The organism is Virgibacillus salexigens, assembly GCF_000723585.1.
Classification (GTDB): Bacteria; Bacillota; Bacilli; order Bacillales; family Amphibacillaceae; genus Virgibacillus; species Virgibacillus salexigens.
Genome location: NZ_CCDP010000001.1, coordinates 2593791 through 2651461, shown reverse-complemented (window position 1 = coordinate 2651461; position 57671 = coordinate 2593791). Strand labels below are relative to the sequence as shown.

Annotated in this window: 52 protein-coding genes, 1 pseudogene and 2 riboswitches (2 of these 55 cut by a window edge); of the genes and pseudogenes, 37 read left to right on the top strand and 16 right to left on the bottom strand. The window is 37.5% G+C overall.

Features of this window, described 5'->3' with window-relative positions; translation table 11 throughout:
- Positions 1-1062: the 3' portion of an aldehyde dehydrogenase family protein gene (locus tag BN990_RS12775; RefSeq protein WP_021291819.1), read on the top strand. The gene continues 384 nt to the left of window position 1, outside the view; the window shows 1062 of its 1446 coding nt (coding positions 385-1446); the start codon falls outside the window, past its left edge; it ends in the stop codon at positions 1060-1062.
- Between the two features lie 324 nt (positions 1063-1386).
- Here the strand turns inward: BN990_RS12775 and BN990_RS12770 are convergent.
- The 5 genes and pseudogenes from BN990_RS12770 to BN990_RS12750 form a co-directional block, all read right to left on the bottom strand.
- Positions 1387-2388 (bottom strand): annotated as a pseudogene (locus tag BN990_RS12770) (C45 family autoproteolytic acyltransferase/hydolase); the annotation flags it as partial.
- Between the two features lie 33 nt (positions 2389-2421).
- On the bottom strand, positions 2422-4035 hold the full coding sequence (locus tag BN990_RS12765) for an amidohydrolase (RefSeq protein ID WP_021291817.1): 1614 nt from the start codon (positions 4033-4035) through the stop codon (positions 2422-2424).
- A gap of 16 nt (positions 4036-4051) precedes the next feature.
- Positions 4052-5557 (bottom strand): sodium:solute symporter family protein, encoded by a 1506-nt coding sequence (locus tag BN990_RS12760; protein WP_021291816.1) that lies wholly within the window; start codon positions 5555-5557, stop codon positions 4052-4054.
- A complete protein-coding gene (locus BN990_RS12755) occupies positions 5557-5775 on the bottom strand; it encodes a hypothetical protein (RefSeq protein WP_038244624.1) in 219 nt (72 codons plus the stop codon). The genes BN990_RS12760 and BN990_RS12755 overlap by 1 nt, the downstream gene beginning before the upstream one ends.
- Before the next feature lie 152 nt (positions 5776-5927).
- Positions 5928-7559: a PucR family transcriptional regulator gene (locus tag BN990_RS12750; RefSeq protein ID WP_232620902.1), complete on the bottom strand. Its 1632-nt coding sequence runs from the start codon at positions 7557-7559 to the stop codon at positions 5928-5930.
- Positions 7560-7792: 233 nt separating this feature from the next.
- Here BN990_RS12750 and BN990_RS12745 point away from each other — a divergent pair, with 233 nt between their 5' ends.
- Entirely contained in the window at positions 7793-9163 is a 1371-nt protein-coding gene (locus BN990_RS12745; protein WP_021291813.1) for an aspartate aminotransferase family protein, read from the top strand.
- Positions 9164-9233: 70 nt separating this feature from the next.
- On the top strand, positions 9234-10694 hold the full coding sequence (locus tag BN990_RS12740) for a CoA-acylating methylmalonate-semialdehyde dehydrogenase (protein ID WP_021291812.1): 1461 nt from the start codon (positions 9234-9236) through the stop codon (positions 10692-10694).
- A gap of 289 nt (positions 10695-10983) precedes the next feature.
- Here BN990_RS12740 and BN990_RS12735 read toward each other — a convergent pair whose 3' ends face one another.
- Positions 10984-11637 (bottom strand): TetR/AcrR family transcriptional regulator, encoded by a 654-nt coding sequence (locus BN990_RS12735; protein ID WP_021291811.1) that lies wholly within the window; start codon positions 11635-11637, stop codon positions 10984-10986.
- A gap of 194 nt (positions 11638-11831) precedes the next feature.
- Here BN990_RS12735 and BN990_RS12730 point away from each other — a divergent pair, with 194 nt between their 5' ends.
- Together BN990_RS12730 and BN990_RS12725 are read left to right on the top strand one after the other, a co-directional pair.
- Positions 11832-12584: an SDR family NAD(P)-dependent oxidoreductase gene (locus BN990_RS12730; protein WP_038244621.1), complete on the top strand. Its 753-nt coding sequence runs from the start codon at positions 11832-11834 to the stop codon at positions 12582-12584.
- Positions 12585-12725: 141 nt separating this feature from the next.
- The gene (locus BN990_RS12725; RefSeq protein ID WP_021291809.1) at positions 12726-13097 is read left to right on the top strand and encodes a hypothetical protein; all 372 of its coding nucleotides are present in this window, start codon (positions 12726-12728) and stop codon (positions 13095-13097) included.
- Between the two features lie 45 nt (positions 13098-13142).
- On the opposite strand, the gene dpsA is transcribed toward BN990_RS12725, so the two are convergent.
- Positions 13143-14018 carry a dipicolinate synthase subunit DpsA gene (dpsA, locus tag BN990_RS12720; RefSeq protein ID WP_021291808.1) on the bottom strand — a complete coding sequence of 292 codons (876 nt, stop codon included), beginning with the start codon at positions 14016-14018 and terminating at the stop codon, positions 13143-13145.
- A gap of 129 nt (positions 14019-14147) precedes the next feature.
- On the opposite strand from dpsA, the gene BN990_RS12715 reads away from it, so the two are divergent.
- Genes BN990_RS12715 through BN990_RS12700 form a run of 4 tightly spaced genes read left to right on the top strand, consistent with a single transcriptional unit; the run spans position 14148 to position 17143 of the window.
- A complete protein-coding gene (locus BN990_RS12715) occupies positions 14148-14465 on the top strand; it encodes a (2Fe-2S)-binding protein (RefSeq protein WP_081674785.1) in 318 nt (105 codons plus the stop codon).
- Positions 14462-14764 carry a (2Fe-2S)-binding protein gene (locus BN990_RS12710; RefSeq protein ID WP_021291806.1) on the top strand — a complete coding sequence of 101 codons (303 nt, stop codon included), beginning with the start codon at positions 14462-14464 and terminating at the stop codon, positions 14762-14764. The genes BN990_RS12715 and BN990_RS12710 overlap by 4 nt, the downstream gene beginning before the upstream one ends.
- Entirely contained in the window at positions 14761-15951 is a 1191-nt protein-coding gene (locus tag BN990_RS12705) for an NAD(P)/FAD-dependent oxidoreductase (protein WP_021291805.1), read from the top strand. The genes BN990_RS12710 and BN990_RS12705 overlap by 4 nt, the downstream gene beginning before the upstream one ends.
- A 25-nt stretch (positions 15952-15976) precedes the next feature.
- A complete protein-coding gene (locus tag BN990_RS12700; protein ID WP_021291804.1) occupies positions 15977-17143 on the top strand; it encodes an NAD(P)/FAD-dependent oxidoreductase in 1167 nt (388 codons plus the stop codon).
- Positions 17144-17168: 25 nt separating this feature from the next.
- Here BN990_RS12700 and BN990_RS12695 read toward each other — a convergent pair whose 3' ends face one another.
- On the bottom strand, positions 17169-18752 hold the full coding sequence (locus BN990_RS12695) for a glycosyltransferase family 2 protein (protein ID WP_021291803.1): 1584 nt from the start codon (positions 18750-18752) through the stop codon (positions 17169-17171).
- Between the two features lie 136 nt (positions 18753-18888).
- Between BN990_RS12695 and BN990_RS12690 the strand changes: the two genes are divergently transcribed.
- From BN990_RS12690 to BN990_RS12645, 10 genes are all read left to right on the top strand, one after another.
- Positions 18889-20241, top strand: coding sequence for a TRAP transporter large permease subunit (locus tag BN990_RS12690; protein ID WP_021291802.1), 1353 nt, complete (start codon positions 18889-18891; stop codon positions 20239-20241).
- Positions 20242-20320: 79 nt separating this feature from the next.
- On the top strand, positions 20321-21253 hold the full coding sequence (yhfZ, locus tag BN990_RS12685; protein ID WP_021291801.1) for a GntR family transcriptional regulator YhfZ: 933 nt from the start codon (positions 20321-20323) through the stop codon (positions 21251-21253).
- A 61-nt stretch (positions 21254-21314) separates the two neighbouring features.
- Positions 21315-21695: a PRD domain-containing protein gene (locus tag BN990_RS12680; RefSeq protein WP_021291800.1), complete on the top strand. Its 381-nt coding sequence runs from the start codon at positions 21315-21317 to the stop codon at positions 21693-21695.
- Positions 21692-22051, top strand: coding sequence for a DUF2620 domain-containing protein (locus BN990_RS12675; protein ID WP_021291799.1), 360 nt, complete (start codon positions 21692-21694; stop codon positions 22049-22051). The genes BN990_RS12680 and BN990_RS12675 overlap by 4 nt, the downstream gene beginning before the upstream one ends.
- Positions 22052-22067: 16 nt before the next feature.
- Positions 22068-23357 (top strand): YhfT family protein, encoded by a 1290-nt coding sequence (locus BN990_RS12670; RefSeq protein WP_021291798.1) that lies wholly within the window; start codon positions 22068-22070, stop codon positions 23355-23357.
- 23 nt (positions 23358-23380) lie between these two features.
- Entirely contained in the window at positions 23381-24295 is a 915-nt protein-coding gene (locus tag BN990_RS12665; protein WP_038244616.1) for a phosphotriesterase family protein, read from the top strand.
- A 2-nt stretch (positions 24296-24297) separates the two neighbouring features.
- Positions 24298-25428 (top strand): aminotransferase class V-fold PLP-dependent enzyme, encoded by a 1131-nt coding sequence (locus tag BN990_RS12660; RefSeq protein ID WP_021291796.1) that lies wholly within the window; start codon positions 24298-24300, stop codon positions 25426-25428.
- Between the two features lie 19 nt (positions 25429-25447).
- Positions 25448-26608, top strand: coding sequence for an alanine racemase (locus tag BN990_RS12655; RefSeq protein WP_021291795.1), 1161 nt, complete (start codon positions 25448-25450; stop codon positions 26606-26608).
- Positions 26609-26613: 5 nt separating this feature from the next.
- Complete coding sequence (locus BN990_RS12650) at positions 26614-27816, top strand: phosphopentomutase (RefSeq protein ID WP_021291794.1); 1203 nt, start codon at positions 26614-26616, stop codon at positions 27814-27816.
- Positions 27817-27961: 145 nt separating this feature from the next.
- The gene (locus BN990_RS12645; protein ID WP_021291793.1) at positions 27962-28894 is read left to right on the top strand and encodes an aldo/keto reductase; all 933 of its coding nucleotides are present in this window, start codon (positions 27962-27964) and stop codon (positions 28892-28894) included.
- Positions 28895-29282: 388 nt separating this feature from the next.
- Here the strand turns inward: BN990_RS12645 and BN990_RS12640 are convergent, their stop codons facing one another.
- Both BN990_RS12640 and BN990_RS12635 read right to left on the bottom strand, forming a co-directional pair.
- A complete protein-coding gene (locus tag BN990_RS12640) occupies positions 29283-29525 on the bottom strand; it encodes a helix-turn-helix domain-containing protein (RefSeq protein ID WP_021291792.1) in 243 nt (80 codons plus the stop codon).
- A gap of 63 nt (positions 29526-29588) precedes the next feature.
- Positions 29589-30221: a sigma-70 RNA polymerase sigma factor region 4 domain-containing protein gene (locus tag BN990_RS12635; protein ID WP_021291791.1), complete on the bottom strand. Its 633-nt coding sequence runs from the start codon at positions 30219-30221 to the stop codon at positions 29589-29591.
- Between the two features lie 282 nt (positions 30222-30503).
- On the opposite strand from BN990_RS12635, the gene BN990_RS12630 reads away from it, so the two are divergent.
- Entirely contained in the window at positions 30504-32114 is a 1611-nt protein-coding gene (locus BN990_RS12630) for an alkaline phosphatase D family protein (protein WP_101953537.1), read from the top strand.
- A gap of 197 nt (positions 32115-32311) precedes the next feature.
- On the opposite strand, the gene BN990_RS12625 is transcribed toward BN990_RS12630, so the two are convergent.
- A complete protein-coding gene (locus BN990_RS12625; protein WP_021291789.1) occupies positions 32312-33562 on the bottom strand; it encodes a DNA polymerase IV in 1251 nt (416 codons plus the stop codon).
- 181 nt (positions 33563-33743) lie between these two features.
- On the opposite strand from BN990_RS12625, the gene BN990_RS12620 reads away from it, so the two are divergent.
- The 7 genes from BN990_RS12620 to BN990_RS12590 all read left to right on the top strand — a co-directional run bounded on the left by BN990_RS12620 (position 33744) and on the right by BN990_RS12590 (position 42033).
- A complete protein-coding gene (locus tag BN990_RS12620) occupies positions 33744-34673 on the top strand; it encodes a DoxX-like family protein (protein WP_038244612.1) in 930 nt (309 codons plus the stop codon).
- On the top strand, positions 34660-35274 hold the full coding sequence (locus tag BN990_RS12615) for a DUF4166 domain-containing protein (protein ID WP_021291788.1): 615 nt from the start codon (positions 34660-34662) through the stop codon (positions 35272-35274). Before BN990_RS12620 ends, BN990_RS12615 begins: the two co-directional genes overlap by 14 nt.
- Positions 35261-36928: a YndJ family protein gene (locus tag BN990_RS12610; RefSeq protein WP_051739131.1), complete on the top strand. Its 1668-nt coding sequence runs from the start codon at positions 35261-35263 to the stop codon at positions 36926-36928. Before BN990_RS12615 ends, BN990_RS12610 begins: the two co-directional genes overlap by 14 nt.
- The gene (gene dacB, locus BN990_RS12605) at positions 36929-38287 is read left to right on the top strand and encodes a D-alanyl-D-alanine carboxypeptidase/D-alanyl-D-alanine endopeptidase (RefSeq protein ID WP_038244610.1); all 1359 of its coding nucleotides are present in this window, start codon (positions 36929-36931) and stop codon (positions 38285-38287) included. It abuts the gene before it with no gap.
- 68 nt (positions 38288-38355) lie between these two features.
- Positions 38356-38474: riboswitch (SAM riboswitch) on the top strand.
- Positions 38475-38561: 87 nt separating this feature from the next.
- Entirely contained in the window at positions 38562-39614 is a 1053-nt protein-coding gene (locus tag BN990_RS12600) for an LLM class flavin-dependent oxidoreductase (RefSeq protein ID WP_038244608.1), read from the top strand.
- A gap of 17 nt (positions 39615-39631) precedes the next feature.
- Positions 39632-40609: an ATP-grasp domain-containing protein gene (locus tag BN990_RS12595; protein WP_038244602.1), complete on the top strand. Its 978-nt coding sequence runs from the start codon at positions 39632-39634 to the stop codon at positions 40607-40609.
- Between the two features lie 221 nt (positions 40610-40830).
- Positions 40831-42033 (top strand): cation:proton antiporter, encoded by a 1203-nt coding sequence (locus tag BN990_RS12590; RefSeq protein ID WP_021291783.1) that lies wholly within the window; start codon positions 40831-40833, stop codon positions 42031-42033.
- 260 nt (positions 42034-42293) lie between these two features.
- On the opposite strand, the gene uraA is transcribed toward BN990_RS12590, so the two are convergent.
- Both uraA and BN990_RS12580 read right to left on the bottom strand, forming a co-directional pair.
- Positions 42294-43577 (bottom strand): uracil permease, encoded by a 1284-nt coding sequence (uraA, locus tag BN990_RS12585; protein WP_038244600.1) that lies wholly within the window; start codon positions 43575-43577, stop codon positions 42294-42296.
- A 255-nt stretch (positions 43578-43832) separates the two neighbouring features.
- Positions 43833-44336, bottom strand: coding sequence for an AMP-binding enzyme (locus BN990_RS12580; RefSeq protein WP_021291781.1), 504 nt, complete (start codon positions 44334-44336; stop codon positions 43833-43835).
- Between the two features lie 317 nt (positions 44337-44653).
- Here BN990_RS12580 and BN990_RS12575 point away from each other — a divergent pair, with 317 nt between their 5' ends.
- Together BN990_RS12575 and BN990_RS12570 are read left to right on the top strand one after the other, a co-directional pair.
- The gene (locus tag BN990_RS12575; protein ID WP_021291780.1) at positions 44654-45868 is read left to right on the top strand and encodes an NAD(P)/FAD-dependent oxidoreductase; all 1215 of its coding nucleotides are present in this window, start codon (positions 44654-44656) and stop codon (positions 45866-45868) included.
- A gap of 311 nt (positions 45869-46179) precedes the next feature.
- Entirely contained in the window at positions 46180-47052 is an 873-nt protein-coding gene (locus BN990_RS12570; protein ID WP_038244597.1) for a VanW family protein, read from the top strand.
- Between the two features lie 124 nt (positions 47053-47176).
- Here the strand turns inward: BN990_RS12570 and BN990_RS12565 are convergent, their stop codons facing one another.
- Positions 47177-47713, bottom strand: a complete 537-nt coding sequence (locus BN990_RS12565) for a YceI family protein (RefSeq protein ID WP_021291777.1) — start codon at positions 47711-47713, stop codon at positions 47177-47179.
- Positions 47714-47931: 218 nt separating this feature from the next.
- On the opposite strand from BN990_RS12565, the gene BN990_RS12560 reads away from it, so the two are divergent.
- The 3 genes from BN990_RS12560 (at position 47932) to thiT (ending at position 50978) form a co-directional block, all read left to right on the top strand.
- Positions 47932-48189: a phage holin gene (locus tag BN990_RS12560; protein WP_021291776.1), complete on the top strand. Its 258-nt coding sequence runs from the start codon at positions 47932-47934 to the stop codon at positions 48187-48189.
- A gap of 133 nt (positions 48190-48322) precedes the next feature.
- Positions 48323-50104, top strand: a complete 1782-nt coding sequence (locus BN990_RS12555) for a M3 family oligoendopeptidase (RefSeq protein ID WP_038244594.1) — start codon at positions 48323-48325, stop codon at positions 50102-50104.
- 70 nt (positions 50105-50174) lie between these two features.
- Positions 50175-50279: riboswitch (TPP riboswitch) on the top strand.
- 129 nt (positions 50280-50408) lie between these two features.
- The gene (gene thiT, locus BN990_RS12550) at positions 50409-50978 is read left to right on the top strand and encodes an energy-coupled thiamine transporter ThiT (protein WP_021291774.1); all 570 of its coding nucleotides are present in this window, start codon (positions 50409-50411) and stop codon (positions 50976-50978) included.
- A 59-nt stretch (positions 50979-51037) separates the two neighbouring features.
- On the opposite strand, the gene BN990_RS12545 is transcribed toward thiT, so the two are convergent.
- The gene (locus BN990_RS12545; protein WP_038244591.1) at positions 51038-51391 is read right to left on the bottom strand and encodes a general stress protein; all 354 of its coding nucleotides are present in this window, start codon (positions 51389-51391) and stop codon (positions 51038-51040) included.
- A gap of 112 nt (positions 51392-51503) precedes the next feature.
- Between BN990_RS12545 and BN990_RS12540 the strand changes: the two genes are divergently transcribed.
- The 5 genes from BN990_RS12540 (at position 51504) to BN990_RS12520 (ending at position 57150) form a co-directional block, all read left to right on the top strand.
- Positions 51504-52919 (top strand): membrane protein, encoded by a 1416-nt coding sequence (locus BN990_RS12540; protein WP_038244588.1) that lies wholly within the window; start codon positions 51504-51506, stop codon positions 52917-52919.
- Positions 52920-53155: 236 nt separating this feature from the next.
- Positions 53156-54886 carry a carbon starvation CstA family protein gene (locus tag BN990_RS12535; RefSeq protein WP_021291771.1) on the top strand — a complete coding sequence of 577 codons (1731 nt, stop codon included), beginning with the start codon at positions 53156-53158 and terminating at the stop codon, positions 54884-54886.
- Positions 54887-54933: 47 nt separating this feature from the next.
- Positions 54934-55191 (top strand): cory-CC-star protein, encoded by a 258-nt coding sequence (locus tag BN990_RS12530; RefSeq protein ID WP_021291770.1) that lies wholly within the window; start codon positions 54934-54936, stop codon positions 55189-55191.
- A gap of 22 nt (positions 55192-55213) precedes the next feature.
- Positions 55214-56143: an ArsA family ATPase gene (locus BN990_RS12525; protein WP_021291769.1), complete on the top strand. Its 930-nt coding sequence runs from the start codon at positions 55214-55216 to the stop codon at positions 56141-56143.
- A 26-nt stretch (positions 56144-56169) separates the two neighbouring features.
- Positions 56170-57150: a zinc-binding dehydrogenase gene (locus tag BN990_RS12520; protein ID WP_038244585.1), complete on the top strand. Its 981-nt coding sequence runs from the start codon at positions 56170-56172 to the stop codon at positions 57148-57150.
- Between the two features lie 35 nt (positions 57151-57185).
- Here the strand turns inward: BN990_RS12520 and BN990_RS12515 are convergent, their stop codons facing one another.
- Positions 57186-57671: the end of a dicarboxylate/amino acid:cation symporter gene (locus BN990_RS12515; RefSeq protein WP_021291767.1), read on the bottom strand. It continues 759 nt past the right edge of the window; the window shows 486 of its 1245 coding nt (coding positions 760-1245); its start codon lies beyond the right edge, outside the window; it ends in the stop codon at positions 57186-57188.

The window sequence follows — 57671 nt, the reverse complement described above, 5'->3', positions numbered from 1 at the left end:
GAGTCAGGAATAATCGATTATGTTGTTCGTGAACCAATTGGAGTAACTGCCCATATTGTACCTTGGAATTATCCCATCCAGATTCTCTCGCGGAGTGTTGCAGCTGCAATTGCGATGGGCAATACAGTCATTGTAAAAAGCGCGGAGGATACACCGATGACTGCTATGAAGATTGCAGAATATTTTCATGACGTCGGTTTACCTGATGGCGTGTTTAATCATATTACGGGATATGGGAATGAAGCCGGTGCAGCATTATCTTCGCACTCATTAATTAACCATTTAACTTTTACTGGATCCGTTGAAACAGGGATTGCAGTAGCAAATGCAGCAAACAAAAATATTGTACCAGTGACACTAGAACTTGGTGGAAAATCACCAAATATTGTATTTTCTGATTGCGATCTAGATAAGGCAGTAGAAGGTGTCACTCGAGCAATCATTCAAAACGCAGGACAAACTTGTTCTGCGGGTTCTAGGTTGCTAATTGAATCCTCATTTAAAAACCAATTTATTGAAAGGTTACTGGAACGTTTTCAAACGTTAACCATTGGCCCAGGAATCAAGGACATGGATATTGGACCGATATTAAATGAAAAGCAGTTTAAGCGTATTCAGTCCTATTTAACGCTGGCAAAATCAGAAGCATCCATTTTAGTAGGTGGAAAACAGGTAACCATTGAAGGAAATGAAGGTGGCTTTTACATGGAGCCAACTATTATTGATCAAGTTCAAGAAAATAGCAAGCTTGCTCAGGAAGAAATATTTGGTCCGGTTATTAGCGTGTTTACATTCAATGATACGGAGGAAGCATTAGCTTTAGCAAATAGTACCGAATACGGACTAGTCACGGGTTTATGGACAAAGGATATCAGTAGGGCTCACTATTTGGCAGATCGTATTCAGTCCGGACAGATTTTTATAAATAATTATGGAGCCGGTGGCGGGATTCAAATGCCATTTGGTGGGTATAAGAAAAGTGGGTTTGGCAGAGAAAAAGGGTGGATTGCTTTATATAATTATACGCAAGTTAAAAATGTCGCTATTAAATATATGTCATAAGGACGGGGAAGAGACCGAAGTGATTTAGGTGAAAAATCCGAACTTTGATCCGAGTATACGCAGTTACAATCGGATTCTGGTTGGGATTTTTATTCGTTTTTTTTAAAAAGATGAATTACTATTACGGAAAGCAATGAATAAAATGGTTATTAATAGAGAATGAAAGCATGACTCCTGCGGGGACAGTACAAGTAGTAGTGATGCTTCAATCCGGGAGTGATTTTTCTTACTCGGGTTAGCTGAGACCGTTCCCGCGGAAAGCATGCCATCGGTTTAACGAATAAAATGGTTCTGTCGGTTTGGGACACTCAAGTTCCCCTACCCTTATTTGAATTTATCAAATTCGCATGGTTTACCTTTAACCCAGTCTAATTGATGATCTGAAAGATTCATAACAATACTAAAAACCGTTTCCACCTTGTCTGGTTCTGCTTGATTTGGATCATTATGACGACAAATTGAATTAGGATAATTTTGGTGATCAGCTAGCCAATGGAAAAGGGTAGCTTGATTTATTTGTCCGGTTTGATGCGTATCCAGCAGCTTTACAGCAGTATGTAATCGCTGATACGAGTCAGGCTTTGTTATCTCATCCATATCTTGTTTCATTGGTTCCGAACAAATATGGTTCGTGTGTTGAAGCATTCCAAATCTCGGCCGGATCTTGGCTGTGTGAACTGGGGATACTTCCATACTAACCAATTCTTCTGAATTTGATGCGATAAAAAAATGAGCCGCTGAGGCTATTTGATTATCATCGACTTTTGAAATGGCTTCATCAAATGTTCTTGAATCAAGGATAGCTCTTAATCCAAGATGAATTGGTAGTTTTGGTTGCCATTGATTTGTTTTTAATGCATTCAAACAGACACCAATTCCTGCACTATTACATCCTATTTTTCCAATAATTCCTGCTTCTGTAATCATCTCAATGGTTGGGAGAGATGATTGCTGAATTTCGAGGTGAATAATCGAATCAGCTTGTGACTCCTTCCAATCCCAGTTTTGCGCTAACCAAGTCTTTTTTGTTTTTGGCTTTGATAGAGCAAATGAAGTACAGCCATCAGGAGAGGTAAGTAAAGCTATCTCACTGCGGGTATTTAGAGCAAGAATATCTTCAAAAGCTACTCCTGCTCCATTTGCAATCCCAGTCATTTCTTCTAAATAGTGTGGATAATTTTTCTTGATGGCAGGTACATGTAATAACGCCTTTGTACATGCTTCGTCCCAAGTCATTCCTGCATTTTCGCTAAACATTTTTTCATAGGTTTTAAGGCTATTATTGATTGAGTTCGTAGCTGTTTTGCCATGCTGATAACCGATTTCGTAAGAGGTCCCAACTAGTGTACCTTATTCTGTTTATTCATGTACTGCTTCCTTTTGATAGACCAGTTCTCCATCAATCATCGTCCATTCCACTTGTGCGTTTAGTAAATCATCCATCTCGCAATCCAATAGGGAACGATCGAAGAGCACGAGGTCAGCTAATTTTCCAGGTTCAATGCTTCCTTTGATATCTTCTTCAAATGAAGCATATGCTCCATTAATTGTATACATACGGATGGCTTCCAGAAGAGTAATTCGTTGATTTTCTCCAATTACTTGGCCGTTCTGAGATTGCCGGGTCATTGCTGTATGAATGCCTCGCAGAGGATTAAAATCGGTAACAGGACAATCCGAAGCAATTGCTGCAGGAATCCTTGCATCTAGATAATCTCCTAAAGGATACATTTGAGCAGCACGTTCTCCGTAGTTTTTAACGTATCCATCACCATATTCATAATGAAATGCCGGGTTTGGAATGGGAATAACCCCTTGCTCTTTCATTCGCTTAATTAAATCAGGGCTCGCGATGCCAGCATGTTCAATCCGATGGCGAGGATTGCTTCTTGGGTACTGTTCAGATGCCCTTTCAATCGTCGTAAGCAACATATCTATAGCAGCATCTCCTTGAGCGTGTGCAGTAATCTGCCAGCCTTTTTGATGGGCAGGAATGAGTAATTCATCTACTTGTTCTTGTGTGAAATAATAAACTCCGAAGTTACTAGGGTCACTTGTGTAAGGTGACCTTGTCCACACAGTTGGACCGCTACTGCTTCCATCTAAAAATAGCTTAGCAGGACCGATTCGGAATTTATTGTCTCCTAGTCCTGTGAATATACCGGAAGCAACCATATGCTTCACGATGTTCTCGGCACCACTTAGCGCACCTACCATTGCATACACACGTTGTTTGATTACATTTGTTTTTGCATCTTGTTGTAACATACGAAGATTCTCTAACCCATAACCAGTAGCATCATGAATGGAAGTGATCCCTTTGGCAGCAAATTGTTTTGAAGCAACTGCATGTGCTTTGGTCATTTCTTGCTCGGTAAATGAGGCGATAGAAAATAGCTTCATGTGAGCATTTTCAATCATTGTTCCAGTAAGTTCACCAGATTCATTTTTCTCAAATCGCCCCCCAGATGGGTCAGGGGTGCGTTTGTTAATACCAGCTAAGTCTAAAGCATAACTGTTAACAACAGAGATGTGACCACAAGTGCGGGCTATTAAAATAGGATGCTCTGAAGATATCGTATCTAATTCTTCCTTGGTAGGCAGTCGTTGGTCTTCCATTGTTTGCTCATTATATCCCCATGCTCGAATCCACTCTCCTTTAGGAGTTAGTTGTACTTGCTCTTTCAATTTATCCAGTAAATCGGAAATAGATTTTATTTGTTCACTTTTACAGGAAATCGAAAGCTCATTGGTTCCGTACATCGTAATATGAAGATGAGAATCAATAAATCCTGGTATTACGGTTTGACCTTGTAGATCAATGACCGTACTTGTATCATCTTGTAAGCGTAGAATCTGCTCATTCTTTCCTACAGCGATGATCTTATTTCCCTCAATAGCAATCGCTTCTTCAATTTGATTTTGCTCATTTACGGTAAAAATCTCACCGTTTATATAGATTTGCTTGTTCATCACAATTCCTCCTTACCTATGCTGAAGTTTCTGGCATTTTCTTAACATGTTCATCTTCATATAATTCTTCATATCGATCTGGAAAAAAACGTTCAATTGTAGCCTTAGAAGCAGGTTTGGTAACGAGTGAGACTAGTACAAATACAGATGTATTGATTAGCAAACCCCAAATGCCTGCATGAACGCCTAATGGGTGGGTAATAACGAAAGAAAATAGTACAGTAACTACAAAACCTGCAAATAACCCCCAGAATGCACCGTATTTTGTAGCCCTTGGCCAAAAGAACATCCCAATAATTGATGGAAAAGCTTGGCCAATGAATCCATAGCCGATTAATAAAATATATACAAGACTAGCAGGTTCCATTATGGAGATGGGTGCTATAATAAAAGCCATAATGGGGAAAATTAATCGTCTTGTCCATTTTCCAGCAGTAACCTCATCCCATTTAAATAAAGGCTGTAAAACGTCCTTGCTGTAGCTGAGAGCTGTTGCATGTATACAAGGTTCGCTGGACGACATTGCTGCCGCTAAAGTACCTGCACCTAGTAACCCAGCGACAACTACTGGCATATTATCAACAGCCATTTGAATGGCAACCGTATCAGGATTATTCAGGTTAGGGTACATGAAGATACCAATAAATCCAACGGCAATCATAGGTATAAGCACAATATAAAACGTTGGCAACAAAGTAGCTGCACGTTTAATAGATTGTTTAGAAGCGGCTCCCATCCATTGAATCCAATGGGTTTGCCAAATAGAAAAAACCGAGATTAATATAGAAGTAGTCCAAAAAGTAACATTCATGTCTCCTAATCCACCAGGTAACGTTAAAAATTCAGGAATATCAGCTTGAACACGTTCAAATATTGGTCGAAAAGAATACCCTCCGGTGAATTGATTGGTTGCCCATAGGCCAACGAACCAAGAAACGACGAACATAAGCCCACCTTGGAAGGCATTGGTGATACCGATAGCTTTTAGGCCACTTCGATAAAGGTAAATAGATATCACACCTAAAGATAAAAACACTCCTACCCATGTTGGGATCATTCCATAGCTCATCACATTAAGTATATAAGCAGCGCCAGTGGTTTGAAGTACAGCATAAGCTAGCACGCCGATAGAAGTGACGATGGATGCTAAACCTCCTAATGGTTTGCTCTCATAACGATCGGAGATAGCAGCAGATTGGGTAACATATTTGTATTTATTACCTAATTCCCAAACCTTTGGTCCAAAATACCATGCGATAACCCCCATATAGGTTAAATATACGACCACGTATAAAGCGGGAACTCCTTTAGAATATGCCCAGCCGGGTGAACCCATGAAGGTGTAAGCACTAACCCCGCCGGCAGCAATTAACAAATACATGGTTATCGGTCCCATGCTTCTACTTCCGACACCCCAATTTTCTGCATTATTCATATCTTTTCCCTTGCCTGCTGTATATCCAAGTAAAACGGCAATAATCATATATGAAATGGTAATGAGCAGTGGTATATACATGGTCATTATTTAACCCCTCCTATCTTATTAATGAACCATAAGGTAGAAGTAGTGATAACGATAATAACGATAGACCATACCATGAGCATTGGCATCCCGAAGACGATCGTTTCCTTGTTGAAGAAAGGTATTACCGGCCAGCTGCCGAGAACGATTACGAAAACAATCAAGGCTAAACTGATCCACCCTTTTCTCGTTTTCGGTAACATAAAAGTAGATTTCATAAAACAACACTCCTCAATTGAATTGTAATTTATTACCTTTATTTCCTGTAACAAGCCAATCAATCATTGGATAACCGAGGGTTGTATTATAGTTTATAGTAATTAAAGAATAGATTCTTTTATCAGAATGTTAAAAAATTAATTGCTGTATTTTACTTATTGTCCAAATAATGTCGATTCTTTAATATATAATAAGCCTTTATTGCTGTTTCGATGGCAAGGCGTTTAACAGGATCCATAAAGTCCTTTCCTATATATTGCTCAATCTTTCTTAATCGATGGTAGAGTGTTTGTCTTACAATAAATAACTTCTCTGCTGCTTCCTTTTTTGAGCCTCTGCATGCTAAATAAACTTCTAGGGTTTTAAGAAGTTCACTGTCTGAATTTTCATCAAGGAAAATTAATTCACCTATATAGTCATTTATAAAAAGTTGTAATTGTTTGTCTTTTTGTAAAGGTAGTAAAATCTGATAGATACCTATTTTATCATGAAAATAAGTAGTGCTTAGTTGTTGTTTATTTAAATAAATGACATCGTTTGCTTCGGCATACCCCTTAGAAATATGACTTACATTTTGGTGCAGCCCACTTATCCCTATATACGTTATTTTATTATTTAATAATGTTGCGGATAATAGATTCTTGGTTACCTGTAAAAATTGTTTGGTACTTTTATTAACATGTGTCTCCGCTATAAATGAACAAATAATTGCTATTTCATCTTTTCTAACTGAAACGGCAGGAAAATATCCGGCATGTTTAAATAGGGATCGAATCAAAATGGTACGTTGAATTTTAATTTCTTCCCAATTATCTTCACCTATAACAGAATCTGGAGATTCCGTTTTGATGATAAAAACCCGGAAGTATAAATTTGTACTTGCAACGGGGAGGAATGTGTGTAGATCGCTTTGATTATAAGGTTTTCCCTGTAATAATGTCCGTACACATTCGTCTTCTGAATTTAGCTTTCTTTCTTCGATGGTGCGATTTCTTAATAGGATTTGGGCGATCGCTAATGAGGCTCGGTCCAACACAGATAGCAAGAATTCTTCGTTTAGATTCTTGGTTATGTTTAAACATAAGTAACCCCAGATCTGTCCTAATCCAAATACTGGCGCAATGGCGAATGTTTCATTATAAATAGAAATAATTCCAGATTGTCGTTTGTTTGTTAATTTCGTAGATATATAGGATAGAATGTTTTCTTGATCTATTTTAGATTCTGGAGGATAATAATACGATTTTGAGTCTTCAAGTAAACAGAGGGAATGTTGGCCAAAATAATGATGTAATGCTTGTAAGATTTTTAATATACCATTTGGCGCTAAAGAAAGTTCATTAAATTTATGGGTTAATGTGCTTAGTTGATTTAACATTTGGTGATGCTGGTTAATTAGCAAGCTGTGCAAATCTTGTGTGATATCGACGAATCGAACGACCTCTTCAAAAATGATGATTGGAAAGGCATGTTTATCTGCAAATCTCTTAATATCCGTAGAAATTGTTTTGAAATAGGGCCCTTTCTCAATACATATTCCTGCTACATCTTTTTGCAATAATCGCTCATAGGTTGTTGTTGCACAATTGTCGAGTTCAAGGTTAATTCCAGTTGTAAGTATTAACTCGGATCCATTAATTAGTGAATCAAATGCTTCTGTCTCTAGGATATGTGTCCACTTTATTTGTCGTTTTAAACCAGTTTCTCCAGCTACAACTTTCGCGTTCTTGAATAGATCCCTTGTCAGGACGTCACCTACCGTTAACTCAAATTCACTTATCAACAGACATTCCTCCATAACGTCAAAGTAAAATGAAAATTATTTAACAGATTGTAAAATGATAATATTAAAAATTATTTGTAAAATACAATTATGTAGCAAAGTCAAGAGGGTGTCAAATCCAATCGTAATTGTCTCTGGCCCAGTTATAACAACGATTTCATTTTTATTTGACACGTACAATTTAAGGTTTGGTAAAGATACACAAATTGTAAATAAGAAGGAGAGATGTGTGAATGAAAGCGGTGAGAAATCAAGGGAAATCTATTTTAGAAAAAGATCAAGAAAACGTATGGCATCATATTTCAAAATACAACGACAAATCACATCCACTTATTGCGAAGGAAGCTAAGGGTTCATGGATTATTGATTATCAAGGGAATAAATATTTGGATGGGATGTCTGGATTATGGTGTGTAAATGTTGGTTATGGAAGAGAAGTCCTTGCCAAGGCAGCTTATGAACAAATGAACCAAATGGCTTATATGTCAATGACTCAAAGCCATATACCTGGAATTGAACTTGCGGATAAGTTAAATGAGTTATTAGATGATGATTATATGTTCTTTTATTCAAATAGTGGTTCAGATGCCAATGAAGTAGCGTTCAAAATAGCTCGGCAATACCATGAACAAAAAGGGGACACATCAAGATATAAAATAATTTCACGGTATCGTGCATATCACGGCAGTTCCATGGGGGCATTATCAGCAACAGGTCAACCATTACGCAAGTATAAATTTGAACCGTTAACTGCAGGATTCTTACATGTGGCCCCACCAGATAATTATCGAAAACCCGACCACTTATCCATTGAGGAATATAATTTACAACAGGCAAAAGCAATTGAAGATACAATAATTTGGGAGCAGGAAGAGACAATTGCAGCTGTCATTATGGAACCAATAATCACAGGAGGAGGCATATTAATCCCGGATCCTGTTTATGTCAAGGCTGTTCAAGATATTTGCAGGCGTCATGGAGTTTTACTAATCATTGATGAAGTAATTTGTGGTTTTGGTAGAACTGGGAGAATGTTTGGGCATATGAATTATGATATTAAGCCAGATATTATTACAATGGCAAAAGGGTTAACAAGTGCTTATCTCCCTTTATCTGTGACTGCCGTTCGCAAAGATATATATGAAGTTTTTACAAATGAATCAGCCGATAATTATTTCCGTCATGTGAATACATTCGGAGGGAATCCTGCAGCATGTGCAGTCGCTTTAAAGAATATTGAAATCATGGAAGAAGAAAATTTAACCAGTCAATCAGCGGTCTTGGGCGAACATTTGAAAAATGAACTACAGGAGCTGAACAATCACTCATATGTAGGAGATATAAGAGGAATCGGGTTATTGCTGGGAATAGAACTGGTGGAAGATAAAACATCGAAACAGCCAGCAAAGCCAGAACGTGTTGCAAAAATTATTAAAGAATGTAAAGATCATGGTTTAATCATTGGTAAGAATGGAGATACCGTAGCAGGTTTTAATAACATTATTACACTCTGTCCTCCCCTTTCAATAACGGATGATGAATTAGAGTTTATGATAGCAATTATCAAACAGGTCTTTGAAGCAAATGAAACAAGTAAACTTTAAAATTCTATAAAAAAACGATAGTATATGTATAATATGAATTTTTTAATAAGTATGAAATAGGAGGCATTCCATGACGCAAACAACAAGTAAAACGCTAAAAAACTTCGTTGGAGGTATTTGGATCGAGGCATCATCTAATCAAACCGAAAACGTTTTTAATCCAGCGACGGGCACGGTAATTGCCAATGTGCCGATTTCTACTCATGAAGATGTAAATCATGCAGTAGAAGCTGCATCTAACGCTTTTCAAACATGGAAGGAAGTACCTGTACCGAAGCGTGCACGAATATTATTTAAGTATCAGCAGTTACTTGTAGATCACTGGGATGAACTTGCTGAAATTATTACCATTGAGAATGGGAAAAGCTTCAAGGAAGCACAGGGGGAAGTACAACGAGGAATTGAAAATGTTGAGTTTGCAGCTGGTGCACCATCATTAATGATGGGAGAACAATTACCAAGTATTGCCAATGGGCTTGAATCAGGGGTATATCGTTACCCGATCGGAGTTGTAGGTGGAATAACTCCTTTCAACTTTCCTATGATGGTACCATGTTGGATGTTTCCAATGGCTATTGTTACTGGGAACACATTTGTATTGAAGCCATCAGAACGTACTCCTTTATTAGCTAACCGGCTTGCAGAATTAATTGCAGAAGCTGGTTTACCAAATGGAGTGTTAAATATCGTACACGGTGCTCATGATGTGGTAAATGGATTATTAGATCATCATCAAGTTGCTGCTATATCTTTTGTCGGTTCCCAACCAGTTGCTGAGTATGTCTACAAGCGTGGTACCGATAATCTGAAACGTGTGCAAGCATTAGCTGGTGCTAAAAACCATTCGATTGTTTTACAAGATGCGAATTTAGACAATGCTAGTACACAAATTCTTAATGCTGCTTTTGGATCAGCTGGAGAAAGATGTATGGCTGCTTCGGTTGTGGCAATTGAGGATTCAATTGCAGATGCATTTATTGACGAATTAGTCCAAAAAGCGAATGAAATACAAATCGGTAATGGGCTTGATGATGGAGTGTTTTTAGGTCCGGTCATTCGTGAGCAACATAAGGAGCGCACGCTTCAGTATATCCAGTCAGGAGAGGCAGAAGGTGCAAAAATGGTGCGAGATGGTAGAAATGATATTGAAGCACAACGTGAAGGCTACTTTGTAGGTCCTACCATCTTTGATCAAGTTACAACAGAAATGAAAATATGGCAGGATGAAATTTTTGCACCCGTATTATCGATCGTTAGAGTAAAGGATTTAGATGATGCAATTCGTGTTACAAATCAATCTCCATTCGCTAATGGGGCGTGTATTTTTACAGGTGATGGAGGAAGTGTCCGTCAATTCCGTGAAACAATTGATGCTGGTATGCTTGGAGTTAATATTGGTGTGCCTGCACCTATGGCGTTCTTTCCATTCTCTGGATGGAAACAATCCTTCTATGGTGATTTACATGCAAATGGCAAGGATGGATTGCATTTCTATACAAGAAAAAAAGTAATTACTACAAGATGGGTATAATAGAGAAGGTCAAGGCGAAAGGAGCTTAGATCAAGCGTAATCCAAACTATTATCTGCATATACGAAGGTATATTCGGATCGTGGTTTGGATTTTTTTGTTCGTATTATGAAAGGGTGTTTGCATTCGACGGAATGGAAGTGCTAGACTTCGAAGAGCTACTCGGGTAAGTATTTTTTGCTTACCCGATTTAGCTGCACCCGTAGAAAAACAGAGGGGGTTAGATTGCCGTTAAAGAATGAACGGAGGATTCGAATTAGAGCTACTGGTTTTTGTGAGTCTCAATCACTTCTATCTTGGTTGTAAATAGTCCAAGAAAATGTGTTTGAGAATCGTTAATTGTTTATCGGCAGATAGATCACCTTTTAACAAGGGAATACGTTCATATAATAGAAGTTTCCTTGAAAACAAGCCAAAGGTATTGGTTATAGTTGTTAATACATCATGGACTGAAATATCCGTACGGATAGACCCGTCTTGCTTTCCCTCTTCGATAATGGCTGCCAATATGGAAGAAATTTTAGCCTGAGACGTGTTATAGGCTTTGATATCTTCGAGTGGTTCCGATTGTAAGGATGCATAGCTTTTAAAAACTTCCAGCAGTTGAGTGTTTTCCAATTTCTCATATTGAATTTCCGATGTAAAAAAATCGAACATGGCCTCCAATTTTTCTATACAAGTTCCATTCATACTAGCAAATGATTCAAACACTGGAATATACTTCTCTACAACAGTAATTGCTACAGCTACAATTAATTTTTCTTTTTTGGGGAAGTAACGAAACACTGTTGCTATACCAATATTTTCTTCATCAGCAATATCTTGCATGGTCGTGTTTTCAAACCCTTTTGCAGCGAAAACTTTTTCAGCTGCTTGGATAATATTATTTTTTCGTTTAAGCTTACCGTCTAAGCGTTCTTGTTTCCATCTATCTTGAGGATTCATATCCTAATCTCCTTATCCTTAGATGATCTCTTCTATGTATATCATTTTAAAATGTAGCAAACTAAATGCTATTCGTCAATTTGTTGGACTGGTTTGAGCAGTTTAATTGGCACCTTAGGATAATCGTATTACAATATAGTTATCGTGATGATAGTTAATCTATCATTAAATTATTTAAAAAGTGAGGTAAGAAAATGGGACGATTAGATAAAAAAGTCGTGATCATCACCGGAGCAGGAAGTGGAATGGGGCGTGAAGAAGCACTCTTATTTGCTAAAGAAGGGGCGAAAGTGATTGCTTCTGATATTCAAGAAGATGCGGTAAAAGAAGTGGTAAAAGAGATAAAATCAAATGGCGGGGAAGCCTTGGCTTTAACTCATGATGTAACTTCTGAAAATGATTGGAAACATGTAATAAAGTCCACAATGGATGCTTTTGGGAAATTAGATGTGTTAGTTAATAATGCAGGAATTTCACAACCTGAACCAATGGAAGAATTAACGCTAGAACGTTGGCATCAAATTATAAATATAAATCTTACAAGCACATTCTTAGGAATAAAACTGGCAGTACCACATATGCGTGAAAATAAGGGCGGTTCAATCGTTAATATTTCCTCAATTGCAGGTTTAACTGGTAGTCAAGGAGCGGGCGCTTATACAGCTTCAAAAGGAGGCGTTCGAATGTTAACAAAAGCTGCGGCTGTTGATTATGGGAAGGATAATATTCGTGTGAATTCGGTACATCCAGGTTTTATTAAGACCCCAATGAGTGCAACGTTTTTTGAAAGAGAGGATATGAAACAATGGTTCCTTTCACAAACAGCATTACCACAATTGGGTAGGCCCATTGAAGTTGCCGAAGCAGTATTATTCTTAGCTTCAGATGCAGCATATCATATTACTGGTGTAGAATTACCTGTAGACGGTGGAGTCGTAGCAAAATAACAATACCATATTTGTTAAGGAAGGATTCCCATATGGGCAATCCTTTTTTTATGGGGATGTTGTTCAAAAATTTTCCCTTCCTCACGCCTATATGCATATAGTTTTAGTATAGGATAGTTATATTGGGAAGGGAATGAGTATATGTATTATTATGCACCATATTATATACCAAGCTATGTCTATTATGTACCAACGAGCTGGTTAGTAAGAGAGCTCCCTCCAGTTAATCCAGCGCATTTTTATGAATCGGCAAATGAAAGCTTAAAATTAATGGATGATGTGAAAATGGTTCTTGACAAATTATCTACGTCGAAAGAATTTGATGAGAAAGTAATGAAAGCAGCACAGGAGTCAAATAAAGCAGAAGTAAAACGATTGATTCAAACATTACACCTTACAGCCGATGTTGAAGTGGGATTTACCCCGGATGACTTACAACTGAAATTTAGTAAAAAGGCGCCGTCTACGAATCAAGATTGTTGTAAAATAAACATTTTCTTAAAATGGAGTTGAGGGATAAAAAGAAGCTGAACTGTGGAAATCAGCTTCTTCTTAATTCTATGTGCTTTGCAATAAATCCAGAAGAACAGTTGCAATAATCTTCCCTGCCGATTTAGGTGCTGTTTTACCCGGTAAACCCAACGCATGAAAAGTTGAGATTCCTCGTTTCAATGCAAAATCAAAATCCGTACCACCAGGCTTAGAAGCGAGGTCAATTAGCAGTACTGATGGAGACATAGCAGAAATAATTGACTGATCAACTACTTGAGAAGGAATTGTATTAATACAGATGGTCATTTGACCAATAGCTTTTTCGAGTTGATTCAGTGGAATAGCATGAAAGCCCATTTCTGTAATACGAGCAACTGCAGCTGAACTTCTAGCTGCCACCGAAACATTTGCACCGACAGCAGAAAAAACTCGAGCTACAGTTATTCCGACTCTTCCAAATCCTAATACACAAACATTAGCGCCATGTATCGTTTCATCCGATTGTTCAATGGCAAGTTTTAATGTACCCTCGGCTGTTGGAATTGAATTATAAATAGCTATATCGTCTCTGGCAAAAAGCTTTACTAACTTTCGATCTGTAACATCCGCTATTTGTTGTAAGTATTGGTTTGCCGTACCTGAATAAATAACACATTGTTTAGGTGTGCATGAAACAAGCTGTTCCGTAAGATAAACCTGCTTATCGGAATAGGTTACTTCTATTTTTCCTTTTAGATCCGTACCAGCTACAGGTAGAATAATTGCACGTAAACTAGAAAAATCCGCATTGTCTAAACCAACGTGTTGAATATTGGGTTCATTAAATGACAGTTGCTCATATCCAATTAATGAAATTCGTATCCCTGCTTTGGCTAAGGAATCAATGACATGTAAATACCTTTCATCCCCTCCTAATAACATTACATGCTTATTTGTATTCATAAAAAACACCTCTCTTATAAAATTCTAATTTCAAAATAAGTATCATAAAATAAATAAAAACAGAACGATGATGTAGTTCGTGATGTTTCATAAACTAATAGTCTCACTTTATTAGTTTACCAATGTACGATTGTCCCTTATGACAGTTTCTTTATAGGAGGTTTTATTATCTTAGAGCATACAATAATTTGTAGATGTGAAGAAGTCACATATGGAGAAATTATAACATCCATAGAGAATGGTGCGGGAACAATGAAAGCAGTAAAATTAGCAACACGTGCTGGTATGGGAATTTGTCAGGGAAGAACGTGCCGGCAAATCATTAACGATATCGTACAACAAGATCATGGTGAAGACGGTATTAACGTTATAGAACCATCGTATTCTACGATAATCCGTCCGGTCCGACTAGTTGATTTAGCTCGTCATCAGGAGGATGCTAAATGATGAGAATAGAAAAGCATCCAATATTAAAATCATTAGATCAGCAAGTAATAACGATTATTTATAATGGTGTTAAATATTCGGCATTTGAAAATGAATCGATAGCAGCCGCATTACTTGCAAATCGAATACGTACATTACGATATTCGGAGAAACATGATGAAGCAAGGGGCCTATACTGTGGGGTTGGCCATTGTTATGAATGTCGTGTCACAGTGGATGGTGAGCGAAGCGTACGCGCTTGTATGAAACGTGTGCAAAATAATATGTGTATTGAATCGCAGCGAGGTACAACGCTATGAGCTATGATCTAGTAGTAATTGGGGCTGGACCTGCAGGGATGAGCGCTGCAATAAAAGCAGCTTCGCATGGAGTTAATGTAGCCCTTATTGATGAACAACCTATACCTGGTGGGAAATTAAACGGCCAGTTACATCAAGATGGAAAAGGGGATTGGTGGATTGGTCAAGAGGTTGCTGAAAACTTGGCTAGTACCATTAATAAACTAAGTATCCCTTGTTTTTATGAAAGAGAGGTTTGGGGAATCGATCCAAACTGGAAAGTTATGTTAGATCAAGGTGAATTACTAGAAACGAAGAATATTATTTTAGCTACTGGCGCTGCGGAAAAGTCTGTCCCTGTACCAGGGTGGACAAAACCAGGAGTAATGACAATAGGTGCTGCTCAAGTATTAACTAATTTTCATCGAATTAAGCCTGGTGAAAAAGCAGCTATCATTGGAATAGATGCCTTGTCGTTAACGGTAGCACAGGCAATGAAATTAGGCGGGATAGATGTTGTTGGAATCTTTCTCTTTCCTCCTGAGTCAGGTATTGATTTAAAACCAAAACAAGTAATGAAGGAATTATCGAACCTTTCTCACTTAGCTCCAAATGTTTGGTTGAGAACGATGGGTAAATTGGTTCAAGGTAACAGAATACAGACAATTGCTACTGCATTGTATCCGAAAAGTGGAATGAAGATAGGGGGTGTCCCTATTTATCTAAAAAAAACAATTACGGACATCATAGGGAAAGATAAAGTGGAACAAATAAATATTGGATCCTATGATCATCGTGGTCGGATAAAGCGAAAGTCTCAAATAATAAATGTTGATTGTGTGTGTCTCTCAGGGGGGTTATATCCACTCTTAGATTTGGCGAAAGCTGTAGGATGCGCAACGAGTTATATTCCTTCTTTAGGAGGAGAAATCCCCTTATATAATGGAGAGATGGAAACGAGCCAACCAGGGATTTTTATTGCTGGAAATATTACTGGTATAGAAGGCGCAAAGGTAGCAATGGCACAAGGGGAACTTGCAGGTACTGCAGTCAGTTCAAAACTAGGAAAATTAAAGAGCAGTCGTAATATCCTTCGCAAAGCAAGAAAGCGAGTAGAGAATGAGAGGGACCGAGCTGTTTTCTCATTTCAAGCAAATATCGGGCAAGGCAGGGAAAAGGTGAAGACACTCTGGAAACAATTAGAATAAACGTATGGATGGGGGGATGATCATCATGGAAAGTGCTGATGCTATTGTCATTGGTGGAGGAGTAATTGGTACATCTATTGCGTATCATCTTGCTGCCAATAGGAAGGTGATCCTTCTTGAAAAAGGAGATATAGGAGCTCAGACTTCGGGGGCTTGTGATAAAGCCATTTTCCTTCAATCAAAGAAAGCTGATATTGCAGTGGAATTAGCACGACACAGTAGAAAACGTTTTGCATATCTTGAGCAAGAATTAGATGCACCCATTGATTTCAAACCGAGTGGAGGGATGGTAGTAATTAACAAGGAGTCACACCTCTCTTTTATGAAAAAATATGCGAAAAGTCGAAAGAAAGCAGGTCTTAAAATAGATCTTTTAGATCAACAGGAAACGTTAGAAAGACAACCATGTTTATCACCGAACATTCTTGCATCTACCTATTGTAAAGAGGATGCAGAGGTTAATCCATTGTTATTAACACAAGCGTTCACGAAAGCAGCTAAACGAAGAGGCGCGAAAATCCATACACATACAGAAGTTACTGATATAATTTGTAAAAATGATAGGATAGAAGGAGTGAAGTCTACAAAGGGGAGGTTTGCTACTAAGTTAGTCATAAATGCAGCTGGACCGTACGCTCCTATCATTGCAGGTATGGCAAATGTACATTTACATATGATCCCGAGAAGAGGGGTTATCCTCATCTCTGAAAAGATCAAACCAATCGTGCAAGGGAATGTTTTATGCTCTGACTATTTAGCCGCAAAACACCTCTCCCAGCAAACTAAAACAGAACTCCCTCCATATGGAATTGGACTCTCACTTGGTCAAACAGAAAGTGGTAATCTCCTAATTGGAAGTAGTCGAGAATTCAAAGGCTATGAAAAAAGCATTGATCATAAACTTATTTCTATGATAGCAGCGCATGCTAGCAGGATCGTTCCTACGTTAAATTTTACGCGAATTATCCGTTCAATGGTTGGTTTCCGCCCATTTATTGGGGATGGTCTACCAATTATCGATAAGATTGAAGAGATGGAAGGATTTATTATCGCTACTGGGCATGAAGGAGATGGCATCGCATTGGCTCCAGTAACAGGTGAATTAGTTGAGGGGTTAATTGACCGAGATCCATCTTATCAGCGATGGCTTACATCTCTAAAGCTCTCACGGCTTCAACATACTATTACATAAGAAAGTCCCATACTATTGGGACCTTTTAGTGTTTCGTGTTATCTTCTTCCCATTTTATTAGTTTTGGTTGTTTATCAAGAATCGAATGGTATTGTGCCAACCATCCAAACTCACCTTTAGGGTCAAGCTGTAAATACCGTTTATATTTTATCGCACGTTCTTCTTCATCTGCCCATCCAAAGTGTTTGATTCGTAAAGATGAAGTCGTATTAGGCAAATGAAATATATTGGCTGGGAACCTACCGCAGTGCAAGCGTTTTTTCTGCCATTTGTAGTCAAAATGAGGTTGATAACGGAGGAGAAACGGCCGATAAGATTGATGAGATTTCCAATACTTATCTTCTCTATAGTTTTCTTCATCCCACATATCATAGAGTCGAAAACTATATAAATCCATATCTGATTGATTCATTAGATTGGTTACTTCGGTAGTAAACGCTGCTTCAGGAAGTTCATCTGCGTCTAAATTTAAAATCCAATCTGGGTTGGTTTTAATGGTTTCTTCCCATTGTTGTTTTCGTAATTCAATTTCATTGGAAAATGTTGACTCATGATTTTGCACAAGATGTAATGGGATTCCCTCCAATAGCTTCTGACAAATGGCAATGCTATCATCGTCGCTTCCATCATCAATGATAACTGCTTCATCAATATAATTGCGGTGCATTTTTAAAATACGTTCTAAATAACGTGATGCTTCATTTTTCATGATCATCGAAAGTGTAAGCTTGTTATTTTTAGTTTTGCCTGTTCGGTTAGACAAGATTTCGTTTACTTCAATTGGACTAATACGAACTGTGTTTTCATCCTTATATTCTTGCACTTCATTTAGGTCAGAACTACGATAAATGTGAAATGCTGGATAATGGGTATCTACAAATAATTGAAAACCAAGCGCTTGAGCTCGAACACAGAAATGTCGGTCCTCTCCCCAAAAGGAGATGTTTTGAATGGGGTTAAAATTAACTCCATTTTTTAATGCATTTGCATGAATTAAGGTACAAGCTCCTAATCCGCCAACTTCATACGTTCCTGGGTTTTTAAGCGTATTAATAAATTCCATGCTGCGTCTATTTTTTTCCTCATCAGATAATTGTTCGCCTAAAGCAGATGGATATAATGTATATTCATCCTTCATCCATACTTGCGGAAGTGGATTCGTATTTGGTTGCCATTTCGTCCAAAAGATGGTGGAGATAATATTTTTTTCCATCTGAATCAGGTGCTTAATTGTATTTGGATGAATGATTAAGTCAGAATCAATAAGAAATAAATAATCGTATTCTTCCTTTATTGCATAATCGATGATACGGTTTTTAAATGCTGCTACTTTCCAAATTGCTTGATGATTCCAGATATGAGTATTTTCATCCCTTGCATACCCTTGATGATTCATGTGGGAAGGTTTCAGGATTTTGGTTTGATGAGGTGTATGATCTGAAAATTCTCTTAGTAAATGAATGGATTGCTGATCGGTATTATCGTCGATAAATAAGTAGTCAATGGAAAAGGTAGTATTCTTAATTTCGGTTAACGCCGTTAGGAATTCCTGTAAAATGGGATGCTGTTGATGAATTGGCGAACCAATTAAGACACGAGTGTCCGTCATTGTTGTTCCGTACCTCCTTGGATAATAAAAAAAGTCCTTGTAGTAGTATATTGTCAGTCATATGAAACGTTCTACATCGGATTTAATTTTAATTTTTCTGATAATAAATCATATATATTATCAGAGGTGATTTAACATGTTGATGATTATTATTCCGTTAGGATTGTTGTTCGGCATTGCTTTAATAAAGCAAATACCAAAAATCGGCGGTGATATCCGTGTTGCTTTACTTGCTGCCACTATTTCATCTGCTATTATTTCTGAATTAACTGTTTGGGGAATGCTTGTGGCTATGGTTGATGGAATTGATCGTTTGGCATGGGTAATCATGTTGTCCATCTTTGGAAGTATCTATGCCGAAACACAAGTGAAAATAGGATCTGTGGATACGACGTTATTCAGTTTAAGGGCGATCTTTGGTCGGTCTTCGAGAGGTTTAATCATTGCTATTTTTATGACATTAATATTCGCGGGTTCGTTATTAGGTGATGCTATTGCCGCAGCTACAGTAATTGGTTTCCTTGTTATACATGCATTGTCAGAGTTACGTCTGAAGCCAGAACAAATTGGGATGATTATCTTACTAGGGTCATCGATAGGATCAATTATGCCACCGATTACACAAGGTGTGTTTTTGTCAGCTTCGCTTGTAAATACAGATCCATCTCCAGTACTACATTTAGCTTTTCTGACGGTAAGTGTAGGAGCAATCATTGCGGTAATTGAATCCATTCGATTTGTTAAAAATAAAAAATTGCCGAATGACCTAATCCCAACTGAATCGCTGGGTCAACTCTTAGAGGCAAGATGGACTACGTTAATTCCTTTATTTGTCCTACTAATCATTGTATTAACGCATGCCATTTTTAATTATAATATCTTTACGAATTTCCCAGTCTTATCAATGATTTCACAATTATTAATGAAAGTACCAATTATTCAAGGCGTTACTTTTCCAGTAGTATCTGCAATTATTGTAGCTAGTATCGTGAGTTTCCTCTTTACAAATGTTCGAAACCAAGCCAAAAAAATAGTAAAAGACGGAATAATCAGAGTGCATCAAACGGTGCAAATTCAAATTTGTGCAGGTATGATGGTTGGAGTATTTTATGCATCTGGAGTAATCGATCAAATGGCGATTATGACACAGGAATTGTCTACTTCTATGGTTAAAATAGGTGGTATGCTATCTGTTGTAATTGTGGGAATGATGACAGGCTCTCAGACAACTGCACAAACGGTTAATATTACATTCCTTGGCCCAATTTTAGAAAATATGCATGTCGATCCTACCCTAATTGCATTAGGAGCTTCTCATATTGCAGCAGCTGGACAGAATATGCCACCAGTTGGGCTTACGGCTTTTGTAATATGTGGGTTAATTGGAGGGATATTAAATCAGAAAGTGAACCCACTTAGAGTAATGTTTTTGGCTTTGCCTAATTCTATGTATTTCTTATTGGTCGGCTTACTCGTTTGGTTTTTATAAACGAAAAAAGTATTGCAAACATTTTTTGTAAACGCTATAATTACAATATACAATATTTTGTATTTTAAAAGGAGTAACTATGACTAGAATTTGGGAAAGTTTATTTTCAAAAAACGGACTTGCTGCCAAAGAAATTGCATATCAAATGCTATATATAGAAGAAGGCGAGAGGGTACCTAAGGTAAGCGACTTAGCAGCAGAATTAGATATTGGTAATGGAACGGTTCAAGGAGCCCTGAAGGTTTTAGAAAATTTACATGCTATTCGTCTAGAACCAAGGGGTCATTTGGGAACATTCCTACGGAAAAAAGACATTATATTATTAAGAGAAATTGCAGGTGTTGGATCATTAATTGGCGCCATGCCCTTACCATATTCTTCGATGTATGAAGGATTAGCTACAGGATTGATTGAAGCCTCTGAATCTATGTTAACAAATATTGATTTAGCTTATATGAGGGGATCAAAACAGCGGCTAGAATCATTGAAATCTAGAAGGTCTGATTTTGCCATTATGTCCGAATTAGCTGCCGAACAAGAAATTGTTAATGATGAAAACTTAGAAATTGCCTTAAATTTTGGACCTCAAACCTATGTTTCTACCCACCAAATATTTTTTACAGGTAATCTGAATAATCAAATAAGCGATGGGATGAAGGTGGGGATCGATTATACTTCTGTAGATCAATCACAAATTACATTATTAGAGTGCGAAAACCTTCAAGTTGAATTCGTACCTGTAAATTACATGCAGCTATTTGATATGTTATTAAATGGAGATATTGATGCTGCAGTATGGAATGCAGATGAAAATCGTTCTAAGAGAAGGTTTCAAATAGGTGATTTTAAATCGGAGAAGGCAAAAAAGGTATCGGTCAAAGCTTCTACCTCAGTGATATTAATTGAAAAAGATCGACATGAAGTAAAAGATTACATTTCGGGTTTAGATAAGGATGTCATTTTAGACATACAACAAAAGGTAGTTAAGAAAGAAAAGCTGCCACATTATTAACCGTGGTGGTTTTTTATCATCAATATACAAAAAACTGTATTTTAAAAAAGGGGGATAAGAATTGAATATTCATACGCTGGAAGATAGGTTGCAGATTCTCGTTCTAGGAGATGTTATTTCAAAACAAGCAAGTTATACAACTTCAGCTGCATTTCAATATTTAGTAGATAAACTAAAGCTACATGATTTAGAGCAATCAGAGATGCTTTTCACACATCTACCTTCCGCATTAACACGAATAGAAAAGAGAGAAACAATGGAAGCACCCGCACCTGAAATTATCGAAGAAATTAGACGATCTACGCATTATCGAGAAGCGGAAAAACAGGTCCGTTATGTAGAAAAAGAATGGGGGAACGAGCTTCCACAAGAAGAAAAAGAATTTCTGTACATGCATTACACCAATGTCATATCCATAAATAAAGGAGGAAAAGAAAAATGAAAATAATTATTGGTGGACAAGTAGAGAAGCAAACGATCGAAGCATTAATTAAGGATATCGATCCTTCCATAGATACGTCTGTTAAATCTGATTTGGAGGCAGCAATGGCGATGAAGACAGGACAGGCGGATTATTATTTTGGTGCTTGTCATACTGGAGGAGGGGGAGCCCTTGCCATGGCAATTGCTATGATTGGCAGAGACAAATGTGAAACAGTTTCTATGCCAGGTAAAAAGCCAGATGCTTCTAAAGTAGATGAGGCAGTACGTAATGGAAAGATAGCATTTGGTTTTACCGGTGATCATACGGAAGTTGCTGTACCTATGATTCTATCAAGTATAAAGAATAAAGCATAGAAAGGGGGGGAAAAAGATGGAAATGATGTTTGTGATTTTAATTGGGGCAGTTGCAGCTGTACTAGCCAATATGAATATTGCTGTATTTAATGATGGTCTTCGACCGATCGTATCCGAACATTTAGAAGGTCGATTAAAACGGAGGGAATTAGGGTTAACCGCCTTTGCAATGAGCTTTGGTTTAGTAGTTGGCTTTGGGATCCCGTTTACCATTACTGCTAGCATTATTTTAATTCATAGTATCCTACTTGGAACAGATATTATCGGGTTAATGACACCGAAGAATAAATGGGGTACAGCAGTTGCGGCTATTGTAGGTGGATTGTATGGGTGGGGGCTATTAATTGGGTTAGAAGGATTTGTGAAGTTATTTGAATACCTACCTGTTAATTTCCTTGAACCGATGGGAGAAGTAGGAACACCAGTAGTAGTAACCTTTATGGCTTTTCCAGCTTTAGCTGTGGCCATGCAGTTCAGTGTGAAGAAAGGAATTATTACATTTATTGTAGCAGCATTAATTAGACAGTTAGCAGTATTTGTGAATAATAGTGAGTTCCTACGCATCGGGGATAATGTCGTTACACTTAATCAAGAGGGAATGGCGCTTATTGCAGGAATGATCTTTTTATTTGCATTTGCCATGAGGGAAAAAGCAGATGAAGCTGCTTCTGTTGACTTAGCCTCTATATTTAGTGAAAAGGTTAAGCAGATTAAGAAGAATGTTGCTTTCTTTATGATTATTGGTGCATTAATAGCAGGTGCTACGAATCTACTATTAATGGCTGGCGATCCAATTTCACTTAATCTATTAGCTGAAGGAAAGCAAACAGATGCTGGGATCGCAGCTGCAGCTAGGGCTATTGGCTTCATTCCTTTAGTTGCCAGTACAGCAATAGCAACTGGAGTTTACAGCCCTGTCGGTTTTACCTTGATATTTGTTGTAGGGCTATTTGTACCGAATGTTTGGGTAGCAGTCATCGTTGGTGCCATCGTTATTTTCCTAGAAGTGATGTTGTTAAGTTCTATTGCCAAATTTTTGGATAAGTATCCTGGCGTTAGGAACTCAGGGGAAAACATTCGGAGTGCGATGACGAAATTGTTAGAAGTAGCCTTATTAATTGGAGGAGCAAATGCAGCAAATATGATTGCTCCTGGTTTTGGATTTTTCTTTATTGCAGGCTTCTATCTGCTAAATGAAGTCGCAGGACGTCCTATTGTCCGAATGGCGGTTGGCCCAGTTGGTGCCATTGCAGTTGGTGTGCTTGCAAATATATTCGTATTACTAGGAATAATGCAAGTTTCCTAATAACAGCATAGGAGTGATCGTTAATGATACAAACAGTTCGAGGGAAAATTGCGAAAGAAGCATTAGGAGTATGTGCAGCACACGAACATCTCTCTATTGATCTATCACGAATAAAAGGTGATCCTGACACGATTTTGGATGATGAACAAGTGATGATCGAAGAGCTAGGGCATTTTCATCAAGCTGGAGGCCAATCCATGATCGAGTTAACGAATGATGGGATGGGAAGAGACGTTAAAAGACTGGTTCGATTAAGTGAAACTTCTGGTGTTCATATTGTGACATGTACAGGCTTTTATAAAGACCCCTTCATTCCCGAATATGCTGAAGGGTGGAATCGGAATCAATTTGCTGCACATTTTATAAAGGAATGTGAAGAAGGAGTTGAAGGGACAGAAGTTTTCCCTGGAGTAATTGGGGAAGTAGGAACCAGCATAAATGAAATCAAACCAATTGAAAAAGAGCTAATTATTGGAGCTGGCATGGCTAGTTTGGCTACAGGATTGCCAATATCCACTCATACATCTCTAGGAACGCTTGGGAGTAAACAAGTAGACTTGTTTTTTGCATTGGGAGTATCCAAAGAACAGATCATCATCGGCCATCAAGATTTGAATCCGGATAAAGAAATGGTTTTAGATGTACTTTCATCTGGAGTGTTTATTGGATTTGACACGATTGGTAAGAATAATTATCGGCCAGATAAAGAGCGTTTAGATTTTTTGATAGATTTTATTGAAAGAGGTTTCCATAAGCAAATCCTTCTATCCGCAGACCTAACACGGAAATCCCATTGGCGTAAGTTTGGCGGGGAAGGATATGATCTTGTGTTAAATACGTTTATTCCTGCATTAAAAGAGCGCGGAGTGAGTGATTCCGTGATTTCAGATTTGCTTATCAATAATCCAGCGAATGCATTTTCCATAAAGGAGCGGTAATCATGGCTTATAAACCAGCTGCATTAAAATATGCTTCATCCGTTCTACCAACTTTAACGGTTCCAGAAGCACAACAATTACAATTTAAATTTGTTCATTGTATGAGTAAGCACTTTACTGGTCATCAATTTTTATCAATGGGTGATCTCGGTGTTGCTCCACGTTATAAGAAACCGGAACAGACGGAAAGAGCAGAGCGTGTCATTGCTGATTTCTTCGATACGGAAAAAGCCGCACTCGTTCGAGGTGCCGGTACGGGAGCAATTCGGAATATTTTAAGTATGCTCCTTCAAGCAGGGGATAGCATGTTTATTCATACAGCCCCTGTTTATACAACAACAAAGGAGACGATTCGTCTACTAGGGATTCAAACGGTACCGATTAATTATAATGATTTATCCGCTATAGAGGATGCATTGAGTACTGATCATACATGTAAAGTTTTCTACATTCAACATGCAAGACAACAGCCAACCGATACGTATCAACTTAAGAAAGTGATTCAAACGGTGAAGCATATACGGCCAGAACTTCCTATTGTGGTAGATGATAATTACTGTGCGTTGAAAACTTATGGTATTGGAATAGAGTATGGAGCTGATTATTCTACATTTTCAGGATTTAAATTACTAGGTCCAGAAGGGATTGGAGTTATTGTAGGAAAGCAAGGAGCGATTAATATGCTGCAGGAGAAGAATTATTCTGGCGGCGGAAAGGTACAAGGTTATGAAGCAATGGAACTAATCCGGATGATGACCTTCGCGCCAGTTTCGCTTGCAACTCAAAATGAGCAAGTAGAAGAGCTTTGTAAACAATTAAATGAGGGTTTAATTAAAGGGATTGCAGCTGCTTATATGAGCAATGCACAGTCGAAAAATGTCATTGTTGAATTGGAACAGCCAATTGCGGAAGAAGTAATTCAACAGAGCAATCTACTTGGTGCTGCTACTCATCCTGTTGGAGCTGAGTCAAAATATGAAATAATTCCTATGATCTATCGTGTTTCTAGCAGCTTTATTGAAGCGCAGCCGCGGTTAAAAGAATTTGGATTACGTATCAATCCGATGAAATCAGGAGCATACACCGTTATTCATATTTTAGATAAAGCAATAAAAACAGTCAATAAGCAATAAATCAAGGAGGGGTGCTTCTATGTTTTTGCGAACAACAATGAAACGAAATCCAGAACTATTATTTACTGGGCTTTCCTTGCATCAATCTGGAATGATTCCACCAAATACGTATGTCATTGATGTAGATGCACTAAAGACAAATACTCGTATGATAGCAGATACTGCGAAGCAATATGGAATGGAATTATACTTTATGAGCAAACAACTTGGCCGACTCCCGCAAATTGCAAAATTCATTCAAGAAAACGGCATAAAAAAAGCGGTAGCTGTTGATTTTGACGAAGGGAAAATACTAGCTGATCAAGGAATAGCAATAGGGAATATTGGACATTTAGTACAACCAGGAAAGCATCAGTGGAAAGAGGTTTTGAGCTGGGATCCAGAAGTTGTCACGATTTTTTCCTACGAACGTGGCAAACAATTATCAGATGCAGCAGTAGAAGTGGGAAAAAAGCAAGATATCTTATTAAAAGTGGTTGGAAAAGATGACAGCATCTATGAATCCCAAGAAGGTGGAATTCAATTAGAGGATCTGCAACAAGAACTAGACCGAATACTTCCATTACCTGGTATTCGAATCATCGGCGTAACTACTTTTCCTAATTTGCAATTAGCGGATACCAAGCGTGAAATGATTGCTACTGCCAACCTTACAACATTACTAACAGCAAAACAAATACTCGAAGAAAAGGGAATCACCGTTCGACAAGTCAATGGCCCCAGTGGAACAAGTATTGAAACCATCCCTTATTTAGCTAAACGAGGTGTGACTCATGGTGAACCAGGGCATGGATTAACAGGAACGACACCAATTCATGCTTTTAAAGATCTGCCAGAAATTCCTGCAATGATTTATGTTACAGAAGTATCTCATGAAACATCGCAGCACTATCAAGTTATTGCGGGGGGTTTTTATGGCCGCTCTCAAATGGAGGGATGTTTAGTTGGAAATGAACGTGAATCTATTCTTAATCGCTATGTAACTGCTGAGCAAAATAGTCCTGAAGTAATCGATTATTATGGAGCGATAAAAAAGCCGGATGGTTTTCAAGTAGCGATCGGTGATTCAGTTATTTTTTCTTTTCGAACACAAATATTTGTAACGAGAGCTCATGTGGCACTTGTAGAAGGGATACAGTCCGGTACACCTAAACTGATCCATCTGGAAAGGAAGTGGTGACAATTATGGCGAAAATGACATTAATTGTTATTGATAGCTTTGGGATTGGTGCAATGGAGGATTGTACAGATTATCAACCCTCTGACTGTACAGCGAATACATTCGACCATATACGTAAAGCCAAAAAAGATGATTTAAAAATCCCTTATATGTATGGGGCTGGCATAGGGACGCTCGTTGATAATCAGCCTGCTCCGCAAAAAGCTTATGGTTATTCCAAATTAGCCCATCATGGCGCGGACACGTATCTTGGTCACCAAGAAATAGCTGGAAGTTGTCCGAAAAAATCTACTAAAAGGCTTATGAAAGATATCCACTCGTATATAAAGACAGCATTAGAGAATGCAGGTTATCATGTTGCATATCCATTTACCAATTGTCCTATTTTATTAGTCAATAATGCTGCCGTAGTTGCCGATAATTTGGAATCAGCTTATGGAAATATTATTAATATAACAGCGGATTTTAAACAACTGCCTTTTAAAGAAGTGAAAAAACTAGGACAGGTGGTGAGAGCGCATGTAGATACCACGCGTGTTATCGCTTTTGGCGGACCGTATACATCTGTTGAACATATTCTAGCTTGCGTAGAAGAAAAGCATAGAGGTCAATGGGGCGTAAATACACCAAAAGCAAATGTGTATGGGGAAGGTTATCGTGTTTTTCACATGGGGTATGGCGTTGAAATTGAAAAACAGTTTCCAGTAATTGCTGCTAATCATGGTATAACGGTGCATCGTTTAGGAAAAACAGCGGATGTACTGCATGGAGAAGGTCCAGCCAATCCGATTGTCAATACAAGCAACTTACTTAACTATGTTGGTGAATGTTATCAGCGAGAAGAGGAAGACGCAGCTTTTCTAGTAAATATCCAAGAAACAGACTTGGCGGGGCATGCACAAGATGTGGATTGGTACTGTGATCTATTAAATGAAACAGATAAATGGTTATCTGATATATTTATTCCATTAATGCGAGAAGATGATATTTTAATTGTTATGGCCGACCATGGAAACGATCCTACGATCGGTCATGCCAATCATACAAGGGAGTATGTACCAATTTTAATCTTCGGTGAAAAGGTTAAGAAAACAACGATTGGTCTGAGGAATACAATGGCTGATGTCGGTGCTACATTTTGTGAATTCTTTCACCTTCCTCCAACTGCAGAAGGAAGAAGCTTCTTATCCGAAATTATTGATAAATAGTCTGATTCTAACTAATGCAGTTCATGTTTTACATGAATTGCTTTTTGATGTTGATGAAATGTTTCAAGTTATATAATGTTTCATTTTTTTTGTTCGTGGTACATTTGTAATGTTAGCGAAAATATAGGGAAAAGGGGTTTTATACATGGCAAAGTTTACGAAATTGGGTAAATCTGATATTTCAGTGTATCCAATTGGATTAGGTACCAATGCTGTAGGTGGTCATAATATTTATCCGAATATGTTAGATGAAGAACAGGGAAAAGATGTTGTTAGAACTGCGTTAGATAATGGGATAAATATGCTCGATACAGCGTTTATTTATGGGCCTGAGCGTTCCGAAGAACTAATTGGTGAAGTGATGAAGGAATATAAACGAGATGATATTGTTCTTGCTACAAAGGGTGCCCATAAATTTGCAGGTAAGGACACCTTAATAGATAATTCTCCAGCTTTTCTAAAGCAGGCAGTGGATGATAGTTTACGTAGACTACAAACCGATTATATTGATTTATTCTATATCCATTTTCCTGATAATGATACCCCGAAAGATGAAGCAGTAGGTGCATTAAAAGAATTAAAAGATCAAGGAAAGATTCGCTCCATTGGTGTTTCCAATTTTACTCCAGAGCAGTTACAGGAAGCAAATAAAGATGGATATGTTGATGTTTTACAAGCAGAATATAATCTACTTAAACGCGATCCAGAAAAGCATTACTTCCCATATACAGAAAATGAAAATATTACATTTATTCCTTATTTCCCACTTGAATCAGGCTTATTGGCTGGGAAATATGATAAAAATACAGTGTTTTCAGATTTACGTGCGCAAAACCCGAACTTTCAAGGGGAGAAGTTTCTAGAAAATCTGCAAAAAGTAGCTCAACTCAAAGAAATAGCTGATGCTTATGGAGAAGAGGTTGTGCATATCGTACTCGCATGGTACTTTACTCGTCCTTCCGTAGATATCATTATTCCTGGTGCTAAACGTCCCGAGCAAGTACTTAGTAACAAGCGAGCAGCAGAGATTGCTCTATCTGAAGCAGATGTACAATTAATAAGTAATATCTTTGGGTAATTTCGTTTGAAGTTAAGCTTTTTCCGCACGGTATGATGATTAAACTAAGCATCTGATGGAAGAATAATTACGGCTTGTAGAGAAACTCCTGTGTTTTCTACAAGCTTTTTTTCTCTGGACGATTAGGCGTGAACAACCGATTTCCGCGAGAGAACGGTGGGGACTCATTGTGAAACCTAACATACAGGGGTATCAAATCGCTGGGTCTTTCCCAGGATTCTCGCGTTCGCGCCCTCCAGTCATAGAAATGATCCTCTTCCATCCAGCTAGGGTAGCTAGATGGAAGGGTACCTTTCTATTTTGATCGGTAACTGTTCTTTAATTGAAACCATTCAACCACTACCACTAGGAGTTCTAGCTGTCGAGATCTTTCTGCTTTTCCTAGTTTTTAGTGTTTGAATTCGGATTGTTTCTGCTTAAATTCAGTGAAATTGTATGTCTTATTAAAATCGAATTCCCGTACCATTTCAATTAACTTTATTCTTAGCTCCTGATATAGATCAGCTTGTTCTTGTATCGGTGTTTGTTGTAAAGATGCTTTAATTTTTGGTTCGAACCTTTCCAAAATAATAGAAATGGCTGCTGTATCTGAATTTTGGGCTTGTTTTGTTAGATCTACCAATTTAGCCATGCTATCTCTCCTATCGTTTAAACGTTTATTTAAATAAAACAGTGAAAAGTGATCAGAGAAGGCTTAAAGCATCGTCTTATCTTCGAGTAATTTTCTTCTTAGCTTCGCTAAGACGTTATTTCTTGTCTTTGTAACGGCCTGTTGAGATACATTGTCTTTGGCTGCTATTTGTGTATCAGTCATCTCAAATACGTATGCAGCTTCGATAATGTGTTTTTGTTTTGTTGTTAGAGAACAAATAGCTTGATATAGTGCAGGATTTTCAACTTTGTTTTCTAATTTGTTATCCCGTTCAACAATTGTTTCATCCAAAGGCTTTATTCGTGGATCTTCCCATATTTCTACGTTGGTTATGTCAGAATTCAGATCGTGGGTAATAGGTTGATCTAAGATGCTTTGCTGTCTTTTACAATCTTGTTTTCTTTTTTGATCGTAGCGGATTGCTTCTCTTCTTACCGTATTGGACAATTGGCTAATTAATCGTATTTCTGCGTGATGATCCTTAAAGGCATTATCGAGCTGTCGTTTGGCATTTGTGGTGTTTGTTAGAATGGCCCTCTTCAATAACTCTCTATGCTCTTGTGTTTTTAGAAAGGATTGCATTAATTTGTTCTTAAATAGAGCTTGATTGTCATTAATGAATTGCTGTATTTCTGGTTCTGCTGCTTGTCCATAGGAAGTATTCAGCTTTTCCATTATATTCTCCTCCCCACATAGCTTGAAAAAATCACATCAAAACAGAACATTTGTTCTTATATCATTATATAAAATATAGAGGGACATTTCTAGGTCTATTACATAATTTTAATGTTTAATTTTTTTTAAAAACCCTAAGTTATTAAGTTTGGTTCTAAATTAAAAGAAAAACTTTTTAACAAAGGGTTGTGATTTTAATTATTTATTTGCCTTTATATAGTAAGCGAGTATTTAATATGTAAAGCTCGCAATCAATTCTATGAAAAGATAGGGAGGAGAAACATGATGAACAATAATTTTTCTAAAGGGATGAAAGGTTCACTAAAAACGGTTATTAAAAAAGGGTTGAAGCCTGCAAGTAATGAGTTAATTCGTTCTGTAGTACCTGTATTTAATAATAACCCATTCCAGTTGGGGGTAGCTTCTGGGGATCCTCACCCTGATGGTGTCGTATTATGGACAAGGCTTGCTCCAGAACCACTTGCTGAGAATAGCTGTGGTGGAATGCCTGACTACCAAATACCAGTAGAATGGGAAGTGGCAGAGGATCAAAATTTCCAACTGGTGGTGAAGCAGGGGTTTGCTGTGGCCTTGCCGGAGCTTGCTCATTCGGTTCATGTTGAATTAGAGGGATTAGAACCTAGTCGATATTATTATTATCGTTTTAAAACTGGTTCTTACGTCAGCCCTGTTGGCAGAACAAAAACAGCACCTGCAGCAGATGCTGATATTTCTTCACTCTCATTCGCAATGGCTTCTTGTCAGGCATGGTACCATGGTTATTTCACAGCATACAAACATATGGCTGCTGAGGATTTAGATTTTGTATTTTTCCTAGGAGATTATATTTATGAATATGCCATTAATACTTCTAATTTGATGCGTCCTGTTGAACTTTCAAATGCTCACAATACAAAGGTTGTTACACTGGATCAATATCGACTGCGTTACTCATTGTTTAAAACAGATCCTGATTTGCAAGCAGCCCATGCAGCATTTCCATGGATTATTACTTGGGATGATCATGAGGTGGAGAACAATTATGCCGATGAAGATTCACAATATGGAGCTTCTGAGCGTCAGTTCTTGCTCCAACGTGCCGATGCCTATCAGGCGCACTATGAGAACTTACCACTTCGTAGTATATCGGCTCCTGAGGGACCGGATATGAGACTGTATCGCAATTTAAGGTATGGCAACTTAGCAGAATTTAATGTGCTAGATACTCGTCAATATCGTGATGATTATAGCTCTTCCGTTATTGTGAGTGGTTCAGAGGCGGAAGAACGCTTAGATCCAGAACGAACTATCTTGGGAGAGGAACAGGAACAATGGCTAATGAATAACTTACAGCATTCTAATGCTACTTGGAATGTCCTTGCTCAGCAGGTAGTCATGGCTCAAGTAGATCGTGATCCTGGAATAGGAGAAGAATATAGTATGGATATGTGGGACGGGTTCGTTTGCAGTCGAGATCGAATTTTTTCCGCTTTCAAAGAGTATCAGATTACCAATCCAGTTGTGCTTTCTGGTGATATACATCGGCATGCCGCTGCAAATCTAAAGGAAGACTTTAATAATCCTTGCTCAGAAACCATTGCTTCTGAATTTGTGGTTACCTCTATTGCTTCAGACAGCGATGGTTCAGAAACGGATCATCTTGGTCCAATTTGGCTGGCAAATGAGCATGTGAAGCTATATAATGCTCAACGTGGGTATGTTCGCTGCCATGTTACACCTGATCAATGGCGTACCGACCATCTTGTTCTCCCTTATATTACAAGGAAAGGGGCTCCAATTGAAACCTATGCCAGTTTTATCGTAGAAAATGGACAGCCTGGACTACAGGAAGTCAACAAATTAGTATCTGCTAAGTCGAACACGAACGGTTAATGAATAGGCTGAATTATTTCATTTAAGGTCGAGGTAAGGGTATTTGAATAAGCAAATTAGTAAATCAAATAGGGAGGCTCCAACTGGAACAGCGGGGTCGTGATGATCCACTCGGCTAAGCGATTTTTACTTAGCCGAGTTAGCTGTGGTCCTTTAGATGATTCGTTTTCTTACTATTCCATCCTGATTTGAATGATTTAAGCATAGTGTCCACCGATTTTTTTACTTCTTTCTAATGTAATGCCAGCATCCGTATAACTCACAGCCCGAAGAATGGAAGTAGTACCATGTTTGGCTCGAATCGAATCCATTGTATAACCAATATCAGTCTTTTTAGCTCTATCCTCGAATAGATCAAGCTGTGTATCTTGCTTTTCGTATAAATGATCTAATGTAACATAAGCACGTCGAATACTGCTTATCCCATCATAAAAGTTTAAAAATAAATCCATACAAACATGGTAAACATCCATAGTCACATTTGTCGGAAGTGGAATAGACCGTGAACGGGAGAACCCACCTCCTGTGGCTTTTGAATAACCAATTCCTAAGTGAATCGTTCTTCCGGCCATGTTAGCAGTTCGAGCTCTCCGGCATACTTCTTCACATAAATCAAGGATACAAACTTCTGTTTCTTGTTTGGAGTAATCACGCAGTAAGGAAATGCCATGGCCAAAACCTTTCTGTTCTGTTTTTACGAAATTCCCAAGTACAGGGCTTAAATCAACGCCCCAAGCATGCCAATAAAGTTGTTCTCCCATAACGCCAAATCGTTTTTTTAAATGATCTAAATCGTAGCGAGCCAGTTGTCCAAGTGTTACAATTCCCATACGATTTAGGTTTTTCTTCATTCGATTTCCAATTCCCCATATTTCTTCTATTGGGAATGGCCATAATTTTTCTTCTACTTCTTCGTATTTGCATTCTGCAATACCTTGTTTTTTAGCATGGAGGTCCATTACAACCTTAGCTAGAAATTTATTATCGCCAATGCCAATAGAGCTCGTAATTCCAAAGCATTCTAGAATGTCTTGTTTTATACGATTGGCTACTTCCCAACGATTACCAAATAGCTTTTCCAAGCCATTCACGGTTACCCAGACTTCATCAACTGAATATGGATGAATAGCTTCTTTAGGTACATACTGATTAATTAATTTTGTTATTTCGGCAGACACATATAAGTAATCGGCCATATGTGCTGGCACAATATATATATCTGGATCATCTGGTAGTTCAAAGAAACGACTAACATTACTAATGCCATATTTCTTTTTTAAAGCTGGGGAAGCAGCCAGTACGATACTTCCGGATCGATTCGGATCTCCTACTACTGCAAGTAGTACCTGCATTGGATCCTTTCCTAATTTAACTGCTTCGACACTTGCATAGAACGAACGCATATCAATACATAGAACATCGTTACGTGGGTACGATGCATAATTCATAGTTATTCACCTTCAATAAGAACATTTGTTCTTATTATATGCAAATAGAACTAATTTATACAATGGAAATTTATACATGTATAGGTAATTACTATCAAATTCTGTATACCGTTTATTATGGGAACCACCATTTTGAGGGTGAAGAATATGTTATATTGAAATGGGGATAGGAGGTAAAGCTATGAAGCGTAAACCAATCTATGTAGAATTACCAATTCAGTCAGACATCAATACGCTATGGGAAATAACACAAAACCCTAACTTGCATGAACAGTGGGACCTTCGTTTTTCATCCATTACTTATTTACCAAGGGAAAGTGAGGAGCAGCCTCAAGAATTCTCCTACAAAACGAAAATTGGTTTTGGCTTCTGTATAGAAGGATGGGGGAAAAGTATAGGAAAAGTTCATACAAAGGATAGGACAAGTGTATCTTCCTTACAATTTGGTACAGACCAAAACCTATCAATTATAAAAGAAGGAGGGGGGTATTGGGAATACAAACCACAAGAAAATGCTACGTTATTTTTAACAAAATATAACTATAAAACAAGGTTTGGATGGTTAGGGAAATACTTTGATTTCCTAATTTTTCGCCCGTTAATAAGTTGGGCAACTGCCATAAGTTTCGATGTTTTAAAACGATGGGTGGAAACAGGAGATAGTCCCTCGTCACAATATTTCCGCCTTTTTAGTAGTTGGTTATTCATCTACTTTTTTAGTTTTGTTTGGATCTATCATGGGCTTACTTCCAAGTTAATACACCAACACCCAGCTGAATTATCAATGATGCAAATGACTTTCTCGATAAAAGCAAACGAAGCATCGGTACTAGTTATAGTCACTGGAATGGTAGAGGTAATAATTGGGTTGTTGTGGTTGGGCTACAAGAATAGAGGGTTATTATATAGAATACAGATTGTCATTTTCTTAATATTCGCCATTGTATCCAGCTTAACAGTACCAAGCCAACTTTTTCATCCGTTTAATCCGATAACGTTTAATATGGCATTGTTGGTGATTTCTATTGTGGGACTCACTATTTACAAGAATATTCCCACGGCAAAAAATTGTAAACGAAAGCAAGAAGGAGTTAAAAATGTCCATTTATAAAAAGATTTTAGGGAATGATTTTTATCATCTACACCCTATGTTACAAAAACGGTATGAGTTTAAAGATAGCTATCAATTCAAAGGAAAAGGAGTGATGAGATACATTACTAATAAGTCAAAGTGGTTATTTCCATTGTTCTTATTCAGTCAGAAATATAAGTTATTTTTTCCGGAAACAGGAAAAAGCGTTCCGTTTAAAATTATAAATACACAAACGATAGGGAATAACGGAATGGAGCAGGTGCATTGGGAAAGGGTATTTTATTTTAATGATAAGAAGCGATATTTTAATGCCTCCATGTATCTCGACTTGGAACAAAAGCTTATTCAGGACTATTTAGGTGAGCCTTCTAAATGTTATTCTGATTTATTATTATCAGTAACAAAGGATGGGGGATTACGAATTAATTCTAAAGAACAGCGTCTTATATTCCCGTTTTTAGAAATACCATTACCAAAAATCGTACAAGGATTGGCTACAGTTACGGAAAAATATTTGGAAACAAAAGCGGTATATTATATTCAGGTTAACGTGACGAATCCTTTAATCGGAACCATTTTTTCATACGAAGGGGAGTTCGTAGAAGATGACGTTTCTTAAAGTTGCGGGCGCGAATAGTATTTTATTTATAATAATTGCTTTAACAGGGAATCATTCCTGGTATTTTTTATTGCTAACTGCTGCGCAATTGCTTTTCGTTCCTTGTATGTTACATATTGTTTTGAGGCAGGAAGAAAGCTGGATTTCTACATACTTTCCTTATGCAGGGATAATGGCTTCCATTTCGATCTTTATTTTACAATTTTCACAAGAAACCTCAATGGATACCATACTAGCAATACTGTATTTATTATTTACAGTCATGATTGCGTTATATGGGGTAAAACGTTTTCTTCAAAGAGGATTTGCGTATTTTGAGGAATTTATCATCGATATCGGACTTATATATATCCTTATTGGCGGCATGTGGTTTGTTGCGCATATAGCAACAATAGATACCGGCTTTTCTCCGATGATTACATGGTTAACAGCAAACCATTTTCATTATGCTGCATGCATATTACCTATCTCTGTAGGGTTGTTAGGAAGACTCTATAAATCCAAAATGTACAAATGGGTAAGTAGTATGATTATCATTTCTCCGGTGATAGTGGCATTAGGTATAACCTTTTCTGTCAAAATAGAGTTCTTATCTGTTATTCTGTATATTATCGCTATATATGGATTAATTCACTTATCTTTTAAGGTAGTGTTTAAGAGTAGTCTCCAAAAATGGTTGATCTGCATATCAAATGGAGCTTTATGTGTCTCTATTCTATTTTCACTGTTGTACGCAGTTGGAAATCTTTCCGGATGGTTTTCGGTATCGATAGATTTCATGATTCTTTTTCACGGTATAATTAATTCAATTGTGTTTGCTGGCTTTGGTACAGCTGGTTGGATCATTGCTCCTCCTTTTTCAAACCAAAGGAATAAACCATTTCCACGAAGTAAGATAAAGGGGAAGGGGATCATAGGTGAGGAAATAATCAAAGGGAAGACAGATAACCAATTTTATAATGGTTTAGTAGACTGTATGGAACAGTATGCGAATGAAATTCAACTGGATACATTATCACAAATGATTATTGATTTCTATGAGAATACGAAAAACTATCAGCTATTTGCTGAAGTAAGGTGGAAAAACTGGTTTAAACCGCTAGCGATAATATATAGACAAATTAGTCGTATCATAAAACAATTGAATCTGCCTTTGTCAAGTAGAAGACAGGAAATGACAGGTGCTATTCACTCGATTGATGATCGTATGGATGGAAGAACCAATGTAAGAGCGTGGGTGAGGAAGATCAAAAACGAAGTTATCTTTGTAGCACTTTATTCTTCCCATCAAAATAACGATCAAACGTATATGAACATCGCATTACCTTTACCAGGGACAGCTATGATTGGCATTTTAGAGTTAAGTCAATATGGTGAAAAGTTACAATTATCTAGTAAAAAATTGAAATATGAACAAGCAGATTCTGGTATCTATTTAATTGTTGGAAAAGGCTTATTTAAGCTCCCAATTGAAGAGACGTTTGAAGTGGAAGAAACAAATGAAGGAAAGCTTAAAGCAAAACATCAAATGTGGCTGTTTTCTATTCCCTTTTTAAACATAGATTATGATATTGTGCCAAGCGAACGACAAAACGAGAATATAAAAGAGGCACATCAGAGAACCGTGGGTATTGGGAAGAGAGGTGGTGATTAGGTGAAGAAGTCTATTGATACATATCTGAAACAGTCTCCAAAACTGGCTGGAGCAATTGTTGGTGTTAGTATTCGACGAGCAGATACTGGTGAAACGATTTATGAACATAAAGCAGACACTAGATTACGTCCAGCTTCCAATATGAAGTTGTTGACAGCAGCAGCCAGTCTGGCTGTATTAGGTGAAGCGTATCGCTTTTCGACAGAGATACGTACAGATGGAATAATAAAAGGGGGATGCTTAGTAGGAAATGTATACCTAATAGGAAAAGGGGATCCTACTTTATTACCGAAAGACTTCGCTGGATTTGCTGCCAAACTTAGAGCAATGGGTATTCAGCATATTTCAGGGAAGGTTATTGGGGATGATACTTGGTATGATTCAGTTCGTCTCTCGCCAGATATGATTTGGAGTGATGAAACGTATTATTACGGTGCGCAAATTTCAGCCTTAACAGCTTCTCCAGACAGTGACTATCATGCTGGAACAATTAAGGTGGAGATTAGACCAAATAAGCTGGGGGAAAATCCTATAATTACCTCTTCACCGGAGTCTACATATATTGAAATAGATAATAAGGCAGTTACCGTAGAAACGAATAAAAAAGAAAATATAATATTTGAGCGTCAACATGGAAGCAATTTAATTACGATAACAGGCGAGATTCCCGATAGGCACGAAGGATTGAAAGAGTGGGTATCGGTATGGGAACCAACAGGATACGCTATTGATTTGTTCAAACAGGCATTAACTAAACATCATATTACCTATAGTGGAGGGTGGGAGATAGCTAAAGTACCAACCAATACAAAGTTATTGCATTTTTGTTATTCTATCCCCTTATCGAAATTGATGGTTCCATTTATGAAGCATAGTAACAATACAATTGGTGAAATCTTGATAAAGGAAATGGGCAAGCAGGTGTATGGGGAAGGTAGTTGGGAAAAAGGATTAAATGTGTTAGAAAAACAACTTGTGAATTTTGGGATGGAGACAAAAGGATTGATGTTGCGAGACGGATCCGGAATATCTCATATGAATTTGATACCAGCAAACCAAATTTCCTGGTTACTATATGTGATTCAAAAAAAGGAATGGTTTTCAACCTATTTTCACGCCTTGCCAGTTGCGGGGGAATCAGAAAGGGACATTGGTGGTACCTTACAGCACCGTATGCATGGGTTACCGGTTCAGGCCAAAACAGGCAGTTTATATACCATTAGTACTTTATCCGGTTATGCAGAAAAAGCGAACAAAGAAAAAATTGTATTTTCCATTATGTTCAATAATTTATTAGATGAGGAAGAAGGAAAACGAATGGAGAATCAACTATTGGATATGATGATCCATTCCGAATGATAAGAGTTATCAAAATTGACAGATAAGCATATTTGCGATAGGCTTAATATAGTGAATTAAATATTGTGTTCTTATCCAGAGAGGTGGAGGGATATGGCCCCATGAAGCCTCGGCAACAGGTTTTTATAACCATTTATAAAAAGACTGTGCCAAATCCATCAAGTCCATGTGACTTGAAAGATAAGAAGAGAACTGAAATAACAAGATTTCAAACTCTTTTCTTATCGGAAAAGAGTTTTTTGTTTTGGGAAAAATTCATCTGGGAGTGGAGTCAATGAAATATGGATTTTGGTTACCAATATTTGGTGGATGGTTACGTAATGTAGATGATGAACATATGCCGCCAACCTTTGAATATGCGAAGACAGTTATTCAAGCGGCAGAGGAATGGGGATATGATACAACGCTAATTGCGGAACTTTATTTAAATGATATAAAAGGAATAGAAGCAGATTCATTAGAAGCATGGTCTACTGCAGCTGGGTTAGCAGCAGTAACGAATAAAATAGAAATTATGACTGCTGTGCGTCCAGTATTTCACCACCCAGCGGTTACTGCGAAAATGGCTGCAAATATCGATCGCATGAGCAATGGGCGATTTACTCTTAATATTGTCTCTGGTTGGTGGGAAGAAGAAGCTAAACAGTATGGTGGAGACTTTACAGAACATGATGAGCGGTATGCAAGAACAACAGAATTTATCGATATACTAAAAGGTTTATGGACAGAGGACACTTTTTCTTATCATGGAAGGTACTATCAAATTGAGGATACAAAATTGGAACCAAAGCCGCTGCAACGCCCCAATCCCATGTTATACGCTGGGGGAGAAAGTGAAAAGGGTAAGCAGGTAATTTCCACACTATGTGATGCTTATGTCATGCATGGTGGCACGGTTGAAGAGGTTGCTGACAAAATTAAAGATATGAAATCACGTAGAAGGAAAGCAAATAAAGATCCGATTCGATCATTTGGAATGGCAGCTTATGTAATTTGTCGGGAAACAGAAGCGGCAGCACTTACGGAATTAGAACGAATCACCATGGTAAAAGACACAAGTGGATATAGTGGATTTGGAGATTTCACTTCAAAATCACAGTTAGAACAAGCTGTTCAGTTAAAGGATTATTCTGTATCTAATCGAGGATTACGTCCACATTTAATAGGAACACCAGAACAAATAGCGGAACGAATTCTCGAATATGAGAGGGCAGGTGTTGATTTGCTATTATTACAATGCTCTCCGCAGTTAGAAGAGATGAAACGTTTTTCTGAACAAGTTATGCCTTTAGTCGAACAACTACGTAAAGAACAAACAACGGTATAAAGGAAGGAAGATATGTAATGAGTAAAATATATATCCTACATGAAAATCCAGAATGGACAAGCCATTTAACTGCTAGATTAGAAGAATTGGGATTACCTTATGAAGACTGGTTACTGAATGATGGCACGGTCGATTTATTAAGTGAACCACCTAAAGGAATTTTCTATAATCGAATGAGTGCTTCTTCGCATACAAGAGGGAATCGTTTTGCTCCTGAATTGACGAATGCAGTGTTAGCATGGTTGGAGTATCATGGTAGAACAGTAATTAATGGTAGTCGAGCATTACAGCTAGAAGTAAGTAAGGTCCAACAATATTTGGAATTGGAAAAATATGGAGTGAGAACGCCGAGAACAGTGGCTGCTGTTGGGAAATCGCAATTATCAGAAGCAGCTGAATTATTCGAAGGGAGATCGTTTATTACCAAGCACAATCGAGCTGGAAAAGGGTTAGGCGTACAACTGTTTCATAGCAAAGCAGCATTAGAACAATATATTGAAAGTGAAACATTTGAAGAACCCGTTGATGGTGTAACGTTAATACAAGAATACATTCATTCTCCATCAGCATCTATTACCCGCTGCGAATTTGTAGGTGGAGAATTCGTATATGCAGTAAAGGTTGACACATCTGAAGGGTTTGAACTCTGTCCTGCAGATGCCTGCACGATTGAAGATTTATTTTGTCCGGCAGGGGAACAACAAGCGCAGAATGAAAAATTTCAAATTCGACAAGGGTTCCATCACCCCATTATTGAAAAATATAAAGAGGTACTGGCTGCTAATCATATTCAAGTAGCAGGTATTGAATTTATTGAAGACGAACATGGAACCATATATACCTATGATATTAATACAAATACCAACTATAATAGCGATGCTGAAGCAAAAAGCGGTGTTTTTGGAATGCTTGAGCTAGCAACTTATTTAGGAGAACAATTAAATAAAGTAAATCTCTATTCTGATCAGCCTTCTCTTTCCCTTACCGAAAAATAGAACAAAGCATTAGAATTGCCGATTCTTTATGTACTATAGTCAGGGCTAAGAATTAGTAATCGATCCTTTTCTATTGATTTTCTAGTGATAAACTGTCGTGTTTAATAAGCCGTTACATGGATAACATGTTACGGCTTTTTGTATTTCCACTTGCGTTTGATATTCTTTCTTTAGGGTAAATTTATAGGATAGTTAGTTTTCAAAAGGAAAGAGGATGACCAATGACTGTACACCAGATTTTATTGTTAGTAATCATAGGGTATCTTGTTTTTTCTGTAGATAAAAAACAAGAATTTTTTCCTGCTCCGGTTATCTTAGTATTGTTTGGTTTGTTGTTATCGATGTTTCATTATTTTGACAATATTACGATAACAAAGGAACTTTTATTTCATGTTTTTCTACCGGCTTTGTTATTCATATCTGCTTATCAGTTTCCTACTCAAGCCCTGAAACGAAACAAAATACTTATTGGAACGTTAGGAACATTTGGTTTATTTTTGACAATCGCAATCTTGGCTGTTCTCATTTATGTTATTGGAAATTTATTCATATCTTTATCATTGGCAGCGGCATTGCTGATTGCTGCTATCTTATCTCCGACAGATCCTGTTTCTGTTGTAACGATCCTAAAAAAGTCGTCCGATGACCAACAGGTCGCAGAAATTGTCGAAGGTGAATCCATGCTAAATGATGGAACAAGTATTGTTGTATTCAGTGTGCTGTTAAGTATGTATACAAAAGGGACGAGCTTTGATTTTAGCGGTTTTATTAATGAATTTCTTTTGGTTTCGTTGGGGGGCGTAGCAATCGGCGTAAGCTTTGGTTGGTTAATGAGTAAGGCCATTCATTACACGTACCATCGCCAATATCAAGTAATGCTAAGTATTATCGTTGCTTATGGTAGTTTTTACTTAGGGGAGTTACTCGGAGTATCAGGTGTCCTTTCTACTGTGACTGCCGGTATGATGCTTTCCTATGAATTTGGGAGAAATATTAAAGAAGTGCATTTTAAGGATCAACTGGATGGTTTTTGGGAGATCATTGAACTAACTATTTTATCTTTAATTTTTTTACTTATTGGTGTACAAACCGCAAATTATCTTGCTGCTTCTGAATGGGCCCTGGCTATTATTATTTTTATATGTACATTAATGGTCCGGTTTGTCGTAATTACTTTAATTACTAAATTGCGCATAAATTGGAAGCGAACCATATCTATAAAAGATGCTGCTATTATTACCTGGGCTGGGATAAAAGGCACAATGTCTGTAGCTCTGGTTCTTGGGCTAGAAGCAGCTGTAGATAAAAATAATCCAATCATACCATTGTTATTCGCCATAATATTACTGTCTTTGATCATTCAGAGTGTTGGCGTTTATCCGCTTACAAAGAGACTTAAAACTAATGGACTGAGGCATAACTAAAAATGAATAATTCGGATGCGAATTATTCATTACCTGTCTTAATTCTCTATGTGAAATAGGCCATGCATTCCACGGTCACGCGATACAGCTAACTCGTAAGCAAAAAACGCTTACCGAATGAAATATAACAACGTGCTATTCCCGCTGAAATCAGGCCTGTTTCATTTGAATGATTTACGATAATGCTATCCAATCCTTAGATGGTAATCGTACAGAATTTTTTATCTAGATTGTTTTCGGGTCACCCTCTTGTGTATTTACTATTCATTTGTTAAATGTAATACATCTAGTATTTTAAATAAAATACTAAGGATCATTGCCACGATGGTAGCAAGCCCCATTCCAGATAGTGCAACTGAACCAATTTGGATGGTTGCCCCACTGACACCAATTACTAAGACAATACTTGATAAGATTAGATTTTGGGAACGACCATAATCTATACGGGCTTCTACGAGCATCCGTAGTCCACTGGTAGCAATGATTCCAAAAAGTAATAAGGAAATACCACCCATAACAGCTGTTGGAATGGAAGAAATCAACGCCGCTAACTTACCGACAAAAGATAATATAATTGCAATCATTGCTGCAATCCCAATAATCCAAGTGGAATACACTTTTGTAATAGCTAACACACCGATATTTTCACCATAAGTAGTATTTGGTGTAGATCCGAAAAAACTTGAGATAATGGTAGAAATACCGTTACCTGCTAAAGAGCGATCCAGCCCAGGTTCTTTTGTTAGGTCTTTTTTCACAATATTTCCAGTTACAAACAGATGTCCAATATGTTCAGGTACGAGTACTAGTGCTGCAGGAAGGATGACTAATATGGCAGACCAGTCAAATTTTATCTGATAGAATTCTGGTAATGAGAACCAGCTTGCTTCTTTGACAGCGGTAAAATCGACAAGTCCAAAAAAATAAGCAATAATATAGCCTGCAATGATGCCAATTAAGATTGGAATGATTTTTAAGAAACCGCGTAAAGTAACCCAACAAATGACAGTAATTGCTAAAGTTAAAAACGATACAAGGACCGTATCAGCATCTACCGTCCAATTTGCAGCTGCATCAGCAGGTGCAATCCACCCTGCCATTTCCGCAGCAGTTGGCACAAGTTCAAGCCCAATGACAGCTACTATAGCCCCCATTGCTGCGGGTGGGAAAATAACATTGATCCAATTTGTTCCTGCTATTTTGATGATAAGGGCAACGAGACTCAGTACCACACCTACAGCGAAGAAACCACCTAATGCATAACTATACCCATCACCGCCAGCATAATTTCCTAATACAATTGTTACCGGAGAGATAAATGCGAAGCTAGATCCTAAATAAGCAGGAATTTTTCCTTTGGTTATAAATAAATAAATTAATGTACCGACACCATTCATTAGTAGAATTGTTGCCGGGTTTACACCGAATAGTATAGGAACTAACACGGTTGATCCAAACATCGCAAATAAGTGCTGAATACTTAATGGTAGACTTTTTAATATCGGCAATCGTTCATCTACTTGAATTTCTTTATAATTTGCCATGATGATTCCTCCTTAAAGATGAGCAACAGTTACCGTTTATCAAAGTTCAAATAAAAAGCACCCTGCGGACGCGAGGCAGGGTGCTTTCGTAAAAGTAAGATAGCAAAGATAGACTTACTTTACAAACAGATTCTTATCTGTTCACCTTGGCAGTCTCACGGGACTGAATTAAAGGTAACCGTATCATTTTATCTATCCTATTATCCCAGTATGACTGTAAACTGTCAATCCCATCTTTTTAGGTAATCAGATTGCTTATATCCATTTTTGCAGTTCAACTTTTAATATTTTTCCGCTTGAAGTTTTTGGTAATTCTTCTACAAATGAAACAGAATGTGGACAATAAGCTTCTTCTATATTGTTTCTACAATAGTCCATCACCTCTTGAGCAGTTAAACACTGATTTGGTTGTAACACAACAAAAGCATGTGCTATTTCACCAAGTGATTGATGGGGGATAGGCACGACCGCTGCCTCATTAATCTGTTGGTGTTGTGATAATAATTGTTCCAGCTTTACAGTTGAAATAGTTCCTTGATCATTAGGAATATCTTTATAGGGCTCTTTGACTTGAATATTACCCTGTTCGTCAATAATCCCTTTGTCACCCGTATAGATCCAGCCGTCTTCCATTGAAGAATGGTTTGTTGCATGTTGTAATGTGCCGTGGCCTTTTACAATAATGTCACCTAATTCCATACCGTTATGTGCAACTTCCTCACCCATGCTATTAATCACGCGAATTTTTGTTTGACTCATGAATCTTTCCCACCTTTAATTTCCTTTCTGTTGATTTACATAACTATATATGATTATAGCATATTTTTGTGAAAGCGTTTTATTTCAAGTGTAAAATTTTAACATCAGCGGGTGAAAAGGTTGCTTTAAGAGATAAAATAACTGCTGGAAGGAAAATTGTCACTGGATTATTAGCCTAAATATAAAAATTTTGATATGATTAATATATTGTAAAAATGGGTATAAGCGATTCTGAATGAGATATTGATATCATGATTTATATGAAAGAGCGCTTTTCCTGTAAAAATGAATGTAAAGTATAGGAAGGTGGAAGTTTTATGAGTTTAAACAAACCAAAAATAGTAGTTCTGGGCGCAGGATATGCTGGTTTAACCACAACTAAGCGTCTCTTACAAAAGCTATCACCGGAACAAGCGGAAATTGTATTAGTAAATAAACATAATTATCATTACGAGTCAACTTGGTTACATGAAGTAGCTGCTGGAACGATTAATCCTAATCAAGCACGAGTAATGATTAGCGATGTAATTAATCCAAACAAGGTAAGACTCGTATATGATGCAGTAACAAAAATTAATAAAGATGAACAACGGGTAGTTTTAGAAAATAGTGAGATTGAATATGATTACCTTGTTGTTGCACTTGGTTTTGAATCAAATGACTTTGGAATTAAAGGAATGGCTGAACATGCTTTTGCAATCGAAGATATTGATTCCAGCCGTTTAATTAGTGAACACATAGAATATCAATTTGCAAAATATAATTCGCAAGAGAATGTTGATGATGATAGCTTAAACATTCTAGTTGGTGGTGCTGGTTTTACAGGAATTGAATTCGTAGGAGAACTCGCAGATCGTATCCCTGAATTATGTAAAAAATACGATATTGATCGAAACAAAGTAAGCATTATTAATGTAGAAGCTGCTCCTTCTATTTTGCCGATGTTCGATAAGGAATTGGTTGCTTATGCAAAACAATCGCTTGAAGATCGCGGGGTAGAGATTCGTATTGGCGCCCCAATCTCTGAATGTACTCCAGAAGGATTTATTGTTGGTGATGACAAAGAGCTAATTAAAGCTGGAACAGTAGTATGGACTGGTGGAGTTAAAGGAAGCTCTGTCTTAGGTGCATCAGGATTTGAATTAACAAAAGGAAAAGTTAATGTTGATAGTGACTTACGTATGCAAGGAGAAGAAAATATTTTTGTGATTGGGGACTGCTCTTGGGTTTGGAACAAAAAAGCAGATCGTCCATATCCGCCGACTGGACAATTGGCAATGCAGGAAGCAGACGTTGTTGCTGCTAACTTAAGCGCATTACTTACAAATCAGCCGTTAACTGACTTTGTTTTTAATGATAAAGGGACAGTAGCTTCACTCGGTATGTCTGATGGAATTGGTAATGTATTCGATGATTACAAACTTCAAGGAAAAGCAGCTGCAGCAATGAAAAAGGTAGTAGATAATCGTTCACTATTCCTAATGGGCGGTACTAAATTAGTCCTTAAAAAAGGAAAATTTCGTCCGTTTTAAGACACTCATTTTAAAAAGAACAAGGAAATCAAATGAGGAGGTATTTGGGAAATGAAAAATAAAACATTGTGCGGGATATTTTTTGTAATAGCTTCGGTAATTGGCTATAGAGTATTAAGTGATTATATGGAAGACTCTAGAGACTTTAGGTAAGGAAAAAACCACCTTGTGTATTTACACGAGGTGGTTTTTTATGGTGTTTTGTACTAGAGCATGGTTGTATTGGTAAACAATAACGTTTTACTTCCTAGAAATAATTCTTCGAATGACTTCTCCTAGACTTTCTCATACTAATTGAGGGAGGTCATTAAATGAAATTAATAAAAATATGTTGTGTGTTACTAATCATTTTCTTGCCATATAACCTGTCTGCTGAGGAAACGGAAGATACGAAGCCGATTTATATTGAAAAATTAGAAGTAGATCAATATTCTCTTGATTATACCGATACACCATTTATTAATCAGGATAAGTTAGCGACCCTCTTAACCAATTTAAAGAAAAGGGTCTATGAGGCGCCAACGAATGCGAAGATAGCTGATGATGGTCGTATCATAAGTGAAAAACCGGGATTTACGATAGATGAGGACCAGTTTCATATTCAATTTAGAGAAACATTTTATAATCACGATGCTAAAGGATTCCATGTCCCAACGCAGCCAATTTATCCTCGTGTTGATAAGGCTTTATTGGAAGAAATTCGAACAAATCAATTAGGCAGCTATGTAACTTATTTTAAAAAGGGGAATAAGGAAAGGTCTCATAATATTGCATTAGCTGCAGAAGCAATCAATAATCATGTTATTTTCCCAGGAGAAGTATTTTCTTTTAATGAGGTAGTAGGTGAAAGAACGACTAATAGAGGTTATAAGCGAGCGCCAGTTATTGTAAAAGGAGAATTATCTGAAGGTATTGGAGGAGGTATATGCCAAGTATCATCAACCCTCTTCAACGCAGTGGATTTAAAAGGCATTCAAATCGTTGAACGGTATGCACATAGCCGAAGTGTCCCGTATGTTCCCCCTGGAAGAGATGCAACTGTTAGCTGGTGGGGGCCAGATTTTACTTTCAAAAATAAATATAATCAACCAGTTCTCATTCGCGCGAAAGCTGGAAATGGAAAAATGATGGTGCGGATTTTTTCTTCTGAGTCGGCAGAGCATTTTACAGGAAATAGAAGGTAACCTCTGTTGAACATGAAGATGCTGACAGGTTTTTTTCATGTGATAAATCTTGATGGATAACGCATTGACGTTAAGAAATAAAAAAACAGCACTTCGGTTAGAAGTACTGTTTTTTTATTTTTATTTAAGCTTGTTTATGTGCTTCGATTTCAAAATGAATCTTTACTTCTTCTCCCACTAATACGCCACCAGTTTCTACAGCTGCGTTCCAAGTTAAACCAAAGTCTTTACGGTTAATAGTAGTTTCGCCGCTGAATCCAGCAACCATATTACCGCTCATAGGATCTTTACTTTGCCCTTCAATTACAGCGTCAAGTGTAACCGGTTTTGTTGTACCACGTATCGTTAGATCACCAGTGATATCGTAATTTGTACTAGACTTTTTTGTAATGGAAGAAGCTGCAAATGTGATGTTGGGATGATTCTCAGCATCGAAAAAGTCTGCAGAAAGTAAGTGGTCGTCGCGATCTTTATTACGTGTATCAATGCTATTAACATCAATAGTGACTTCAACTTTTGAATCTGTTAAATCATCTAAATTAGCTTCGATAACTGCATTAAAATCGTTAAATGAACCCTTCGCTTTAGAAATCATCATATGCTTCACAGAAAAGCCTATTTCACTATGAATGGTGTCTACATTCCAAATGGTTTTAGTCATATAAATCCCTCCAAATAAAAATTAATAAGTTACTTTATGTAACTAAGTATAAAATAATAAATTTGTGTTTTCAAGTAATTATTATAATTCGTTTTAGTTGTCCATACCCTGTAGTTTAGTTGATCAAACAGACAAAAGTGGGGTATGGCCGTTCCATTACTAGTACAATTTGAAAATAATATTAATACATAACATGATTTTTAAAAGGGGAGAAACGGATGGATAAGGGGACTGTATTTCGAACCATTGCATTATTAATTGCATTGACAAACCAAATATTAGTCATCTTTGGTAAATCACCGCTGCCAATCAACAGCGAATTGTTAGAAGAATTGATGTCTGTTGTATTTACAATAGGTACAGCGGTAATTGCCTGGTTTAAAAACAATTATGTTACTAGAAATGGCGCGAAGCAAAAACAAATACTTCATGCTCATGGTCTTGCAGCTTCAAGTAAAAAGGGATTAAAAAGTTAACCATGCAGTGGGACTCCATCCCACTGGTACATATTCCTTGATTATGATGTGAGAATTATTTATCTAATGAAAATATTCATTATTTTGGTATACTAAAGAAGAAGCTTGAATTTATTTCATAAGGAGCGATAACATGCAACAAACGAATAATCTGAGGTGGGACCTTGACATCATTTTTCCTGGAGGAAGTCATTCAGCGGATTTTTCTACATATTTACAAGAATTGGAAAGTGAATTGACGGACTTAGCAGATATTGTAAGCCAGTATAATCCCGATAAGGAAAGCGTGGATACCAAAAGATTAAGGATATTGGTTAATAATTTAGAAAAGGTGAATAAAAAGTTTAGAGAAGCATCCGCATTTATAAGCTGTTTAAGTGCTCAAAATGTAAAAGATGAGCAGGCAAGTTTATTAGTTAGTAAACGAAGTGAATTAAAAGCTAAATTTGAAGCAATTCAAACCAGTTTTAATCAAAAGTTAGTTCAGATTCCTGAAGATACATGGCAGAACGCACGCAACCAGGATGATTTAAATGACTTGGAATTTGTACTAAATGAATTTAGAGAACAAGCAAAGGGATTACTCCCGATAGAACAGGAAGCATTAATAAATGATCTAGCAGTTGATGGCTATCATGCTTGGGATCAAATGTATCAAGCTATTGTTGGTAAGATGGAAGTTCGGCTTAAGGAAGAGGAGACTACGAAATCTTACTCTATTGGACAGGCTTCCAATAAATTAGCTAATCCAAATCGTGACTTTCGAAAGCATGTATTTAATCAATTGAATAGGGCGTGGAAGACTAATGAACATTTATTTAGTCAGACGCTCAATCATTTAGCTGGTTTCCGGTTACAGAAATACACACATCGAAACTGGGATGATGTACTTAGGGAACCACTTGAACTAAATCGTATGAAGAAAAAAACACTTGATGCGATGTGGACCGCTATTAATAACAATAAGCACCATTTTGTTACATATTTAAATAAAAAGGCAGAACGTTTAGATTTAAAAAAATTAAGCATCTATGATATTAATGCTCCAATTAATAGAGAAGTAAAAACATTTAGTTATCAAGAAGGAGCAGACTTTATTATTAAACATTTCCATCGTTTCAGCCCGAAGATGGCCGCCTTTGCCCGCATGGCTTTTGATAACCGTTGGATTGAAGCGGAAGACCGGCCTGATAAGCGGCCAGGTGGGTTTTGCACCAGTTTTCCAGAGAGCGGTCAGACAAGAATATTCATGACTTATTCTGGTACGTCTTCGAATATTGCAACACTCGCCCATGAGCTTGGACATGCGTATCATCAACATGTGATGAACGATGTGAATGGACTAAACCAACGTTACGCAATGAATGTTGCCGAAACAGCATCAACATTTGCTGAAATGATTGTTGCAGATGCTTCGGTGACGTATGCGCAGTCAACGGATGAGAAAAAGGGCTTGTTAGAAGATAAAATCCAGCGCAGTATTGCGTTTTTTATGAATATTCATGCGCGATTTTTGTTCGAAAAGCGTTTCTATGAAGAGAGAAAGCAAGGTATGGTTTCTGTTAACAGGTTGAATAAACTGATGGTGGACGCTCAAAAGGAAGCCTACTGTGATGTACTAGAAGAATATGATGAGAACTTCTGGGCTTCTAAACTGCACTTCCATATGACAGGTGTCCCGTTTTATAATTTCCCTTACACATTTGGATATTTATTCAGCCTTGGAATTTATGCAATAGCACAGAAAAGTGATGATTTTGAGGATGAATATATCAAACTTTTACGTGATACAGGCAGGATGGAAGTCGAAGATCTCGCTTATAAACATTTACAAGTTGATCTAACTGCTACCGCTTTTTGGGAAGATGCGATTCAGCTTTGTATTAATGATGTATACGAATATCTCTCGATTTAATTTTAGTTGTAATCGATGGATAAGTCAGGTACAATACTCCTAGAAACAATAACAGAAAAAGCAAAATGTAAAAGTCTGCAGGGGGAGCCGATCGGCTGAGAGTGAACATATACATTGTTCTTACCCTTCGAACCTGTTAGTTAGTACTAGCGTAGGGATGGTGGCTTTTTTGATGGAATAAAAGCAATGTGAGCGGAATCCCCATCAGGAAGTCTTCCCCTTGGCATTGCTTTTTTGTTGTTATATATACCTTGTTGACATTGGCCAACAAGAAAATAACCGCTTTAAAAAGGGGAGAAAAGAAATGAAACGTACATTATTTTTAGTAGAGGTAGCAATTTTTGCAGCTTTTGCATTGTTGTTAGACCTAATACCATTTTTATCATTTAAAATTTGGGCTCAGGGTGGGTCTATCTCATTTGCGATGATTCCTATTTTTATCGTTGCTTTTCGCTGGGGATTAAAAGGCGGCTTGCTAGCAGGGTTTTTATGGGGAGTGCTTCAGGTTGCTGTAGGAACAGGGTATATACTGCATCCGTTACAAGGATTTATTGATTATGCCATTGCCTTTACAGTATTAGGGTTTGCAGGTGTATTTTCAGGAAAAATAAAACAAACTGTACAAGAAGGAAATAGCAAACAGTATCTTTTGTATATCTCGCTAGGTGTGTTTATAGGATCTGCTTTGCGCTTTATCGCTCATTTTATTGCAGGTGTTGTCTTTTTTGAATCAGCTGTCCAAGGGATGAATGTATGGATATACTCCTTCTTATATAATGGTTCGTATATTCTACCTAGTTTTGTTTTAAGTGCTATACTTGTTTTCTTTTTATTTCATAAGCAACCTAGAACGCTACTTCGATTGACAACTTAGTATAAACGACCTGCTCACATAATAATGAGCAAGAAAAAATAGACAACCAATGGGGTTGTCTATTTTTGTAGATAGCTATCTACATTTTCATTATTTGTAACAATTAATAGAACCTTACCTTCATCCATATCCTCTTCATAATTTTCGGCTTCAGCCTGTGAGAAACCTATTTCAGTTAATTTTGTTCGAAGCTCGTCCCCTTTTTTGCTAAAGAAATTACCGACAGCATGGCCAATATCCATTTCTTTGATGCCGATCGTATTTGCATCTGCGCTCCCAGCTAAACGATTGGTACGATCATCATCATGAGATAGAACATATACATCATCTTTATGAATTCCTTTGTCTTTTAGTACTTGAATATCGGCCTTTAATTTTTCATCATTTGTATATTCTTTAATAAATGGTTTCATATTAAAAAACCTCCTTTTTGTCTTCAATATTATGTATTCCCATTATGATAAGAACTAAACATGTACGCTTTGCATAGGCTATAGCACATTCAACAGAGAGGAAGCGATAGATGTGGAGCTTTCGATTTCCCATATATTATATGGTCTATTTACGCTTGCTATTATTATCACTATGATTCTGCGAAAAGGTATTGTATTACCAACGTTACTCGGTACGTTCATTATCGCCTGGGTTTATAAAGGAAGTATTATAGATGGTTTTACAGCTATTTTCAAAGCGAATCTAGTGGCGGCCCAAGAATTGTTTAGTATCTTTTTAATTATTACTTTCATGTTGGCACTATTACATTCGTTAAGGGATTTAGGAGCAGATAAACGTATGATCCAACCGATCCAAAAAATGATGATTAATGGGCATGTATCTTTTTTTGTCCTTGTTGGGATTACTTATTTAATTTCTTTGTTTTTTTGGCCAACACCAGCGGTTCCATTAATTTGTGCTTTACTTGTTCCTGCGGCTATCCAATCCGGTCTCCCTGCGATAACTGCGGCAGTCGCTATAGCTATTGCGGGCCAAGGCATGGCTCTATCCTCTGATTATATCGTTCAGGTAGCTCCTAATCTCTCTGCTACTTCGGCCGGTGTGGATACGGCACAAGTTGCAGATAAGTCTTTAATCCTTTCCCTTATAACGGGTTTTATTGCTTTAGGCATTGCTTATGTAATGTATCGTAAAATGATTCGAAAAAAAGGGGATCCTCGCAATCAACAAGAACTTGAAAACATGCAATTAACACAGGATTCCTCCCAACGAGATTACAGGCTACAGTTTTGGAGTAGACTTTTTGCAATATTAGTTCCTTTAGCGTTAGCAAGTGTCGTAATCTACATGGTATATGAAAAATTGCTATCTGGCAGAATGACTGGTTTGGAAGGTGGAGATGGTGCTGCTTTTGTAGGTGGGGTAGCCGTTATCCTTCTTTTGTTATCAACGATCGCTTTTCGTAAACAATATGCACTAGATTACATTACTACACACATTACGGATGGTTTTGTATTTGCTTTTAAAGCAATGGGCCCAGTAATTCCTATTGCAGGATTTTTCTTTTTAGGAAGTTCCGATTTTTCTGCTGACATTATAGGAGTTAAGGAAAATCCGCCAGCATTTTTATTTGACCTTGTTCAATCAACACAATCGATATTACCGCAAAGTGCCTTATTAGCAGCACTAAGTATTTTAATTATAGGTATTATTACTGGATTAGATGGTTCTGGTTTTTCGGGGTTGCCTTTAACAGGGGCATTAGCTGCTTCCTTACAAAACAGTTCCATTGATGTTACAACGCTTGCTGCTATAGGCCAAATGGGTTCTATCTGGACTGGAGGGGGAACATTGGTGGCATGGTCCTCTTTAATTGCAATTGCAGGTTTTTGTGGCGTGTCCGTGATGGAACTTGTTCGTAAGAATTTTATACCAGTGATGGTTGGGTTAATAGTGGCTACCATTGTCGCGGTATTTATTTTATAAAGTTCAGTCGTATCCGTTTTGAGTGTTCCTTTTAATGAGTGTAAAGCGCTGTTTCCTTTCTGAATAAAGTATGAAAAAGGAATTACCTCCATTTTTCATAGAGATAATCCCTTTTTCATGGTTCTGAATTTGTGATTTATTACTAAAAAAGTACTAAAATGAAGCGTTTACACATAGCGTTAAACAAGGACGTCCATATTTTGGACTGGTTTAATTCTATTTGGGGGAGGGATACTATGCCCGGAATTTTGGTTGCCTTCATAGGGATGTTGGTTTTCGCTTTAGGTTATCGTTATTATTCTCGTTTTGTAGCAGAAAAAATTTTTCGATTAGACCCTAATTACGTTACACCAGCGCACCGTTATAAGGATGGAATTGATTTTGTTCCTACAAATAAATTCGTGTTATGGGGGCATCATTTTACTTCAGTTGCAGGGGCTGCACCGATTCTTGGACCAGCTATTGCGGTTTATTGGGGGTGGTTGCCAGCATTTTTATGGGTGATTTTGGGAACCGTATTTGCTGCAGGAGTTCATGATTTCGGTACGCTTGTTTTATCTGTTCGAAACAAAGGTCAGTCAGTTGGTACATTAGCGCACCGATTAGTCGGTCAACGAGCAAAGATTTTGTTTTTATTTATTATTTTAATTCTTGTGCTCATGGTAAATGCAGTATTTGCATGGGTCATTTCCAATTTGTTTATTTCTTATCCAGCCAGTGTGTTACCAGTGTTCATTCAAATACCACTTGCTATTTGGATAGGATATGCAGTTTACAAACGAAATAAGAAAATGCTTCTACCTTCTATATTAGCATTAGCTATCATGTACTTAACTGCAGTAGTAGCTAGCAAAGTCGATTTCTTACAAATCGATCTTGTGCAGTATATGGGTGGAGAAGGTGGAAGTGGATTATTTGGACTAGGAGCAGTATCGACTGCATTTTTAATTTGGATCGTCATTTTAATGGTCTATGTGTATATTGCATCTACATTGCCGGTTTGGAAATTGTTACAGCCAAGGGATTTTATTAATTCGCATCAGCTTGTAGTTGGTCTGGGAATCCTGTATTTAGGCCTGTTATTCACTAACCCTGAAATGACAGCACCGATAACAAATGAAAATCCGGATACTCCTTGGTTACCATTATTATTTATCACTATTGCTTGTGGAGCTATTTCCGGTTTTCATGGCCTTGTATCCTCAGGAACGTCATCTAAACAACTAAATAAAGAAACGGATGCTAGGTTTGTAGGATATGCTGGTGCGGTTGGGGAAGGGGTTCTTGCATTAGTATCCATTATTGCGGTTGCTACGTTCTTTACTAGTACGGATGAGTTTATGGCAACTTATGCTAGTTTTTCTGATGCGAATGCGGTTGGCCTTGGAACATTTGTAGAAGGAGCTGCAGGTCTAGCTGGCGGATTAGCCATCCCACCAGATATAGCAGTTACGATCGTATCTATTATTGTAGTTAGTTTTGCAGCAACCACGTTAGATACGTCTGTTAGATTGATGCGTTATATTATCGCGGAGTTAGGTATTGAATATCGTCTTCCTGCCTTAACGAAGACACATGTCGCTACAACCATAGCCGTCGTATCGAGTGCAGCTTTAGTATTACTCCCTGAAGGACCAAAAGGCTTTGGCTCAGGTGGATATCAGTTATGGCCATTATTCGGAACAGCCAATCAATTGCTAGCGGTTATCAGTTTAATGCTGATTGCGGTTTGGTTAAAACGATTAGGTAGGAATTATGCAGTGGTAATTATTCCAATGGTATTTGTTATGTTCATGACGCTGTACGCAATGATTCAACAAGTTTTATTTGAATGGTCATGGATGGGAAGTGCACCAAATACGTTGTTATTTATCTTTGGCGCAATTATTTTGATCTTCGCTTTATGGATTATTATTACTGCTTTCTCTGTTTTAACTAAAAAGGAGGAGAATTCGCTCGAAATTTAAAAGGGATCACTACGATCCCTTTTCTTTTTTCAAGGAGGAGAATATACATGCTTGATCAGATGAAGAAGATCCTTCAGTTGTATGAAGAGATGTTGGAAATACCGCATCGTCAGGAAATTGCACGTGAATTAAGAAATGAGGACGATGTGTTTTTATTATTATTATACTCAGAAATGGTCGGTATTCCTAACCCAGTTTTTTATTATACATTAGAACTGTATCCATTTATGTTAGAGAAATTCCACGATTGGCATTTACGTATGGGAATGGAAAAATCACCCTTATCAGGTATTCGATGCTGTTAATATGACATGAAAGGAGATTTGTATGAACGATCTAACAAAGAAAATCCTATTTGTTGGCGGGAAAGGGGGAGTAGGTAAATCTACTACCGCAGCGGCCATTGCATGGAATGCCGCAAAAGCTGGTAGAAAAACATTACTTGTTTCTACTGACCCCGCACATAATATAGGAGATATATTCGATCAAAAGATAGGCGGCAATATTAAACATGTCAATCTACAATTATATGCAATTGAGATTGATCCTGATCTGGAAACAACGACATATATTGACGGAGTAAAGGAAAACATAAAAAATTTTGTTCATACAGGAATGGTTGAAGAGGTGAACCGGCAGCTAGATACTGCCAAAGCATCTCCGGGAGCAGATGAAGCTGCATTATTTGATAAACTAATTTCCATTATTATACATGAAAATGTACATTTTGATCAATTAGTTATTGACACTGCTCCAACCGGACATACGGTTCGTCTTCTAACGCTCCCAGAATTGATGGGAGTATGGATGGAAGGGTTAATAAAGCGTCGCCAAAAGACCAACCAAGACTATAGTCAGTTATTAAATGATGGAAATCCTGTGGAGGATCCTATTTTTGATGTGTTAAAAGAAAGGCAAGATCGATTCGCAAAAGCAAGAGCATTGTTATTAGATCAAAGCATCACAGGATATATTTTTGTCCTAAATCCTGAACGATTATCCATCGCAGAAACGGAAAAAGCAATCCAATTACTTGAGAAGTATCATTTATATGTACAAACATTAATTATTAATAAAGTGTTACCAGAACAGATAGATGGAGAGTTTCTATTACAGCGAAGCATTTATGAGGAAAAGTATGTTGATTTAATTCATCATACATTTTCAAAACAACAAAAAATTTTTATTCCATTATATCCGCATGATATTATAGATATGAAGCAATTAGAGAAATTTGGTGCATTCCAAAGTATGTAATAGCATAGAAGGGAAGGGAGAAATAAATGAAAGCATTTGTACATGGGAACGGTATATTGGAAGTTAAAGATATGAATGAGCCTACTCCAAACGAGAATGAAGTTGTCGTTTCATTGAAAATGGCAGGGTTAAATCGTCGTGATTTAGCAATTCCTGGACGTCGTAAGGGTGCGACAGAGGATTTAATATTAGGGTCAGATGGTGCAGGGATAATTGAAAGTGTAGGGGAGAATGTAGACAATGTTCAGGTAGGTGAGGAAGTTATCATTAATCCAGCCTTGCGTTGGGAAGATAATCGTGATGCACCACCTGAGCGTTTTGACATTTTAGGAATGCCTGATCATGGTACATTTGCTGAAAAAATTTCCATTGATAAGCGGCAAGTAGAGAAAAAGCCGGAACATTTGAGTTGGGATGAAGCTGGGGTACTTGCACTATCAGGATTAACAGCGTTCCGTGCCTTATTCACGAAAGGACAAATAAAAGCAGGAGAAACGGTATTTATTCCAGGAGCAGGGAGTGGTGTATCTACTTTCCTAGTGGCGTTTGCGAAAAATATTGGTGCAAAAGTTATTGTATCGTCAAGAAGTCACGAAAAATTGGAGCAGGCGAGAACCCTAGGCGCAGATATCGGATTGCATAATGATGCAGATTGGAACGAAAGCTTGGCGGATGAAACGGTGGATCTAGTCATTGATAGTGTTGGACAAGCAACATTTAACCGTTCATTAAAACTATTAAAAAAAGGTGGTAGAATGGTTATTTTTGGGGCAACTACAGATGATATCGTGGATATCAATTTACGAGAATTTTTCTATGGTCAGTATCAGTTACTAGGTTCTACAATGGGTAGTAGACAGGAATTTGTAGCAATGCTTGATCATATTCGCCAATTTAAGGTGCATCCAGTAGTAGATACTACTTTCACATTGCAACATATTCAAGAAGCCTTTGATTATTTGCAAGTGAATCGTCAATTTGGCAAAGTTGCAATTAAACTTAACTAGGAAACTGGTTGACGGTAATCGTCAACCAGTTTTAGTTACGTCATCGCTTCAGGCTCTTCCGCCTTTTCCATCCAATCTTTTCCTTCCATTTGCCTTGTGACTAGCATACTAGAAACCGTATCACCAGTTACATTAACCATGGTAGCTGGTGGGTCAACTACGACACCGATTGCAGAAATAATCGGCAATGCTTCCATTGGTAAGCCATAGAGGGTAATTATCATCATTTCGCCCATAAATCCACCACCAGGAATACCACTCATGACGATTCCGGATAGTAAGCAAATTCCAATTGCAGTAAGAAACGTATCTATTCCTGTAAAATCTTTATTAAACACACCAAATACAAACGCGATTTTTAACATAGCAGAAAGACATGATCCATCCATATGTATTGTTGCTCCGAGTGGGAGAATTGTTTCTCGAATGTCTTTTGGAACACCGATACGTTTAGCTGCTTGTAAATTAACTGGTAAGGAAGCGATGCTGCTTCCTGTCCCTAGTGATGTTGCTGCAGGGGA

Coding starts and splice junctions, on each gene's coding strand:
- BN990_RS12765 (WP_021291817.1), bottom strand. CDS start 4,035: ATGAACAAGCAAATCTATATAAACGGTGAGATTTTTACCGTAAATGAG.
- BN990_RS12760 (WP_021291816.1), bottom strand. CDS start 5,557: ATGACCATGTATATACCACTGCTCATTACCATTTCATATATGATTATT.
- BN990_RS12755 (WP_038244624.1), bottom strand. CDS start 5,775: ATGAAATCTACTTTTATGTTACCGAAAACGAGAAAAGGGTGGATCAGT.
- BN990_RS12745 (WP_021291813.1), top strand. CDS start 7,793: ATGAAAGCGGTGAGAAATCAAGGGAAATCTATTTTAGAAAAAGATCAA.
- BN990_RS12740 (WP_021291812.1), top strand. CDS start 9,234: ATGACGCAAACAACAAGTAAAACGCTAAAAAACTTCGTTGGAGGTATT.
- BN990_RS12735 (WP_021291811.1), bottom strand. CDS start 11,637: ATGAATCCTCAAGATAGATGGAAACAAGAACGCTTAGACGGTAAGCTT.
- BN990_RS12730 (WP_038244621.1), top strand. CDS start 11,832: ATGGGACGATTAGATAAAAAAGTCGTGATCATCACCGGAGCAGGAAGT.
- BN990_RS12725 (WP_021291809.1), top strand. CDS start 12,726: ATGTATTATTATGCACCATATTATATACCAAGCTATGTCTATTATGTA.
- dpsA (WP_021291808.1), bottom strand. CDS start 14,018: ATGAATACAAATAAGCATGTAATGTTATTAGGAGGGGATGAAAGGTAT.
- BN990_RS12710 (WP_021291806.1), top strand. CDS start 14,462: ATGATGAGAATAGAAAAGCATCCAATATTAAAATCATTAGATCAGCAA.
- BN990_RS12705 (WP_021291805.1), top strand. CDS start 14,761: ATGAGCTATGATCTAGTAGTAATTGGGGCTGGACCTGCAGGGATGAGC.
- BN990_RS12700 (WP_021291804.1), top strand. CDS start 15,977: ATGGAAAGTGCTGATGCTATTGTCATTGGTGGAGGAGTAATTGGTACA.
- BN990_RS12695 (WP_021291803.1), bottom strand. CDS start 18,752: ATGACGGACACTCGTGTCTTAATTGGTTCGCCAATTCATCAACAGCAT.
- BN990_RS12690 (WP_021291802.1), top strand. CDS start 18,889: ATGTTGATGATTATTATTCCGTTAGGATTGTTGTTCGGCATTGCTTTA.
- yhfZ (WP_021291801.1), top strand. CDS start 20,321: ATGACTAGAATTTGGGAAAGTTTATTTTCAAAAAACGGACTTGCTGCC.
- BN990_RS12675 (WP_021291799.1), top strand. CDS start 21,692: ATGAAAATAATTATTGGTGGACAAGTAGAGAAGCAAACGATCGAAGCA.
- BN990_RS12670 (WP_021291798.1), top strand. CDS start 22,068: ATGGAAATGATGTTTGTGATTTTAATTGGGGCAGTTGCAGCTGTACTA.
- BN990_RS12665 (WP_038244616.1), top strand. CDS start 23,381: ATGATACAAACAGTTCGAGGGAAAATTGCGAAAGAAGCATTAGGAGTA.
- BN990_RS12660 (WP_021291796.1), top strand. CDS start 24,298: ATGGCTTATAAACCAGCTGCATTAAAATATGCTTCATCCGTTCTACCA.
- BN990_RS12655 (WP_021291795.1), top strand. CDS start 25,448: ATGTTTTTGCGAACAACAATGAAACGAAATCCAGAACTATTATTTACT.
- BN990_RS12650 (WP_021291794.1), top strand. CDS start 26,614: ATGGCGAAAATGACATTAATTGTTATTGATAGCTTTGGGATTGGTGCA.
- BN990_RS12645 (WP_021291793.1), top strand. CDS start 27,962: ATGGCAAAGTTTACGAAATTGGGTAAATCTGATATTTCAGTGTATCCA.
- BN990_RS12640 (WP_021291792.1), bottom strand. CDS start 29,525: ATGGCTAAATTGGTAGATCTAACAAAACAAGCCCAAAATTCAGATACA.
- BN990_RS12635 (WP_021291791.1), bottom strand. CDS start 30,221: ATGGAAAAGCTGAATACTTCCTATGGACAAGCAGCAGAACCAGAAATA.
- BN990_RS12630 (WP_101953537.1), top strand. CDS start 30,504: ATGATGAACAATAATTTTTCTAAAGGGATGAAAGGTTCACTAAAAACG.
- BN990_RS12625 (WP_021291789.1), bottom strand. CDS start 33,562: ATGAATTATGCATCGTACCCACGTAACGATGTTCTATGTATTGATATG.
- BN990_RS12620 (WP_038244612.1), top strand. CDS start 33,744: ATGAAGCGTAAACCAATCTATGTAGAATTACCAATTCAGTCAGACATC.
- BN990_RS12615 (WP_021291788.1), top strand. CDS start 34,660: ATGTCCATTTATAAAAAGATTTTAGGGAATGATTTTTATCATCTACAC.
- BN990_RS12610 (WP_051739131.1), top strand. CDS start 35,261: ATGACGTTTCTTAAAGTTGCGGGCGCGAATAGTATTTTATTTATAATA.
- BN990_RS12600 (WP_038244608.1), top strand. CDS start 38,562: ATGAAATATGGATTTTGGTTACCAATATTTGGTGGATGGTTACGTAAT.
- BN990_RS12595 (WP_038244602.1), top strand. CDS start 39,632: ATGAGTAAAATATATATCCTACATGAAAATCCAGAATGGACAAGCCAT.
- BN990_RS12590 (WP_021291783.1), top strand. CDS start 40,831: ATGACTGTACACCAGATTTTATTGTTAGTAATCATAGGGTATCTTGTT.
- uraA (WP_038244600.1), bottom strand. CDS start 43,577: ATGGCAAATTATAAAGAAATTCAAGTAGATGAACGATTGCCGATATTA.
- BN990_RS12580 (WP_021291781.1), bottom strand. CDS start 44,336: ATGAGTCAAACAAAAATTCGCGTGATTAATAGCATGGGTGAGGAAGTT.
- BN990_RS12575 (WP_021291780.1), top strand. CDS start 44,654: ATGAGTTTAAACAAACCAAAAATAGTAGTTCTGGGCGCAGGATATGCT.
- BN990_RS12570 (WP_038244597.1), top strand. CDS start 46,180: ATGAAATTAATAAAAATATGTTGTGTGTTACTAATCATTTTCTTGCCA.
- BN990_RS12565 (WP_021291777.1), bottom strand. CDS start 47,713: ATGACTAAAACCATTTGGAATGTAGACACCATTCATAGTGAAATAGGC.
- BN990_RS12560 (WP_021291776.1), top strand. CDS start 47,932: ATGGATAAGGGGACTGTATTTCGAACCATTGCATTATTAATTGCATTG.
- BN990_RS12555 (WP_038244594.1), top strand. CDS start 48,323: ATGCAACAAACGAATAATCTGAGGTGGGACCTTGACATCATTTTTCCT.
- thiT (WP_021291774.1), top strand. CDS start 50,409: ATGAAACGTACATTATTTTTAGTAGAGGTAGCAATTTTTGCAGCTTTT.
- BN990_RS12545 (WP_038244591.1), bottom strand. CDS start 51,391: ATGAAACCATTTATTAAAGAATATACAAATGATGAAAAATTAAAGGCC.
- BN990_RS12535 (WP_021291771.1), top strand. CDS start 53,156: ATGCCCGGAATTTTGGTTGCCTTCATAGGGATGTTGGTTTTCGCTTTA.
- BN990_RS12530 (WP_021291770.1), top strand. CDS start 54,934: ATGCTTGATCAGATGAAGAAGATCCTTCAGTTGTATGAAGAGATGTTG.
- BN990_RS12525 (WP_021291769.1), top strand. CDS start 55,214: ATGAACGATCTAACAAAGAAAATCCTATTTGTTGGCGGGAAAGGGGGA.
- BN990_RS12520 (WP_038244585.1), top strand. CDS start 56,170: ATGAAAGCATTTGTACATGGGAACGGTATATTGGAAGTTAAAGATATG.